Source organism: Kribbella sp. NPDC051770, from assembly GCF_040681455.1.
GTDB lineage: Bacteria > Actinomycetota > Actinomycetes > Propionibacteriales > Kribbellaceae > Kribbella.
This window is the reverse complement of the sequence record NZ_JBFAYT010000010.1, coordinates 199872-257542: the sequence shown is the minus strand read 5'-3', so window position 1 is coordinate 257542 and position 57671 is coordinate 199872. Positions and strand designations below refer to the sequence as shown.

Here is a 57671-nt window from a genome sequence, read left to right as displayed (position 1 = left end):
GCGGGTGACGGTCGGCGCGCACACCGCGCAGGTCTCGCCGACCTTCGACTCGCACGCCACCATCGACCTCGGCGCGATCCTGCCCCGGCTCCGGCTGGACATGAACCTGCCGCTCGACCTCGGCGTCAACCTCGACGTCCAGGAGACCGACGCGGCCAACCTGAACGACCTGCTCCAGCGCGACGCGCTGATCGCCTCCCAGCCCGACGGTGAGATCGCCCGGATCCGCGAGGTCGTCCAGCAGATGGCCGTCGACAACGCGGTCGCCGGCGCCGGGTCCGGGCTGCTGGTGACGGTGATCGTCGCGACGCTGTGGGCGATGCTCGGACCGGCCCGGCGGCGGGAGCTGTTCGCGCACGTGCACCGCGGCGAACGGCGGGTGCGGCACCGGGCGGTCGTCGTACTGGTCGCGATGCTGGTGACGGTCGCGTCGGTGATCGGGCCGGCGCAGATGCGGCAGGCGCAGGCGCCGCCGACCGCCTGGCGGCCGCTGGGCGAGTTGCTGCCGGAGGTGTCGTTCGACGACCGGCTGAAGAACGTCGAGGTCGCCTCCGGGTTCTCCACCGACGGCGGTGTTGGCGTCATCCGTACGGCGTTCGAGACCTACGAGCGCTCCACCGAGTTCTACGGGCAGCTGAAGGACCGGGTCGGGCGGGTCGGCGGCCGGATCCGGGCCGCCGGCGAGGGCGAGACCGTCGCGCTGCTGGTCTCGGACCGGCACGACAACATCGGGATGGACCCGTTCGCCGCCGAGGTCGCCAAGGTGGCCGGGGCGAAGGTGTTGATCGACGCCGGCGACGACACCTCGTCGGGGCAGCAGTGGGAGGCGTTCAGCATCAACTCGCTGGCCCAGCACTTCAAGGACCTCAAGGTGGTCGCCGTGGCCGGCAACCACGACGGCGGCGGGTTCGTCGAGGAGACGATGCGGCGCAACAAGTTCACCGTGCTGGACAGCAAACCCGTCGAGGTCGAGGGGATCCGGTTCCTCGGCGACAGCGACCCGACCCGGACCGGGCTCGGCAGCGCCGACACGCCCGGCGACGAGACCACCGGCGAGCAGTCGACCCGGCTGGCGGACATCGCCTGCGCGCAGGCGGAGGACGAGCCGATCTCGACGATGGTCGTGCACGACCCGTCGTCGTACCAGGAGACCGCGGCCCGCGGCTGCGCGTCGCTGCTGGTGTCCGGACACCTGCACCGGCAGGTCGGGCCGGACACGAAGACCGTCGCGGGGCGGTCGGTCACGACGTACACGAACGGGACGACCGGGGGAGCGGCGTACGCGTTCGCGCTGGGCTACACGCTGCGGCGGCCGGGCGAGGTCACCCTGATCACGTACGTCGACGGGCAGCCGACCGGGCTGCAGACCGTCACCGCGGAGCTGACCGGCGAAGTGACCGTGGGGACGTACCGGCCGTTGCCGGCGTGAGTCCGCGCGGTGAACTCCTTGCTCCGGCAGGCGGTGACTGCCCAGTAACCAGGGGTGGACCACCGGGCCAGTGGTCTTGTAGGAGTAGGGTTTTGTGACGTGCGTCGCGCAAAGATCGTTTGTACGCTCGGCCCGGCTACGGCCGCCCCGGAGCGCATCCTGGAACTCGTCCAAGCAGGTATGGACGTCGCTCGGCTGAACCTGAGCCACGGCGCCCACGCCGAGCACGAGCGCATCTACCACCGGATTCGCGCTGCAGCGGAGGAGACCGGCAAAAACGTCGGCATCCTCGTCGACCTGCAGGGCCCGAAGATCCGGCTGGCGGAGTTCGCCGAAGGCAAGGTCACGCTGACCTACGGCGAGCGCTTCACCATCACCACCCGTGAGGTCCCCGGTGACGTCACCATCTGCGGTACGACGTACGACGGGCTGCCCGGCGACGTCAAGCCCGGTGACCCGCTGCTGATCGACGACGGCCGGGTCGCGCTGGTCGCCGAGGAGGTCACCGAGACCGACGTGATCTGCCGGGTCACCGTCGGCGGGCCGGTCTCCAACAACAAGGGCATCAACCTGCCCGGCGCCACCGTCAGCGTCCCGGCGATGTCCGAGAAGGACGTCGAGGACCTGCGCTGGGCCCTGCACCTGCCGGCCGACATGATCGCGATGTCGTTCGTGCAGCGCGCCTCCGACATCCAGATCGTGCACAAGATCATGGCCGAGGAAGGCCACAAGATCCCGGTCGTGGCCAAGATCGAGAAGCCGCAGGCGGTCGCCAACCTGGACGAGATCATCGACGCCTTCGACGGCTTCATGGTCGCCCGCGGCGACCTCGGCGTGGAGCTCCCGCTGGAGGAGGTCCCGCTGGTCCAGAAGCTGATCATCGACCAGGCCCGGCTGAACGCGAAGCCGGTGATCGTCGCCACCCAGATGCTGGAGTCGATGATCTCCGCCCCGCGCCCGACCCGCGCCGAGGCCTCCGACGTCGCCAACGCCGTCCTGGACGGTGCCGACGCGGTGATGCTGTCCGGCGAGACCAGCGTCGGCCGCTTCCCGATCGAGACCGTCAAGACGATGGCCCGGATCGTGGAGTCCACCGAGGACCACGGCCTCGGCCGCGTCGCCGAGATCGACTGGGAACCCCGCACCAAGGGCGGCGTGATCGCCAAGGCCGCGGCGGACGTCGCCGAGGCCCTGGAGGCGAAGTACCTGGTCGCCTTCACCCAGTCCGGCGACACCGCGCTGCGCCTGGCCCGCTACCGCACCGAGATCCCGGTCCTGGCCTTCACGCCGGTCCCGTCGGTCAGCGCCTGGTTGAGTGTCGTGTGGGGCATCGAGACCCACATCGTCCCGACGGTCGACCACACCGACGAGATGGTCCGCCAGGTCGACCAGCGCCTGCTGGAGCTCGGCAAGCTCCAGAAGGGAGACTTGGTTGTCATCGTCGCGGGTTCCCCGCCCAGCATCCCGGGCTCGACCAACGCGCTGCGCGTCCACCGCATGGGGGACGCGATCAGCGGGGCTGCGCCGGCGTACCGGGAGTAGGAAGAACAAGAAGTTTGACTCTGTGGTTGCTGCGGCCGGTCGGTTGACCGGCCGCAGTTCCGTTTCAGGACTTGGGACCGATGATCCGCTCGAGTTGGAGAACATCTAGCGGGTGTACCGGCGGCCGTTGGTGGTCGTCCAGTTGTTCACCCGGCAGCCGTCCGAGAGGAACAGCCCGCGGACGAACAGTCCGGGGTGGTCAGCAACGATCTCGCGCTGCCAGTCGAGCAGCTGGATCTTGCGAAGGTGTTTGCGGCCCGCACCGTGCTGAGGAAACAAGCAGGGCCAGTGCTTCCAGTACGACACAAGATGAGTGCAACCGGGTGCTTGGACTCGGTGGACCGGCCGGCTGGCGTTCACCGAGGTGATGACTTCCGCTGCCTCGGCGATGACACCGGGGTAGGCGTCGTCGCACGCGATCCGGAGCGCGAAGACCGCCTTCCGGTGCTCGGACAGGCAGCCGTCACCCAGATAGAGACCAAGCAACTTCGAGTACTCGCCGGCCGCAAGCGCTGAGTCCGTGCATCGCGGACAAGCAGTGGGATCGACCGAAGGCGCGGGTTCGTCCCGCCACGCACCAATCGTGCTGCGGCTGACCGACAACCGGCGGCTGACCGAACTCAGAGTCGCACCCGCAGCGAGTGAGTCCAGCGCGGACCGCCGGGTGCGAGCGTCGTACACGAGTGAAGCCTCGCAGCTGGGACCGACAGATCCAGATGGTGAGGTGCCCTGGGTGGGACTCGAACCCACACTGGATGCTGTTTGAGAGCACGGCCTCTGCCGATTGGGCTACCAGGGCAATTTGCGCTCGACGATCGTAGCTTACCCAGGCGCTCGATCCGAAAATTGTCGGCGGCAGGTCGGATGATCTGGCATGGGTCGGGTCAGGTCACGGCAGACGGTCGAGTCGGCGTTGTCGATGTCTGACGACGGCGTCCCTGATCGCGTCAACGCCGAGCTTCACGGCGTGGCGTTGCGAACGATCCGAACCTGGCGACGGCGGTACCAGCTCGAGGGACGGGTCCGCATCGATGGACCCGGTACGCCGTGCCCGCGGTGCGACGGGGCCGCGCTGGACGAGGCGGCGTACGCGTTGCTCCTGGGGTGGTATCTCGGGGACGGGCACATCGTCGCGGCGCGGCGTGGGGTCTACACGTTGCAGATCGCGAACGACCAGAAGTACCCGGAGCTGAACCAGGAGATTGCGGCCACGATCCGGCGGGTCAAGCCGACTGCCAGTCCGTGTCTGAGGGGTGGGTCGGGCGCGGTCCGGATCGAGGCTCGGTGGAAGCACTGGCCGTGTCTGTTCCCGCAGCACGGGCCTGGGCGCAAGCATCTGCGGCGGATCGTGCTGCACGAGTGGCAGCAGGAGCTCGTCCGGCGGGAGCCGGAGCTGCTGCTGCGGGGGTTGTTCCACTCCGACGGGTGCCGGTTCGTGAACTGGACCACCAAGCGGCTGGCCAGCGGCGGCGAGCGGCGCTACGAGTACATCCGGTACATGTTCCACAACGAGTCCGCGGACATCCTGTCGATCCTCACCGATGCGCTCGATCAGGTCGGCGTCCCCTGGCGGCGCCCGCGCTCGAACGTGGTCGCGGTGAGTCGGCGGGAAGGGGTCGCGGCGCTCGATCGGTTCGTCGGTCCGAAGCGCTGAGAGCGAGGTCGATATGGTGTCCGGTGTGACTGCTAAGCGTGTGGTGATCGCCGAGGACGAAGCTCTGATCCGGATGGACCTGGCCGAGATGCTGGCTGAGGAGGGGTACGACGTCGTCGGGCAGGCGGGTGACGGCGAGGAGGCGATTCGGCTGGCGGTCGAGCATCGGCCGGATCTGGTGATCCTGGACGTGAAGATGCCGAAGCTGGACGGGCTCAGTGCGGCGGAGAAGATCGCGGGGGAGCGGATCGCTCCGGTGCTGATGCTGACGGCGTTCTCGCAGCGGGAGCTGGTCGAGCGGGCGCGGGACGCGGGGGCGATGGCGTACCTGGTGAAGCCGTTCTCCAAGGCCGACCTGCTGCCGGCGATCGAGATCGCGGCCAGCCGGTACGTCGAGCTGGCGGAGCTGGAGCGTGAGGTCGCCGACCTGTCGGAGCGGCTGGAGACGCGCAAGCTGGTCGACCGGGCCAAGTCGGTGCTGCAGACGAAGTTCGGGCTGTCCGAGCCGGACTCGTTCCGGTGGATCCAGAAGACCGCGATGGACAAGCGGGTCTCGATGCGGCAGGTCGCCGAGCTCGTCGTCGACGAAGCCGGGTCCTGAGCACCGAGGACACCTCAACCCCCGCCCAGAACCACCTCCCACCGGCTTCGCCCGCCATCGGTTTCACCTCCTCCCACCATCAGCTTTCTCCCGGCCTCCAACACCCACCACCAGCTTTCTCCCACCTCCCACCACCACCTCCCGTGCCGATTGGTTTGCTCTGGGCAACCGACTTGGCAAGAACCCGTCGGGAGCGGCTGCTGAGCGTGCTACGCCCCGGTTCGGCTGCCTAGTCTGCGAAGGGGTGCGGTCGTCCCGGATCACGCGGATCCACGAGGAACAGTGAACCAGCGGCCGGTGCTCAAACTCGGCGGGTTGTTGCTGACGGCAACATTGGCGGTGGCCGCCTGCGGGGCCCGCAGCAACGGTACGGCGGACGGCTCCGCGGCGGCGGACAAGGTGGTGAAGATCGGCATGGTCGGGCCGATCACCGGGGAGATCTCGGCGTTCGGGCTCGGCATCCGGAACTCGGTGCAGCTCGAGGTGCAGCAGGCCAACGCCGCGCACGCGATCCCGGGCTGGCGGATCGAGGTCGACGCCGAGGACGACCAGGCCCAGCCGGACGTCGGCAAGAACGTGGCGACCAAGTTCGCCTCCGACCCGGACCTGGCCGCGGTGGTCGGCCCGTACAACACCGGCGTCAGCCAGCAGATGCAGTCGGTCTTCGCCGCGCAGCACATCGCGCAGGTCTCACCGGGCAACACCGGACCCGCGCTGTCGATGGGTCCGAAGTGGCAGACCGCGCCGAAGCGCCAGTACGACACCTACTTCCGGACCTGCACGACCGACGCGGTCCAGGGCCCGTTCGCCGCGCAGTACATCAAGCTGGCCGGACCGGCCAGCAGCAACGACCTGGCGACCTCGATCGGCGCCCCGGTCGAGAAGCTGCCGTCGGCCAAGCAGTTCGTCGCCGACTACGCCAAGGCCGGCTTCAAGGACCCGATGTCCCCGTACGGCGGTACGGCGTACGACGCCGCGAACGCGATCATCGACGCCCTGAAGACCACGCTGAAGGCCGCCGACAGTGTCGAGTCGGCCCGGCAGGCGACCGTGGACGCGATCGGCAAGAGCTCGTTCGAGGGCGTCACCGGTCACGTCGGCTTCGACAGGTTCGGTGACACCACCACGCGGGTGCTGACCATGAACACGGTCGCCGGCAACCGGTGGGTCGCGCAGCAGACGAAGGACTTCGGTCCGGCCAAGTAGGACCCGGCAAACCGGCGGAGCCGTGCCACGAAAAGCGCGGTTCCGCCACCCGTCCTGGCGTGGCGCAAACGACGGCGCCGTCCGAGGAACGAGACGGCCGTCACACAGCGTGGTGACTGTCTGGATACCGGTGGCACCCATTGGTTGTCAATGTGGCTCTCGGTGCGACCTGTGATCACACCGAGTGAGCGCGTCCGGCAAAGCCAGTGCCTACCGATCTGGACGATGCTTACAGCGGTAACGACCTCACAACACACGCTGGGTCACGTTCGCCTTGACTGCTCAGCGGGGTCTAACCTGCGGGTGCTCGCGGGAATCGCGGGGGTCCGGGGATCCACTCGGACTATCCAGACATGGGAGGAACAGTGCACCAGCGTTCCGTAGTACGGGTCGGCGCGTCGCTGATCGTTGCGTCGTTGGCCCTGACTGCCTGCGGTTCACGCAGTGACGACAACGGTGGCGGGGGCTCCGGCGACGCGACCAAGACGGCCAAGATCGGCGTCATCGCCCCGCTGTCCGGCGACCTGTCGGCGCTTGGTCTGGGTATCCAGCACTCGGTCGAGCTGGCCGTCAAGCAGGCCAACGAGTCCAACGCGATCCCGGGCTGGAAGCTCGAGGTCTCCCCGCAGGACGACGAGGGCAAGGCCGACGTCGGCAAGAACGCCGCCACCGCGGTCTCGTCGGACCCCGACGTGATCGGCGTGGTCGGCACGCTGAACACCGACGTGAGCCAGCAGGTCCAGCCGATCCTGGCGCCGAAGAACATCGTCCAGGTCTCGCCGGCCAACACCGGCCCGGGCCTGACCCAGGGCGCGGACTGGCAGAAGGACCCGAAGCGGCCCTACGCCACCTACTTCCGCACCTGCACCACGGACGCCGTCCAGGGTCCGTTCGCCGCGCGCTACCTGTACGAGACCGCCAAGATCACCAAGGTCGCGACGATCCACGACAAGCGCGCCTACGGCCAGGGCCTGGTCGGCACCTTCACCGAGGAGTTCAAGAAGCTCGGTGGCCAGGTCGTCGCGGCCGAGACGATCAACGAGGACGAGACCAACTTCCAGGCCGTCGTCTCCGCGGTCAAGCCGTCGGCTCCGCAGGCGCTGTACTACGGCGGTCAGTACCCGCAGGCCGGCCCGCTGTCCAAGCAGATGAAGGCCGCCGGCCTGAACATCCCGCTGCTCGGTGGCGACGGCATCTACGACCCGGAGTTCGTCAAGCTGGCCGGCGCCAGCGCTGAGAACGACCTGGCCACCTCGGTCGGCGCCCCGGTCGACACCCTGCCGTCGGCCAAGAAGTTCGTCGCCGACTACGAGGCCGCGAAGTTCGCCGACCCGTACGCCGCCTACGGCGGTTACTCCTACGACGCCGCGAACGCGATCATCGCCGCGCTCAAGGTCTCGCTGAAGGACGCCGACAGCGTCGAGGCCGCCCGGCCGAAGACCGTCGAGGAGCTCGGCAAGGTCTCCTTCGACGGCGTCACCGGCAAGGTCGCCTTCGACCAGTACGGCGACACCACCTCCAAGGTCCTGACCGTCTACAAGGTCACCGGTGGCAAGTTCACCGCGGTCCAGACCAAGGACTTCGAAACCAAGTAGGTCGACCTCATGACGCGGGGGTGGGACGCGGTCCCACCCCCGTGGCATGTCGGAAATGAGTTGGGAGGTCGACGTGGACCAGTTCTTCCAGCAGCTCGTGATCGGGCTGAGTCTCGGATCGCTGTACGCCCTGATCGCGGTCGGGTACACCGTCGTCTACGGCATCGTGCAGCTGATCAACTTCGCCCACGGCGAGGTGTTCATGATCGGCGGCTTCGGCGCGCTGACGACGTACCTGTTGTTCTTCGAGGGACACACCAGTGTGTGGATCCTGCCGGTGATGCTGGTCGGCGCCATCCTGGCCTCGGTCGGTACGGCGGTGGCCATGGAACGTGTCGCGTACCGTCCCCTGCGGAACGCGCCGCGGCTGGCACCGCTGATCACCGCGATCGGTATCTCGGTGTTCCTGCAGGAGTTCATCCGGTTGTTCTACGACCGTCCGGTCTGGACCGTGCCGGTGTTCGCGCTGCTCGCGGTCGGTGCGGCGTACTGGGTCGGTAGCCGCCGGACCAAGGTGAACCTGAACCACCCGGTGACCAAGTGGCGCGACCGTGCGCCGCTGCTCGGCTCGGGTGCGGGGGCGCTGGCCGCGTGGATCGTCCTGCGGGTCGTCCAGCCGGACTACAACCCGCTGCTGAGCATCGTGTTCTTCCTGGTCAGCGCCGTCGTCGGTACGGCGGTCGGCCTGCTGGTGGCGCGGTTCGGCGGCACCGCCGAGCGGGCCACCGCGCTGCGCGACGCGATCTGGCAGTCGGCCGTGGCCGGCGCGCTGGTCCTGGAGCTGTTCTGGCTGGTGTACCAGGAGCTGATCAAGCACGTCGACTGGCCGACCGGCAAGCAGCGCACCACCTTCCCCTCGATCGACGTGGTCTCCGGGACCGCGATCGAGGTCGGCGGGGTGACCATCCAGCGGGCGGCGATCTTCACCGTGCTGCTGCTGGTCGTCTGCACCGTGCTGCTGTGGTACTTCATCAACCGGACCAAGCTGGGCCGCGGCATGCAGGCGGTCTCGCAGGACCCGGACACCGCCCGGCTGATGGGCATCAACGTCGACCGGATCATCGTCGTGGCGTTCGCGCTCGGTGCGGTCCTGGCCGCCGTGGCCGGTCTGGCCCAGGGCGTCCAGAACAGCCTGATCGACTACCGGATGGGCTTCCTGGCGGGTCTGAAGGCGTTCACCGCCGCGGTGCTCGGTGGCATCGGCAACATCCAGGGCGCGGTCCTGGGTGGGCTGCTGCTCGGCGTGGTCGAGTCGCTGGCCACGCAGTACATCCCGGGTCAGTTCGGTGGTAGCTCCTGGAAGGACGTCTGGGCGTTCGTCATCCTGATCCTGGTCCTGGTGTTCCGGCCGCAAGGCCTGCTCGGAGCAAGGGTGGTGGATCGCGCATGAGTGAGTCGACGAAAATCCTGGCTGCGCCGCCGGCCCTTCCGGCCGCGGCCTGGCCGCTCGGCATCGCCGGGGTGGCGCTGCTGATCATCGGGTCGTTCCTGTCCTGGAGCTACGACGGCTCGATCCTGGGCGACCTCTCGATCAACTTCTACCCCGGTGCGCTGCAGATCCTGGCGATCATCCTCGCGGTGCTCGCCCTGGTCCTGCTGCTCGCGGTGAAGGGCCCGCTGACCACGCGGCTCGGGCACTGGCTCGACGCGACCCTCGGGCTGCGCGCGCTCGGCCTGACCACGGCACTGTTCATGGTGCTGGTGATCGTGGCGATCTCGATCGAGTCCGACGGGCTGATCAACGTCAACCCGGGCGGCTACGTGTCGCTGGCCGGCTCGATCGCGCTGCTGGTCTCGTCCCGGATGGTCCCGGTCCGCGAGCTGCGCGACCTCGGCGAGGCCCGGCTGCCGGGCTGGTTCGAGATCCTGTCGATCGCGATCCTGATGGCCGCGGTGCTGTTCGGTGCGGCGTACGCGCTCGGTCTGCGCGACGTCTGGAACTTCGTGCTCTGCCTGGTCTTCATCGCCGCCGTGGTGGCGATGCTGTTCCGGACCGGCGTGATGACCTGGATCGGGCACGTCGGGCAGCGGCACAAGAAGGTGCTGACGCTGGCGTCGTTCGCGGTCGCGTTCTTCTTCCCGTTCACCCAGAACGGCTCGGACGCGAACATGTCGATCGCCACCCAGGTGCTGATCTTCGCGGCCACCGCGATGGGCCTGAACATCGTGGTCGGTCTGGCCGGTCTGCTGGACCTCGGCTACATCGCCTTCCTCGGCTCCGGCGCGTACGTCGCCGCGATGCTGTCGGAGTCGGCGTTCGCGACCATCGACTGGAACCCGCCGTTCATCGTCGTGGTCCTGCTCGGTGGCTGCGTCTCGGCGGTGCTCGGTCTGATCATCGGTTCGCCGACGCTGCGGGTCTCCGGCGACTACCTGGCGATCGTGACGCTGGGCTTCGGTGAGATCTTCCGGCTGGCGATGTTCAACCTGGACGGCAACAACGGTCCGCTGCTGACCAACGGCCCGAACGGTATCCCGGGCATCCCGGACCTGCAGCTGGGCAGCTTCGACTTCGGCAAGCCGCACACGGTGCTGGGGCTGGAGCTCGGCCGGTTCTCGAACTACTACTTCCTGCTGCTGATCCTGATCGGCTTCATCATCCTGGTCTTCTCCCGGCTCAACGACAGCCGGATCGGGCGCGGCTGGGTGGCGATCCGCGAGGACGAGAAGGCCGCCGAGGCGATGGGCGTGAACGTCTTCGGCCTGAAGCTGCTGGCGTTCGCGATCGGTGCCTTCCTGGCCGGTCTGGCCGGAACGGTGAAGGCGCACCAGGACGTCGCGGTCTCACCGGGGCAGTACATCTTCCTGGAGTCGGCGTTCCTGCTCGCCGCGATCGTGCTCGGCGGGATGGGCACCATCGCCGGTGTGCTGCTCGGGGCGACGATCCTGAAGCTGCTGCCGGAGAAGCTGCGGTTCTTCTCGGAGTACCGGCTGCTGCTGTTCGGTCTGCTGCTGGTGATCATGATGCGGTTCCGGCCCGAGGGCCTGGTCGCGAGCAGACGCCGCCAGCTGGAGTTCCACGAAGAGGACGAGGAGCTGGCCGAAGCGGTCGAGCACGAACTGGTCGAGGAGGCGAAATGACCGTCACGGAACCGGCGCCGAGCGCGCCGAGCACCGGCCGGCCGGTACTGGAGGCCTCCGGGGTGACCATGCGGTTCGGTGGTCTGCTGGCGGTCAACGACGTCAACCTGACCGTCCGCGAGGGCGAGATCGTCGGTCTGATCGGCCCGAACGGGGCCGGCAAGACGACGTTCTTCAACTGCCTGACCGGGCTGTACAAGCCGACCAGCGGCCAGGTCCGGTTCGAGGGCACGGCGCTGCCGCCGAAGCCGCGGGCCGTGGTCCGGGCCGGGATGGCGCGCACGTTCCAGAACATCCGGCTGTTCGCGAACATGACGGCGCTGGAGAACGTGATGGTCGGGCGCTACTGCCGGACCAGCTCGGGCGCGCTCACCTCGGTGCTGCGCGGCCCGAAGTTCCGGCGCGAGGAGGCGGCCACCCGCGCTCGCGCGCAGGAGCTGCTGGAGTTCGTCGGGCTCGGCAAGTCCGGCGAGCACCTGGCCCGCAACATGCCGTACGGCGACCAGCGCCGGCTCGAGATCGCCCGCGCGCTGGCCACCGACCCGAAGCTCATCCTGCTGGACGAGCCGACGGCGGGCATGAACCCGCAGGAGACCCGGCAGGCGATGGAGCTGATCTTCAAGATCCGCGACTCGGGCCTGTCGGTGGTCGTGATCGAGCACGACATGCGGTTCATCTTCAACCTCTGCGACCGGGTGCTCTGCCTGGTCCGCGGCGAGACCCTGATCGAGGGTTCGCCGGGCGAGGTGCAGTCGGACCCGCGGGTGATCGAGGCCTACATCGGGACCGGCGAGGACGACGACGAGGACGACGTACCGGTGGCCGGGACCCGGCCGCAGGACGTTCCGCCCGCAGCTGAGGAGGAGGGCCGATGACCGCGATGCTGGAGGTCCGCGACCTCGAGGTCGCCTACGGCAAGATCGTCGCGGTGAAGAAGATCAGCTTCTCCGTCGAGCAGGGCCAGGTGGTGTCGCTGATCGGCACCAACGGCGCCGGCAAGACGACCACGCTGCGGACCATCTCGGGGCTGCTGCGCCCGACGTCGGGCCAGATCCTGTTCCAGGGTCAGCGGATCGACGACGTCCCGGCCCACGACATCGTCACGATGGGCCTGGCGCACTCGCCCGAGGGCCGGCGGATCTTCCCCCGGCTGTCGGTCGAGGAGAACCTGATGCTCGGGGCGTTCACCCGCAACGACGCGGCGGCGGTCCGGTCCGACCTGGACGCGGCGTACGAGCTGTTCCCGATCCTGGGGGAGCGGCGCAAGCAGCCGGCCGGGACGTTCTCCGGCGGTGAGCAGCAGATGCTGGCGATGGGCCGGGCGATGATGAGCCGGCCCAAGCTGCTGATGCTGGACGAGCCCTCGATGGGCCTGTCGCCGATCATGATGAAGCGGATCATGACGACCGTCACCGAGCTGCAGAAGCAGGGCACGACGATCCTGCTGGTCGAGCAGAACGCGCAGGCGGCGCTGAAGCGCGCCGACTTCGGCTACGTCCTGGAGGTCGGCAAGATCGTCGTCCAGGGCACCGGCCGCGAGCTGCTGGTCAACGACGACGTACGGAAGGCGTACCTCGGCGAGGACTGACCCACCCGGTACGACGAGGAGCCCCGGTTCACCGAGCCGGGGCTCTTTGCTGTCAGCAACCGATCAGTTGCGGACGACAACCAGCAGCTGGACCAGCAGCGGCGCGACGATCAGCGCCGGCAGCAGGTCGGCCACGGCGACCTGCTTGATCTTGAGCAGCCGGAGCGCCACACCGATCAGCAGCAGCCCGCCAGTGGCGCCGAGAGCCGTCACGTGCGCCTCGGGCAGTACGTCGCCCAGCAGGGCGCCCACGGCCGTCATGAGCCCCTGGATGACCAGTACGACGAGCGCGGACGCCGCGACGCCCCAGCCGAGCGAGGCGGCGAAGGCGATCGACGCGAAGCCGTCCAGCACCGCCTTGAGGAACAGCTGGTCGGCGCCGCGGCCCAGACCGTCGGACAGCGCGCCCAGGAAGGTCAGCGGGCCGACGCAGAACACCATCGACGACGTCACGAACCCCTCGACGAACGTGCTCTCGCCCTCGCCGCGGCTGAACCGGTGCTGCAGCCAGCTGCCGAAGCCCTCCAGCCGTTCCTCGATCCGCAGCAGCGAGCCGGCGATCCCGCCGATCAGCATCGCGCCGAGCACGATCAGCACCGGAGCGCTGTCGCCGACCGCGTCGCTGAGCGCGGCGTCGCCGACCGTCAGTGCTGACGTGACAGCGATCAGCAGCGTGACCAGGCCGAGGGCGTCGGTGACCAGGTCTCTGGTCCGCCCGGGCAGCCGGTGCCCGATCAGGACGCCGAGGACCGAGCCGACGAGGACCGTCGCGACGTTCACGACGGTGCCGATTCCGATGAACAAGCGTGCTCTCCGATCGCCGGCGATCACAGCCGGTGTGGGGGTGGTCGCGTCGCTTTGCAACCGACCGCCGAAGCCCTACTGTTGCGCGGGGACGAGCGTATCCGCCCAGTCCTGTTCACCTCGGGGGTGGATCAAGACCAGGAGGCCGACGTGGCAGCTGCCATCGAGGTGCGCGACGCACGCCCCGACGATGCCGCTGCCCTGGTGACGCTGTGGGGCGAGATGTCGACCGGCACCGGGCACCAGCGAGTGCTGCCGACCCCGACGCCGGAGTCGGTCCGCGCGTCGATCGCCCGGCTCGACGACGACCCGGCGGGCCGGCTCGTCGTCGGTGAGCTGGACGGCCGGGTCAGCGCGATGGTCTACCTGCGGCGGACGCCGATCAGCCCGCTGCACCCCGAGGACACGATGACCGTGGAGTACCTCCACGTCACCGACCACGCCCGGCGGCACGGACTGGGCAAGGCGCTGGTCGCCGAGGCCGCGGCCTGGGCCGAGCACGAGAGCTGCCCGTACCTCGGTGTCGTCGCGCCGTCGATCGCCCGGGAGGCCAACCGCTTCCTGGCCCGGCTCGGGCTGAGCCAGGCCGCCGTGCTGCGGTTCGCCGGGACGCACGCCGTACGGCGCAGGCTCGCCGCCGACCACGCGCCGAACCTGCTGGCGATGCTGTCGTCACGCCGCTCGGTGATCGCCCGCCGCGCTCAGCTCGGCCGGCACCCCGAGCTCACCTTTCAGGCGGAGCCCGAACCGGACGTCACCGTTCCGGCGGAGCCTGGATCAGCTGGCACGTGATCCGCGCCGTACAGATCCGCTTGCCGCGGTCGTCGGAGACGACGATCTCGTACGTCGTGGTGGTGCGCCCCAGGTAGACCGGCGTCGCGACACCGGTGACGACGCCCTCGCGGACGGCCCGGTGGTGGGTGGCGTTGATGTCGACGCCGACCGCGACCTTGCCGTACTGGGCCGCGTGCATCGCCGAGCCGATCGAGCCCAGGCTCTCGGCCAGCACGCAGGACGCGCCGCCGTGCAGCAGCCCGTACGGCTGGGTGTTGCCCTTGACCGGCATGGTCGCCACGACGCGCTCGGGCGACGCCTCGGTGACCACGATGCCCATCAGGCTCAGCAGGCTGCCTTCGACGTCCATCCCCGGGGGGAGCGCGGTGCTCTGATCGCTCATTCGCGCAGACTACTTCGCGGTTGTGACAGAACTGTCGGCGGCAACCACTAGAGTCGGTACGTGGCTCCAGAAACTGACACTCCGACGATGACCAAGGACCCCGCGACGGGCGACTCGCCCCGGCCGCGGATCCTGCTGCTGGACGGGCACTCGCTCGCGTACCGGGCGTTCTACGCGCTGCCGGTGGAGAACTTCTCCACCACCACAGGTCAGCACACCAACGCGGTGTACGGGTTCACCTCGATGCTGATCAACATGCTGCGCGACGAGCAGCCGACGCACATCTGCGTCGCCTTCGACGTGTCCCGCAAGACCTTCCGCTCCGAGCAGTACACCGAGTACAAGGCCGGCCGCTCGAAGTCGCCGGACGAGTTCAAGGGGCAGGTCTCGCTGGTCAAGGAGGTGCTGGAGGCGCTCCGGATCCCGACCACCGAGATCGACGGCTGGGAGGCCGACGACATCATCGCGACGCTGGCCACGCAGGCCGACGAGCAGGGTTTCGAGGTGCTGATCAGCTCCGGCGACCGGGACTCCTTCCAGCTGGTCAACGACAACATCACCGTGCTGTACCCCAAGCGCGGCGTCTCCGAGATCGCCCGGATGGACCCGGCGGCCGTCGAGGCGAAGTACGGCATCCCGCCGCGGCTGTACCCCGACCTGGCCGCGCTGGTCGGCGAGAAGAGCGACAACCTGCCCGGCGTACCGGGGGTCGGTGACAAGACCGCGGCGAAGTGGCTGAACCAGTTCGGCTCGCTGAACGACGTGATCGACCGGGTCAACGAGATCAAGGGCAAGGCCGGCGAGTCGCTGCGCGAGCACCTGTCCGACGTGATCCGGAACCGGCAGATCAACGAGCTGGTCCGCGACCTGTCGCTGGACGTCGCCGTCGACGACCTGGTCCGGCACCCGTGGGACCGCGACAAGGTGCACACGCTGTTCGACAGCCTGGAGTTCCGGGTGCTGCGCGAGCGGCTGGTCGCCGAGCACGAGCAGGTCGAGGAGACCATCGAGGAGGGCTTCGACCTCGAGGGCACGCAGCTGAAGCCGGGCGAGGTCGCGGCCTGGATCAAGGAGCACGTGTCGACCGGTGCGCGGACCGGCGTTGCGGTGCAGGGTTCCTGGGGCCGGGGGACCGGTGAGATCACCGGGCTCGCGCTGGCGACCTCCTCGGGGGCTGCCGCCTGGTTCGACCCGGCGGCGCTGACCCCGGATGACGACGCGGCCTGGCAGGCCTGGCTCGCCGACGCGGCGCAGCCGAAGGCCCTGCACGACGCGAAGGGCCCGCTGCTCGGGTTCCTCGAGCGCGGGTGGACGCTGGCGGGGCTGACGTCGGACACCCAGCTGAGTGCTTACCTGGCGCGTCCGGACCAGCGGTCGTACGACCTGTCCGACCTGACCGTGCGGTACCTCAAGCGCGAGCTGCGCACCGAGGAGGCCGACAACGGGCAGCTCAGCTTCGACGACGTCGAGGGCGGCCCGGCCGCCGACGCGACGATGCTGCGCGCGCGGGCGATCGCCGATCTCGCCGACACGCTCGACGCGGAGCTGGAGAAGCAGGCCGGTACGGCGCTGCTGGCCGATGTCGAGCTGCCGCTCATCGATGTCATCGCGGCGATGGAGCGGGACGGGATCGCGGTCGACCGGCCGTACCTGGAGCAGCTCGAGGAGCGGTTCGCGACCGGGGTTAGGGACGCGGCGGCTTCGGCGTACGAGGTGATCGGGAAGGAGATCAACCTCGGGTCGCCCAAGCAGCTGCAGGTGGTGCTGTTCGACGAGCTGCAGATGCCGAAGACCAAGCGGACCAAGACCGGGTACACCACCGACGCGGACTCGCTGCAGTCGCTGTTCGAGAAGACCGAGCACCCGTTCCTGGCGTACCTGCTGGCGCACCGCGACGCGACCCGGCTGCGGCAGACCGTCGAGGGACTGCTGAAGACGATCAGCCCCAAGGACGCGCGGATCCACACCACGTTCAACCAGACCATCGCGGCGACCGGGCGGCTCAGCTCGACCGACCCGAACCTGCAGAACATCCCGATCCGGACCGAGGAGGGCCGGCGGATCCGCGAGGCCTTCGTGGTCGGCGAGGGGTTCGAGGCGCTGATGTCGGCCGACTACAGCCAGATCGAGATGCGGATCATGGCGCACGTGTCGGAGGACGAGGGCCTGATCTCGGCGTTCAACTCCGGCGAGGACTTCCACTCGGTGACCGCCGCGCGGGTGTTCTCGGTCGAGGCTGCCGACGTGACGCAGGAGCAGCGGGCCAAGATCAAGGCGATGAACTACGGGCTGGCCTACGGGCTGTCGGCGTACGGGTTGAGTCAGCAGCTGAAGATCGGCGTCGACGAGGCCAAGGGCCTGATGGACGAGTACTTCGAGCGCTTCGGTGGGGTGCGGGACTACCTGCGCAGCATCGTGCTCGAGGCCGGCAAGAGCGGCTACACCGAGACCATCCTCGGCCGCCGCCGCTACCTGCCCGACCTGACCAGCGACAACCGCCAGCGCCGCGAGATGGCCGAGCGGATGGCCCTCAACGCCCCCATCCAGGGCTCGGCCGCCGACGTGATCAAGATGGCGATGCTGAAGGTCGACACCGCGCTGCGCTCGTCGGGCCTGAAGTCCAGGATGCTGCTGCAGGTCCACGACGAACTGGTCTTCGAGATCGCCCCGGGCGAACGCGAGACGCTGGAGGCGCTGGTCCGGGAGAACATGGGCGCCGCGGTGGAGATGGCGGTCCCGCTGGATGTCTCGGTCGGTGTGGGGCGTACGTGGCACGAAGCGGCGCACTGAGTCGATGAGCGATGCTGGATCCCCGCCTACGAGCTCTCGGGGCGGGGACTCGGGCGAGGTCGCGCCGCGGCCGGGGGAGACCTGTACTTCGTCGGGCGATCGGTCGACAGCTTGTACGACCTGCTGAGCGGCGCCCTCGCAGGCACTGCTTGGCAGGATCGTCTGCGTCCGTTGCCGTTGTCGCTCTACGGCTACGACGGGCAGGCGTTCAATCCCGCCGAGCTTCGGCAGCTGCGGACCAACCTCACCGCAGCCGGGCTCGCGCCCGCCGACCTGATGCGCGGAGGGCCGACAGTCTTCGTCGACCTGGTCTACCAGGGGTCGACCTTCGGCAACCTGTACGCCGTACTGCGTGAGTGGATCGACGACGACCGCGCCCAGTGGGACGTGATCCGGCGGCAGTTGCACTTCGTCGGGATCACCTGGCGGGACAAGACCAGCCCGAAGACCTGGCGCTGGCAGCAGTCCGCGGCGTGGACCGGCGAGCTGCCGGCGTCGGCGATCCGGAACGTGTCGCTGGACGGGCGGGTCTGGAGCTACTTCGGCAACATCCAGGCGAAGACCGCACGCTCCTTCCGCCGGACCCGGTGGAACGACCCCGACGTGGCGATCCCGCCGCGATCGGCCCAGGCCCGGTTCGCCCTCGCCGAAGCCACCCGCCTGGTCGAGCGCGGCCGCACCCCGGAGATCCGCCGCCGGATCGCCGACCGGCTCGAGCGGGAGCCCACCAGCTCCGAGCGCTGGTCGAAGACCCTCCAGCAGGCCCTTCGGACGAAGAACTAGGCGTCGCCAGTCCGCCGACTCGGCGACGACATTTGTCCAAGACCGATGGCCGGCGCCTCGCGCATCATCGCTCGTATGAACCAGTACGCCGTTGCGCAGCTCCCCGCAATGCATGTGGTCCACGACGGTCCTCGGCAGGCGCCGCCGCTGTTGCTGATCCACGGGTCCGGAGCCTCGGGCGGCACCTGGAGCCCGATGGTGCCGGCACTGGCCGGTCGTCATCACGTCCTCCGGGTCGATCTCCCGGGCTGCGGGCAGTCGCCGCCCGCGGTGTCGTACGGCGTACTCGACCAGGCGGTGCAGGTGGCGGCGCACCTGGATCACGTCGGTCTCGGGCCCGTCATCGTGGTCGGACACTCCAGCGGCGGCTATGTCGCCACGGCGCTGGCCGAGCAGCGGCCCGACCTGGTGGGGTCGATCGCGTTGGTCAGCACCGGGCCGAGCCTCGACGCGCTGCTTCCGCAGCCGCTCGTCCTCCGGGTGCTGCTGGGTCCGCCGTTCGGCCCGCTGCTGTGGGCGAGGCGTTCGGACGCGATGATCCGCAAGGGGATCGGGGCGACAGCTGCTCGTCCGGTGGAGGTCCCGGACGACCTGGTCGCCGAGCTGCGGGGTACGTCGTACCGAACGTTCAGGACCGTGCTGCGCCGGAACACCGAGTACCTCGCCGAGCGGAGTGTGCCCGAGCGACTCGCCGCGCTCGGCGTGCCCGTACTGGCCGTCTTCGGCGCCAACGACCCGCGGTGGGACCCGTCGTCGGTGCATCAGTACGACGCGGTGCCGGGCGCGCAGGTCGTGCAGCTGCCCGGCGTCGGCCACCTGCCCATGCTCGAAGCGCCGGAGGCGACCAGCGAGTTGCTGCTCGACTTCGCGGCAGCGGGTGGAGCGCGGGTCGAGCCGGTCGCTACAGAGCGCTCACCTCGCGCTGTCGACGAGGTCTAGGCTGCCCACATGCTGTCGACAGCGGCGTCCTTCGACTGGTCTCTGGTGGACGTCGCCGTCCCGCGCTCGCCGGATCGGTTGCCAGGGGTCAGCATGGCCGGGTTCGGCCACCGTGGCCCGGAGTCCCTGGACATCGCGATGGTCGCGCATCCGTCCGTTACCTTGCTGATCGACCTGAGCGACGGCGAGGGCCTCGTCCACCGGGGCGATGGCCGGGAGATCCGCGGCAGTGCGGTGATCGGGCTCCTGCCCGGTGCCCTCCGGGCCGGTGGCCGGGTCGGCGAGTGCCTCCAGATCCGGTTGGAGCCTGCGGCAGCGGCCGTCGTGCTCGGTACGGCGACCGAGCTGACCGGGGCGGTGGTGCCCTTCGAGGAGGTCTGGGGCCGCGACGCCGAGCGGACCGAGGACAGGCTGCGTGCCGCCGCGTCGTGGGACGAACGATTCACGATCGCGGCGGATCTGCTCGGCCGGCGCTTGGGCGGCCGGCGAACAGTTGCCCCGGAGGTCGCCTTCGCCTGGCGGCAGACGCGCGCCAGCCGGGGACGGGTGCGGGTCGAGGGTCTCGCGGACGAGGTCGGCTGGAGCCGGAAGCGGCTGTCGGCCCGGTTCCAGGGGCAGCTCGGGATCACGCCCAAACGTGCCGCCCGGCTGGTGCGGTTCGACCACGCCGCCCGCCTTCTCGCGGCGGGTCAGGCCGCCGCCGGTGTCGCGGTCGAGAGCGGCTACGTCGATCAGTCCCACCTGCACCGCGAGGTCAAGTCGTTCACCGGGCTGACTCCCGCGGCGGTGTCCGTCGCGCCGTGGCTCGCGATCGACGACATCGCGTGGCCGGCCGGCCCGCCGCTGGGGCCCAGGCCGGTCTAGCTGGTCGCGGGGAGAGGAGAGCCGGGCCGAGGGGACCACCGGTCCGACGAGTCCGACGTATGACGAGGCGCTGGAGCTCGATCGGTACCCCGACCGGCGGAGCCGCCGGTCGGTCAGTGGCTGGAGACCAGCACCGGGGACGGGTCGTTCGCCAACGCCGCGGCGATGCAGAGGTCTTCGCGCGGGTGGAGCTCGGGGTGGTCGGTCAGCGGGAACCAGGCGACCTCCAGCGACTCGTCGTCATTGACGCACGCCTCGCCGCCGACCGGGTGGCAGCGGAAGCAGAGGTCGAGGTACTGGACCTGGTCGCCGTTCGGGTACGCCGTCGGCGGGAGCGACTCGACGCGGACCAGGCGGTCGACGACGGTGTGGACGGCGGTCTCCTCGTGGATCTCGCGAACGATCGCCTCGGCGGGCTGCTCGCCGGGCTCGAGGATGCCGGCCGGGAGGGACCAACGGCCGTTGTCGGCGCGGCGGACCAGCAGGATCCGGTCGGCGTCGTCGAGCACGACCGCGGTGATCCCGGGCATCCACAACAGATCGTGACCGATCTTCTCGCGCAGCGCGAGGATGAACTTCGGCGTCGTCATGGCTCGACCCTACTCAGGGCACGGTTACTTGCCGCAAGAAAGTGAAACGGTTCAGTGCAGATGGTGAACGTTTCATTGGAAATCACCGCCAGTTGACCCCGAATCCACGGACGGTGACAGCGAGCCCTTTCGGGCTGTACCGATCTGTGCCATCCTCACCTGCCAAAGAATCCTGGATCCTATCGGATATCTCATGGAGTCCTCGAGGCTCCGCCTGGGAGGCGGCATGCAACCAGCAGTGAGGAGCACTCCCTCGAAGCAGCCGGCAGTACCGATCCGGCGGCGCAGCTTCGTCGTCGGCGCGGTCGGACTGACCGCGGCGACCACCACTGGTCTGCTCAGCGGCTGCGGTCCGGACGAGGCGGTCGGGGCGAGCCCGGAGAGTCTCGCGGCTCCGCCGGTCACGCCCGGCCCGAAGACCGGCGGTATCCCGTACCCCGACGGCTACGTCGGCCCGGTGGCCCGCAAGCTCGGCCCGATCGTCACCGAGCCGACCAAGTTCGTCGTCGTGGTCCCGCAGGACCTGACCGTCGGCGACTGGTCGAGCAACAAGTTCACCAAGTGGCTCGAGCAGCGCACCGGCATCACCATCGAGTTCCGCCAGGTGGCCGGCGCCGACGAGGACGTGATGATCAAGGTGAACGCCATGATCGCGGCCGGTGACATCCCGGACGCCTTCATGGGCGTGAAGTTCAGCCCGTCGCAGCTCTACCTGTACGGCGCGCAGAACCTGTTCGTCGACCAGACGAAGTACACCGAGAAGTACGCCCCGAACCTGCAGCAGATGTTCCGCGACTACCCGCTGGCCAAGAAGCTGTCCACCTCCCCGGACGACGGCGTCTACACCTACCCGTCCTTCAACGACTGCTACCACTGCCGGGCGAGCAAGTCGCGGACCTGGATCAACACCCGCTGGCTCAAGCAGGTCGGCCTGGCGATGCCGAAGACCACCGAGGAGTTCCGCGAGGTCCTGCGGGCGTTCAAGCAGGCCGACCCGGCCGGCCGCGGACGGACCCTGCCGTTCGTCGGCTACAAGGAGGACGGCACCAACCAGGTCACCGTCGACAAGTTCGTGATGAACGCGTTCCTCTACAACCCGGCTTCGCCCTGGCTGGTGGTCGACGGCGGCAAGGTCAAGACGGCGTACGCGCAGGACGGCTGGCGCGAGGGCCTCAAGTACCTGCGCACCCTGTACGCCGAAGGCCTGCTCAACCGCGACGCGTTCAGCATGACCGCCGAGCAGCTGCAGCGGGCCGGCACGAACAAGGACGGCTCGCTGCTCGGCGTCTTCCAGGGCAACTACTGGGGCACCGCGATGGACGTCGACGTCGAGGACCCGAACGCGCGCTGGCACGACTACGAGGCGCTGGCGCCGCTGGAAGGCCCCGACGGTTTCCGGGTCGCCAACTGGGACCACTACACCGGCTTCGACCCGCGGCTGGTGATCACCCGCAGGTGCCGCCGGCCCGACCTGCTGGTGAAGTGGGCCGACTTCCAGCTCGACCTCGAGGTGATGATGGCGGCGTACGCCGGCCCGGGCAGCTGGAGCTTCGCCAAGCGCGGCGACAAGGCGATCAGCGGCAAGCAAGCGCTGTTCGGTATCTCCGGGACCTGGGCGCCGGACAAGACCAAGGACACCTGGGCGCAGCGCAACCCCAACTACCGCTCCGGCGACTTCCGGCTGTCCGAACGCGTCGACCCGACCAAACCGACGTTCGAGAAGCCGCTGTACGAGCAGACCCGGGACCGCTACTTCCCGTACGCCGAACCGATCGAGCAGCAGTTCCCGCCGGTCGCGTTGGAGGGTGACCAGGCCGCGCTCGACGCGTCGCTGCTGCTCGACCTGAGCGGCGAGGTGGTGCAGACGATGGCGCGGTTCGTCACCGGCAAGGCCGACCCGGCCGACGACGGCCAGTGGAACGACTACCTGGGCCGGCTCGACAAGATCGGGCTGCGCCCGTACCTCGACATCCAGCAGGCCGCCTACGAGAGCTTCCAGGGGTGAGGGCGATGACGACGACCCAGGCCGCACCGGAGCGCGAGTCCGACGACTACCTGCCGGCCGCGGTGAAGGAGACCCGCGCCGACCGGATCGTGCTGATCTGCAACTACACCGCGCTCGGGCTGTTCTCGCTCGCGGTCCTCTACCCGCTGGTCTACGTGCTGAGCGCGGCGTTCAGCGAACCGAAGAACGTCCAGTCCGGCGAGGTCTGGCTGTGGCCGGTCGGGCTCAGCCTGGAGTCGTTCCGGTCGATCTTCGACTACGACGGCATCGTCCGCGGCTTCGGCAACTCGGTCGTCTACGCGATCGGCGGCGCGCTGCTCGCGACCGTGCTCACGCTGCTGGCGGCGTACCCGCTGTCGCGCCGGGACCTGCCCGGGAAGGGGCTGATCCTCGGGCTGTTCCTGTTCACGATGATGTTCAACGGCGGGCTGATCCCGAACTACCTGGTGGTCGACCGGACCGGGCTGCTGGACACCCGCTGGGCGATGATCCTGCCGACCGCGATGGCGGTCTGGAACGTGATCATCACCCGCACCTACTTCCAGACCACGATCCCCGAGGAGCTGGCCGAGTCGGCGCGGGTCGACGGCTGCAGCGACATCGGGTTCTTCTGGCGGGTGGTGCTGCCGCTGAGCAAACCGATCATCGCGGTCAACCTGCTCTTCTACGCCGTCGCGCAGTGGAACTCGTGGTTCAACGCGCTGATCTACCTGACCAGCGAGCACCTGTTCCCGCTGCAGCTGGTGCTGCGCCAGATCCTTGTCCAGAGCAACGTCGACCCGTCGCAGGTCCGCGACGTCGCCGAGCTGCTGCGGATGAAGGAGCTCCAGGAGCAGCTGAAGTTCTCGCTGATCGTGATCGCCACCATCCCACCCCTGCTGGTCTACCCCTTTGTGCAGAAGCACTTCGTCAAGGGGGCCATGGTCGGCTCGCTGAAGGGCTGACGCCATGGCCACGCAGACTGTTGAGCGCCCCGCCACCGCGACGCCGGTGGCCGGTACGCCGTCCCGTAAGCACCCGACCAGCCTGGGTGCCCGGATGAAGAAGAACTGGCAGCTGTACGCGATGCTCGCGCTGCCGCTGATCTGGCTGGGGATCTTCGCCTACTGGCCGATGTACGGCGCGATCATCGCGTTCAAGGACTACAACGTGATCGACGGGATCCTCGGCAGCCGCTGGGTCGGGTTCAAGCACTTCGAGCGGTTCGCGGAGTCGTACCAGTTCTGGCGGCTGATCAAGAACACGCTGGTGCTGCACGGCTACGAGCTGCTGGTGACGTTCCCGCTGCCGATCATCCTTGCCCTCGGCCTCAATCTCGCGCGGCGGCGCTGGTACCGGCGGTCGGTGCAGATGATCACCTACGCGCCGCACTTCATCTCCACGGTCGTGGTGGTCGGGCTGATCGTCGTCCTGGTCGACCCGAACACCGGCGTGGTGAACCAGGTCCTCGGCCTGCTCGGCATCGGGCCGGTCGAGGTGCTCAGCAATCCGGACTGGTTCCGGCACCTGTACGTGTGGTCGGCCGCGTGGCAGACGATGGGTTTCTCCGCGATCATCTACCTGGCCGCGCTGACCGCCGTCTCACCCGAGCAGCACGAAGCTGCCATCGTCGACGGCGCCTCGAGACTGCGCCGGGTCTGGCACGTCGACCTCCCGGCGATCCGCCCGGTCGCGGTCATCCTGCTGATCCTCAACATCGGCTCGATCATGTCCGTCGGCTTCGAAAAGGTCCTGCTGCTGCAGAACCCCCTCAACCTCCAAACGTCGGAGGTGATCGACACCTACGTCTACAAACTCGGCTTCGTCTCCCAGATCCCGCAGTTCAGCTACGCCGCCGCGATCGGCCTGTTCCGCTCACTCGTCGGTTTGGTCCTGCTCGTCCTCGCCAACACGCTGGCCCGCCGCTTCGCCAAGTCCAGCCTCTGGTGAGTAGCGGGCCAGCAACCGATCCCGGGCGGCCGCCTTCTCGACCGCCCAGTCGGAGCTCCAGCTGACGTTCCCGAAGTGGATGACGCCCTGCTCCGACAGCACCCAGTGCTTCCCGTGCGTCTTCATCACCTGCGTGAGCAGGCCGAGCGTGTCCCACCACTTGCCGCCGCGCTCGGCCTGCACCACCGCGGGCGACAGCCCGAGATGCTCGACCGTACGGCGGAACGCGTCGTCGTTGCGGATCAGCGCACAGAACGGATGCACCCGATCGGTCAGCCGCATCTCGACCGAGTACTCGGCCGGGTCGGACCACTCGTCGTCGGGCGAACGCCGTACGGACTCGCGGATGTAGGTGGTCGGGTGCGAGTCCTCGCCCGAAGCCGGCAGTTCGCCGCCGTCGTGGGTGAACCAACGCGCCTGGACCGCGAATGCCTCCGGATCGGCCGCCAGCTCCGCGGCCAGCGCGTCGATGGTGCCGTCGACGACGAAGCAGACGTCGCAGTCGACGAACAGAAAGGCGTCGTACGCCGGTCGCGCGAGCACCGCGTCGCGGAGGATCTCACCGTGGGTGGTGAGGGTGCGCGTGGTCGTGTAGCCGGTCTGGACGACCTGGACGGTGGGGAAGCGGTCCAGGCGATCGAGGTCGGTGGAGGAGTTGTCGAGGACGACGACGTCCAGGTCGTCACGGTCGTGGTGGTGCTGGAGCGATGCGAGCAGGAGTTCGGCGTACGGCGTGGTGGCGTGGTTGACCGTGAGGACGCAGATCCGCATCCGGCGAGGCTAGCTGCCGGATGCGGATCGTGCGGGTGAATTACTCGGCGGTGCTGCTCTGGCGGTGCAGGCCGGTGGCGAGAGCGATCGACAGGGCCAGGGCGCAGGTGCTGGTCATGGCGACCAGGACCTTGACGCCGGTCATGCCGGTGGCGATGTCGGCGCCGAGGATGATCAGGGTGGCGATGGCCAGGCTGGCCAGGCCGATCCAGATCAGCAGGGCGGCGCGCTTCTCCTGCTGGGCGATCGCGGCGTAGACGACCAGCTGGAGGACGGCGTACGACGAACCAGCGAGCGCGAACAGCCAGGCGATCGGGCCGACGGGGGCGTAGTCGGGGCCGCCGACGATCTTCACGACGAGGTCGGGGAGAATCAGCGCGCCCAGCACCGTGCAGACACCGAGCGCGGCGACGGCCTGGATGGCTCGGCGCAGGCGCTGGGTGTCGCCGGGGCTGCTCGCCAGCGACGGGAACACGATCACGATCACGAACTGCGGCAGGAACAGGCACGCCTTCGCGACGATCACGCCGGCCGCGTAGTACCCGCTGTCCTTGGAGTCGAGCAGACCGCGCGCGAGCAGCACGTCCGCGTTCGCGATCACGAAGAACGCGAGCAGCGTGTGGGTGCCGTGCACGGTCTCACGCAGCACCTCCTTGACCTGCTCGATCGTCCCGCCGGTCGAACCGCGCAGCAGGAACGTGCCGAGCAGGGCCGGTACGGCGGCGCCGAGCGCGAGCCCGATCATCGCCGAGGTGACGCTCGGGTGCACGAACAGCGCGCCGCCGCCGAAGACCAACCGGCCCACGCCGGTGGAGGTGTAGACGGCCGCCAGCTCGGTCCAGTTCTGGCCGCCCTGGAGGACGCCGAGCTGGGAGCCCATCACGGTCAGAAAACCCAGTGTCGGTGCGACCATCACAGCGGCGATGATCGAGTCGATGTGCAGCAACCACATGATCAGCGGCGTCGCCACCAGGCAGACGGCGGTCAGGCCGAGGGCGGCCCGGCGGCCGGCCTTCAGCATGCTGTCGGCCAGCGCGGCCTCGCCGGGACCGGTGTGGGTGGCGATCCGGCGGGCGCCGGAGGCCTGCAGCCCCAGGGAGGCGACGTTGCCGATCAGCAGCAGTCCGAGCAGGGCGGTGACGGCGCCGAACTGCTCGGGGATCAGCCGGTGCACCGCGACCAGGGTAAAACCGTAGGCAGCCACGTTCATGATGGCCATCCCGACGGCGACCACCGTGGCGCTGCGGAGGAAGGCCAGCTTGGGGGCGGCCGGCTGCTGATCGGGAGTCGTCTCAGAGGTCATGCGGCTTCTGTTCTGCTGGTGGGTCGGTAGGTTGCGCTGGAAGAGAGTACTGCGAGGAGGCGGTCGTGGAGGGGGGAACCAACCGGCTGGCCCGGGCACTGCCGTGGGCCTGGCCGGTGCTGCTCACTGTGCTGATCACCGCTCCGCTGCTCGCTCCGGGGTACGTGGTCGGCTACGACCTGGTGTTCGTGCCGGACCTCACGCTACGGCGTGACCTCTTCGGTGTCACAACTGCCTTACCGCGCGCAGTTCCTTCGGACGTCGTGGTGGCCGTGCTGGACGAGCTGACCGGTGGCCAGGTGCTGAACAAACTGGTCCTCGTCGCGGTCCCGCTGCTGGCTGGTCTCGGGCTGACGGCGCTCTGGCGGGAGCTGCGCCTCGGTGGACCACTGGCCGGCGCGGTCGCGACCACACTGTTCGTCTGGAACCCGTACGTCGCCGAGCGGTTCCGCCTCGGCGCCTGGGCGCTCCTGCTCGGGTACGCCGCTCTGCCGTGGCTGGTCCGATCGGCTCTGCGCCTCCGGCGAGGCGAGGGCTGGGTCGGGTTCCTGCTGGCATCAGCGCTCTGCGCGCTGACGGCGTCGGGCGGCATCGTCGGGCTCCTGGTCGCCGGGCTCATCCTGCTGTGGCCGAACGGGCGCAGACCAGGCCCGCTGGTCGCTGCCGTCGTGCTCAACCTGCCGTGGATCGTCGCCGGCCTGGCTCGTACGTCGGTCGCGACGACCGACCCGGCGTCGGTGTCGGCCTTCGCTGCGCGTGACGAGGGCTACGGGGGAGTGGTGCCGACGCTGCTCACGCTGGGCGGGGTGTGGAACGCCAACGTGGTCCCCTCGCGGCGGGGCGACCTGGTGCCGCTGGTGGTGGCTTTCGCCATGCTCCTGATCGCCTGCGTCGGTGTTGTTCTGTGGTGCCGACTTGAAAGGCTCGCAGCAGCGCTGGTTGTGGCGGCGGGTGTCGTGCTGGTGATCGCGATGGCCGGGGTCGTGGCGGCCGAGCCGTTCTCGTGGGTGGTTGCGCATGTGCCTGGCGCTGGACTGTTCCGCGATGGCCAGCGCTACCTGGGACCGCTGGTGCTGCTGCAGGCGATCGGCTTCGGCGCTGCGGTCGCTGCCTTGCTGCGGGTCGCGCCGCTGCCCTGGCTGGTCGGTGCGACGGCCGCGCTGATGCCGCTGGCTGCGCTGCCGCAGCTGGTCGGTGGTGGCTTCCGCGTCTCGCAGTACCCGGCTGACTGGGAGCAGGCTCGCCTGGTGCTCGGAGCCGACTCGCAGACCGGTGACCTGATGCCCTGGCCGTTCGAGTCCTACCGGGCCCCGAGCTGGAACGGCCACCGTCCAGTACTCGACCCGATGCCGCGCTACTTCGACAAGCCCGCGGTGGTCCCCGACGAGCTGATCGTCGGCGGCAACCGGCTCGCCGGGGAGGACCCGCGCGCGGCGGCTGTCGCCAACGCGCTGCGGACCGCCGTACGGACTGGTGCTGATCCGTCGCCGGAGCTGCTGCGGCAAGGGATCGGGTGGATAGTGGTCGACCGGGAGGCCGGCGGGCCGCAGCCGCGGCAGCTGATCCCGCGGCTGACCGAGGCGTACACCGGTCCGACGGTCAGCGTGTTCCGCCTGGACGGGACGCCCCGGGAGCAGCGCCTCCCGGCCTGGCGGGTCGTGCTCGTCGCTGCCGCGTGGATCGCCGCAGCCGCCGTCCTGGTGGTCACTCTGCTGACCGCCCTCCCGGCCGTCCAACGCGTCCGATCCAAGCTCTAGCCGACAGGGCGGCTCGTTGTTACTCTTCGGTTTACTTCGAGGAGGGGACACGTTTCATGGGAGCTTTGATCGGTGCTGTCATCGCGGTGCTCGCGGGGGCGGGGATCGCGTCGGCCGCGGTCATCGGGGTGGTCCAGTCCGTGCAGGAAGACCCGGCCAAGCCCGGCCCCGAGGCGGCTCAGGGCCAGGCCGACGTGCCGATCGTGGCCTACGGGAACAAGTAGGACCGCTGCGGTTCGAGAGCCGGCCGGCCGGTCAGGACCCGGTCGAACGCGGTCGCCGTGGCGGCCCAGGTGTAGCTGCCCGCGCTGGCCAGCGCACCGGCCGCCAGGGCCCGTCGCCGGCTCTCGTCCAGCAGCAGCGCGGTGATCGTCGCGCTGAACTCCGCGGGGTCGTCCACCAGCACTCCTGACACCCCGTCCCGCACCGACTCGGTCGGACCGCCCGCACTGCGATAGGCAACAGTCGGTACGCCGTGACCGGCGGCCTCGCCGACGACCAGCCCCCAGCCTTCCTTCAGGCTCGGCAGGGCCTGCACCCACGCTTCGTCGTACGCCGCGTGCTTGTCGGCCTCGCTGACGTGGCCGCGGAACTCCACCGCGTCCTGCAGCCCCAGTGAGTCGACGTACTCGCGCAGCGAGTCCTCCCACCAGCCGGAGCCCACGACAACCAGTCGCGCGTCGGGGAGCACAGTGCGCGCTGCGGCGATCGCGTCGACCGCGTGCTCGACCTGCTTGTGCGGCACGATCCGACCGACGCACACCACCGTCGGTACGGCGGCCTGCTCGACCTGCCGGGCCGGTGCCGGGTCGGTGCCGTTGTGCACGACGTCCACCCGCTGCTGGTCGACGCCGAGGGCAACCAGTTCGTCCCGCGACGCCGAGGACACCGTGACGTACCGGCAGTCCCGGTAGAGCCTCGGCGCGACCCGTGACTCCAGCCACCACCCGAAGCGGCCTCGCCAACCGGGGTAGACCACCTGCCACTGCTCCTCGTGCACGTGGTGCACCAGCACGACCACCCCGGTACGACGTACGAGGCGGGTAAAGAATGGCAATCCGTTCTGCACGTCCACCACGCGGTCCGGGCCGCGCAGCACCGTGTGCAGCAGCCCCCGGAGGTACACGGTGACCTTGCTGCCCCGGTACACGTACCGGACGTCGTGCCGCCTGGCCTCGCGCGTGCTGCCGGGGTAGGCCGCGCACAGCACGGTGACCCGCCAGCCCAGTGCAGCAAGGCCTCTTGCCACTTCCTCCACGTACCGTTCGGAGCCCCCGCCCTCCGGATTCGTGGTGTCCCGCCAGTTCAGCAACAGCACGCTCTGTGCACGCACTCCACAACCCCCACCCTCGACGAACTTACCCCCGGGTAATGGGGCGCGAGGTTACCAGGCAGTAACGATGTCCGCCAGAGGTCGCGAGATCGGTTATCGTCCCGCCTGTGCGCGCATCGATTCCGGACTCCGTCACCACCGCCGGGTGGACGCCGGACGTGCGCCGCGCGCTGCGGTTGTTCCGGGCCTTCGGGGTCGAGCAGAGCGACCCGGACACCTTCTACGGAACGCTCGCCGCGGACTCGGTCGGCCAGCTGTCGTCGTACGCCGATCTGCGCGGGGCGCGGATGCTCGACGTCGGTGGCGGACCCGGCTACTTCGCCGACGCGTTCCGTGCGGCCGGTGCGCGCTACTACGCGATCGACTCGGACCTGGGTGAGCTCAGCGGCCGCGGCGAGCCCACGCCGGGCACAGTGCTCGGCAGCGGGATGGCACTGCCGGTCGGCGACCAGCAGGTCGACATCTGCTTCTCCTCGAACGTGCTGGAGCACGTGCCGGACCCGTGGCTGATGGCTGACGAGATGGTCCGGGTCACCAAGCCCGGCGGCACGGTCTTCCTGTCCTACACCGGCTGGTGGGGTCCGCACGGCGGCCACGAGACGGCGCCTTGGCACTACCTCGGTGGTGACCGCGCTGCCCGCCGGTACGAGAAGCAGAAGGGCCATCCGCCGAAGAACCGGTTCGGGGAGTCGCTCTTCCCGATCACCGTGGCCGGCGGACTGCGCTGGGCCCGGCAGTGCGCGGAGGCCGAGCTGGTGGCCACCGTGCCGCGGTACCACCCGCGCTGGGCGTACGGCGTACTGGCTGTGCCGGGTTTGCGTGAGGTCGTGACCTGGAACCTAGTCCTGGTGCTTCGGCGCCTATGAGTGGGTTGTTGCGCGGACCACTCAAGCGGTTGAGGGCAGGCAGCCCCGAGCAGGTGGTCTGGCGAGCACGGCTGTTGCTGGGCTGCCTGCTGCTGGTCGCGCTCGCGTTCCACCAGGCGCCGGGCAAGATCGTGCCGGACACCAAGCTGGACCTGACGGCGAACCCCGGTGCGTTCCTGGCCCGGGCGCTGCACCTGTGGGACCCGCAGGGCGCGTTCGGCCAGCTGCAGAACCAGGCGTACGGCTACCTGCTGCCGATGGGCCCGTTTCACTGGCTCCTGGACCTGGTCAACGTTCCCAGCTGGGCGATCCAGCGCGCCTGGTGGGCGCTGGTCCTCTGTACGGCGTTCCTCGGCGTCTGGAAGCTCGCCGGCGCTCTCGGGTACGGCGCGCCCTGGGCCCGCTTCACCGTCGCGCTGCTCTACGCGCTGAGCCCCCGGATGCTCGGCGAGGTAGCGATCACCTCGATCGAGGTGTGGCCGCTGGCGATGGCTCCCTGGGTGCTGCTGCCGCTGGTGACGCCCAGAGCCCGCTCCGGCTGGTGGCGGGTCGGCTGGTCGGCCGTGGCCTTCGGGCTGGTCGGGGGAGTGAATGCTGTCGCGACCGGAGCGACGCTGGTGCTCCCGGCGCTCTGGCTGCTGACCCGGCGGCTGGACCGGTCGACGCTGAAGATCGCCGCGGCCTGGTTCGGCTGCATCGTCGCGGTGTCGTTCTGGTGGCTTGTGCCGTTGCTGCTGCTCGGCAAGTACAGCCCGCCGTTCCTGGACTGGATCGAGAACGCGGCGACGACCACCAACACCGCCAGCATCTTCGAGTCGTTCCGCGGGACCTCCCAGTGGCTCAACTTCCTGGCGACAGGAGGCGGTCCGAGCTGGCCTGCGGGCTGGCTGTTCGTCACCCAGCCTGCGCTGATCATGGCGACCGCCGCTGTCGCGCTGCTGGGTCTCGCTGGTCTGGCGATGGGCTCTCTGAAGAACCGAGGCTTCCTGCAGCTCTCGGTCGTCGCCGGTCTGCTCCTGCTGACGCTCGGGCATCACAGCTCGCCGCTGTCCGGTCCGGTGCAGGACCTCCTCGACGGCCCGCTCGCAGCGCTGCGCAACACCCACAAGTTCGAGCTGGTCGTCCGCCTGCCGCTGGCACTCGCAGCAGCTCACGCGCTGACCCGGCTGACCAGCTGGGCGACTGCGCGCGGCGTACAGCGTCGGCTGGTCCCGGCACTCGCCGCCTGCCTGGTGCTGTCCGTGGCAACGCCGGCGATCTTCGCGCAGCTGCCCAGAGACGAGAGCTACGAGTCGATCCCCGCGCACTGGCGTGAGGCCGCGTCCTGGCTCGACAGCCAGCAGACGAGCGGCAGCGTGCTCGTCGTGCCGGCTGCGTCGTTCGCGGACTTCACGTGGGGCTCCACGAAGGACGAGCCGTTCCAGGCGTTGCTGAAGCGGCCGATGGCGGTCCGCGACGCCGTACCGCTCGGCTCCGCCGGTGCGACGCGCTGGCTGGACGAGGTGGAACGCCGGCTCGGTTCCGGCGTCGGCGACCGCACGCTGCAGCAGGCGCTGGTCCGCGCCGGCGTCCGGTACGTCGTCGTCCGCAACGACCTCCGGTACGACGCGCAGGTGAGTCCGACCGTCGCCGTGCACGAGAGCCTCGCCGAGGCGGGCATCGCGCGGACCGCGTACTTCGGCCCGCCGACCGGCAGCTCGATCGAGTCGCCGACGCTGACCTTGGACGAGCGAACCCGGCTGCCCTACCCGAGCATCGAGATCTACGACGTCGGCGACGACGTCAGCCCGGCCCGGCTGGTCCCGCAGTCGCAGCTGGTCGCCGTACGCGGTGGCCCGGAGGATGTGCCGTCGGTGCTCACCGCACTGGGCGGCAACCGCGAGGCTGTGCTCAGCACCGACACTGGTGGGCTGAACCTGCCGCTGGTCCAGACCGACGGCCTGCAACGGCGTGAGGTGTCCGTAGGGCGCCCGGCCGAGAACTACTCGCCGGTGATGACCGCGAACGACCCGGGCCGGATGGGCCGCCGTACTCTCGACTACCTGCTGGATCCGCCGTCGCCGTCGACCACCCGGGTGTGGGCTGGTGGTGTGGCCGACGTCCGGGCCTCCTCCTCGGCGGCCGACGCGGACGCGACGCTGCGGACCGGTCCGGGCAACGGGCCGTTCGCCGCGGTCGACGGCGATCCGTCGACGCGCTGGATCTCCGGCACGTTCGGGCGCGGCAGCGGCGAGTGGCTGGAGCTCGACTTCACCGCGCCGCGCAAGGTGTCCGACCTGAAGGTGCAGTTCTCGCTGCAGGCACCGACGACCGACCCGGTCCGCACGCTGACCGTGGAGACCGACGCGGGCTCGCTTTCGACGGTGGTGGAAGGGACAGACAAGCCGCAACCGGTGCAGGCGCCGGACGGTTTCACCCAGCGGCTGCGGCTGAGCGTCGGCGTCACCGACGGCAAGAACCCGAACGGTGTTGCGATCTCCGAGGTCTCGCTGCCCGGGCTCACCCCGGTCAGCCGGCTCGAGGTGCCGGGTGGGTTGGACAAGCAGCCGGATGCACTGGTCTTCCGCAACGAGCAGCTGGGCCGCTCGGCCTGCCTGCACGTCGGTATCCGCCCGCTGTGCAGGCAGGGCGTCGCGAAGGACTCCGAGGAGCCGACCGGGCTGTACCGCAGCATCGACCTGCCGGAGTCGGCGTCGTACACGGTGCAGGGGACGGCGTTGCCGCGCGACGGTGCCTCGGTGGAGCGGCTGCTGGAGGTGCCGGGCGGGATCACCGCGACGGCCTCCTCGCGAGCCGTGACCGCGCCGGAGGGCCGGCCAGGCGCCGTGGTGGACCAGGACCTCGGCACCGGCTGGGTGGCCGCGCCGGGCGACGAGCACCCGACACTGACGTTGAAGTTGCCGGGGGCCCGCAAGCTGCAGGGGATGCAGTTCCTCAGCGACCCCTACCTCGCGGCGGCCCGGCCGAGCGAGGTCGAGGTCCGCTTCGACGGCGGTACGCCGACCACGCTGAAGGTGACGCCGGAGGGGTTCGTGACGTTCCCCGACCGCTTCACCTACGTGCGCACGGTCGAGCTCGCGTTCACCGGGACTCAGGACCTCGTCGACGTCGACTCCGCGACCGGGCTGTCCCGGCGGCTGCCGGTCGGTGTGGCCGAGCTGCGTATCCTCGGCGCCAACGACCTGCGCAAGGCGATCGACCAGGACGCGGTGACCGGTGCGGTGTGCGGGTTCGGCCCGACCGTCCTGGTCGACGGCATTCCGGCGGCGACCAAGCTCACCGCGACGATGCGCGACGTGCTGCAGCGGCGGCCGGTGAAGTACACGCTCTGCCAGCAGCCGTCGCTGCCGCTGCAGGGCGGTCGCCACACGCTGGATGTCGTTGCCAGCAAGGACTTCACGCCGACCGAGCTGGCGCTCACCAGGACCGATGCGGTGCAGCCGGAGAACGCAGCGGCGCAGGGCGTCAACGTCTGGCGGCCCAGCCCGTCCGAGCTGACGCTGGAAGCGCCGCTTGCCACCGAGGACTCGGTGCTGACCGTTGCGCAGAACTTCAGCACCGGCTGGGCGGCGTACGACGGTACTGGCCGCAAGCTGGTCCCGATCCGCGTCGGCGGCTGGCAGCAGGGCTGGCTGCTCCCGGCCGGGCCCGAGCAGCAGGTCACCGCGCGCTTCACCCCCGACCGGGACTACCGGGCCGGTCTGCTCGTCGGGCTGGTCGCGCTGGTGATGGTCACCGGGCTGGCCGTGTTCTCGCGTCGCCGGTCGCGGCACTCCGGGCACCGGCTGCGTGAGGCCCGCAGGCTCAACGCCTGGGTTGCCTCGGGGCTGGTGGTCGTTGCCGGTGTCTTCATGGCCGGCTGGATCGGCCTGGCCGTCACAGTCGTTGCTGCGGCGCTGGCGTGGTTCCTGGACGGTCGGCGAATCGCACTGGTCGGTGCGGTCGTCGCAGCGGTCCTGCTCGGTACGGCGATCGCCGCTGCTCAGCCCTGGCCGGACGGCGACGCAGGACTGACGTCCGGAGTCGTCCAGGGGTCAGTGCTGCTCGCTGTCGCGTTGGCCGTGTTGTCGAGGCCCACCGGCGAGACGTCGTAGGAGCGGTCCCGGCGGCCGAGTCGCATGATCGGCCGCTCCATCAGGTAGTAGCTGGCGGCAGCGACGCCGACGGAGACGACCAGCGTCGGCCAGAACAGCAGCGCGAAGTGCCCCTCGAAGGGCCCGAAGCCGAAGAGCTGCTCGACCAGGCTGAGCACGATCAGGTGGTAGCAGAAGACGCCGTACGAGATGTCGCCCGCGACGTGGCCGATGCGGCCGCCGAGGATCTTCGCGGTCCGGGGCGACGGCATGATCGCCGGGAACACCACGCAGGCGGCGATCACGGTGTAGAGCAGGTTCTTCACGAACGCCTGGCCGGGGCTGGGGGAGTCCAGGTTGAACGGGCCGGCGATCGGTGTCGCCGCGATCAGCAGCAGGACCGCCGCGACCGCCCAGATCGTGCCCGGGATCGTCGCCAGGGTGTCGAGCGCGGAGCTGCCCAGCCGGCCGCTGCTGCGCGCGACCTGCCAGAGCGCGAAGCCCATCCCGACCGCGAACCAGCCGAGGTGACCGGGCAGCCAGAGCCCGGCGATCGGGTGACCGGTCGCGTTGATCGCGGCCATCCAGACCGGGCCGAGCAGGGTGAAGCAGGTCAGCACGACCAGACGACGCCGTACGGCCTGGCGGGTCGGTCGCTCGTAGCTGATCAGCAGCCGGGCCAGGAACGGCAGCAACAGGTAGAACGCGCCCTCGGTCGCCAGGCTCCACATCTGGGTCAGTCCACCGGCAGCGGGGGAGTCGACGTAGATCTGGGTCAGCGTCGCGTGCCGCAGGTACGTCACCCAGTTGACGCCGTCCGGCCGGGGCACCAGCAGCGCGGCGAGGATCACCGTGACCCAGAGCGCGGGCAGGATCCGCAGCGCCCGGTTGCGCAGGTAAGGCAGCGTCAGCGGCGGCTCGGGCTCGCCGAACCAGGCGACGACGTACGGGCGGTAGAGCAGGAAGCCGGAGATCACGAAGAAGATCGCCACCCCGATGTCGAGGCGCGACAGCAGACCGGCGAACGGGCCCTGCAACGCGTCGCCGCTCTGGAAGCCGACGTGCGTGGTCAGGACGGCGAGCGCGCCGAAAGCCCGCAGGCCGTCGAGGGCGGGGAAGCGCATCCGTCTCATTCGCACACCTGCGTCCGTGTCATTCGTTCACCTGCGGCAGCCCGATCGCGACGTCGGCGATGCAGAGGTTGGTCTTCGGGTCGGTGGTCCGGATCCGGACGGCGGCCAGGTCGGTCGGTGTCCTGGCGGGGCCGAGGTACGCGTTCGCCAGACCGGCGGCGGGCCAGCTGCCGGACGTCGCCGGGACGACGGTGGTCCGGCCGTCGGAGCCGATCAGCTCGACCTCGACTGCGTTCTCCGTGGTGCTCAAGTAGCTGACCTTAGCGAACCAGTTGGCCGCTGGTCGCTCGGTGGTGGTCGCCTTCAGGGGCAGGGTCACCTCGCGCGCGCCCTGGAGCAGGACCGCGCAGAACTGATTCTTCGGCCGGGGTGGGATCTCCGCGGTGGCCCAAGCGCTGAAATGCGCCGGGCGGATCCGGCCGCTGTCGTCGATCATCCGCGGTTCGCTGCTCGGCGCCTGGAGCTGGAACGGGATGCCGGCGGTGCGCAGCACGGGGGAGACGCGCGGGTCCTCGACGAGCGCGATCGAGACCGAGCCGGGCAGGCGGGTGTCCCAGAGGTTGACCGACGGGCCGGCGGTCTCCAGCTCGGCACGGAGCGTCTGGAAGTACGGGCGGGACGGGTTGTCGTCCCAGTACTGCGCGAAGCTCGCCAGGGAGACGACGGCGGCTGCGCCCCACGCGGCGACCAGGCCGGCGGCGACCGGCTGCGGGAAGCGGATGGAGCGTGCGGTCAGGACGACGGCGAGGGTCAGCGGGATCGAGAGGTCCGACCAGTAGTGGTAGTGAACCGTGAAGGCGTCGCCGAAGAGCGCGAAGCGGCCGTAGCTGACCAGGAACAGGGTGACGAGGGTGTAGATGCCGACCGAAGCCCAAAGCAGCAGGACGCGCCGGTCGCGGCGCCAGGCCGTCACGAGCAGCGCGGCTGCGACGAGTCCTCCGAGGATCACGGCTGTGGCTGGAGCATTGGCGAGGCCGAAGGCGCCGGAGACCTTCGTCCAGGTCCAGGGGCCGCCGGCCAGCGCCCCGAGCGGTACGGCGAACGACTTGCCGGCCAGGCCGACCAGGGTGCCGAAGGGTGGCAGGTGGCCGGTCGACGGGCTGCCGTTGGCGGCGTACAGGATGCCGAAGGCAACGAGTGGGGTGGTCAGCGCGGCGGCGTACGGCCAGCTCTGCCGGAGCCAGGCGTGGAGCGGGACCTCGCGGAGGTAGAGCGCGAGGGCCAGCGCGGTGACGAGGATGAGCGCTGATTTCTCCCAGCAAGCCAGCGAGAGCAGCAGCGAAAGGGGGCCGTAGGCAACGGCTCGGCGACGGTGGCCGGCGTACCAGTCGACGGTCGCGTGGAGGAGCAGGAGGCCGCAGACGTGCGCCGGGAGGTTGTTGACGCCGCTCGACAGGGACATGAACGACGGCATGCTGAGCGACGTCAGCGCGTACATGATGGTGCCGGTCAGGACCCACCAGCTGGAGCCGAGCAGCCGGAGCAGCAGCAGGCCGAGCAGCGTGATCGCCAACGCCTGCAGGACAACCCGGGTCACCACGGTGAAGTCCCAGCTGAACGGCGCGAGCTCGGCGAAGGTCGCGTAGACGAACCGCAGGCCGGGCGCGATGTGATCGTTCACCGGCGTCAGCAGCTCGCCCGGCGCGAATCCACGGCCGCCCTGGACCAGGAACTCGACGTCGTCGCTCATCCAGTAGCCACGTCGCGCGAGCAGGCCGAGCACGACCGCCTGGACCGCCGCGACGCCGACGATCGCGGCCCGCAGGACGGTCGTCTCGGGCGCGTTGCGGCGGCGCAGGAGCGCACCCGGGATCCCCCTCATGGAGCCGGACTATATGTCAGCGCAGGACGACCGCGACTGCCTCTGTTCAAGAACGCTACTCGCTGGTAGCGTCCCGCGGACGAGACCGGGAGGGGTTGTTGTGGGGAATCGCAGTCGGACGGTGCTGCTGGCACTGGGGATCTTCTTCGTCGGGGTGGCCGTGATGGCCAAGTTCTACGCCTATCCGACGCTGGCCGTCGCGCCGCCGGACCAGGTCGCGCACACCACGTCGAAGACCGTCGAGGACGGCACCGTGTTCGTGGTCGCGACCCAGCAGGAGACGCAGCTGCCGCTCACCTCGACCCGGACCGTGCGCGGTGACGTGGTCGCGGCCGAGAAGATCGGCAAGGCGCTGAAGCGCGACGTGGTCGTCTTCGACACCGCGGTGGTCACCGACGACGACCCGGCGTACGAGTTCCCCAGCGAGGACGACGCCAAGCGCGACGACAAGGCGCCGCTGAGCTTCGTGCAGGAGCGGGTGGTGCTGGACGCGCACACCGGCGAGGCGATCCGCTGGAACCCGGACCGGGCCACCGACAACAGCGGCGAGTACATCACCACGACGCTGAAGGCCGAGGACCGCAAGCGGCCGGGTGACGAGGTCTTCAAGGGCCACGAGGGACTGGTGCTGAAGTTCCCGTTCGGGACCGAGAAGAAGACCTACAAGTTCTGGGACAGCACGCTGCGGCAGGCGTTCCCGATCGAGTTCAAGGGTGAGACCGAGCTGCTCGGGCTCAAGGTCTACAAGTTCGTCCAGGAGGTGCCGCGCTCGCAGGTGCCGCAGGTGACGCCGCTGAAGGTGCCGGGCGCGCTGGTCGGGGAGAAGGGCCGGCCGTCGGTCGAGGTGCAGCGCATGTACCAGAACACCCGGACCCTGTGGATCGAGCCGGTCACCGGCGCGATCATCAAGGGCGAGGAGAAGCAGCTCGCCACGATCGACTACAACGGCGAAGCCAAGATCACCGCCACCGACGCGACGATCGGCTACGACGACGCGACGGTGAAGAAGAACGTCGAGGGCGCGACGGTCGACGGCAGGTCCGAGGGCGGGTACGCCGAGAAGGCGTCGCAGCTGCACCTGATCGGCTTCTGGGTGCCGCTGCTGTCGCTGATTCTCGGCCTGCTGCTGCTCGGCCTGGCGGTCTTCCTGTCGCTGCGGCCGCGCGGACGCCGGGCCGCCTAAGGCTTGTGGGCGGACCAGATCGCGGTGCCCGGGACGAGGCGCCCGCGGTCTGGTCCCCAGCCGCCCCAGACCTGGTCGTTGCTCGCCGGCCACTCCGGTTCGAGCAGGTCGTCGAGGACCAGGCCGGCGCCGGTGATCGCGCGGATCCAGTCACCGGTCGTGCGGTGGTGCTCGGCGTAGACCGCGACGCCGTGCTCGTCGACCTCGACGTACGGCGTCCGGTCGAAGTACGACTGGGTGATCCGCAGCCCGGCCGGCGTCGGATCGTCGGGCATGCTCCAGCGGATCGGGTGCGTGACCGAGAAGACCAGCAGGCCTTGGGGTTTGAGCGTCCGCGCGATCTCGCGCAGCGCCTGCTCGGCGTCGGCGACGAACGGGAGCGCGCCGAACGCCGAGCAGGCGATGTCGAAGGTCGCGTCGGCGAACGGGATCGCCGTCGCGTCGGCGGCCACCGTGCGCGCCGTCGTACCGGTCTTGCGGTCGAGCGCCTTCCCGATCAGCAGCTGCTCGACCGAGATGTCGAAGGCCACGGCCTGCGCGCCCTGCCCGGTCAGCCAGCGCGCGCACTGCGCGGCGCCGCAGCCGATCTCCAGGACGCGCTTCCCGCGAACGCTGCCGAGCAGCTGCGCGTCGGCCTCGTCGACACCCTCGGGACACCAGACGAACCGGTCGTCGCCGAGGAACGCGCCGTGCTCCTCGAGATACTCGCCCGCGGCCGAGTCCCAGTAGGTCCGGCTGGCCTTCGAGGTCTGCGCCTCGGTCAACTCGATTCGCTGCGGCTCGACCACGCCGTCACCCTATCTAGAGGTTGGCGGCGGCGTAGACCTCCATCGCGTCCCGCAGGTACTCGACCAGCGAGTCGTCGCCGGACCCGATGTTGCGCCGGAAGCGCTCGTCGTCGACGTACATCTGCCCGAGCCCGCGGTAGGCCTCCGCGGTCGGCGACCAGAACAGGCTGGTCACCGCGAAGTGCTCCCGTACGACGTCCTGCACGCGCTGCTCGCCGACCTGCGCGCCGTCGGACTTCAGTACGGCGAGCTGCTCGTGCACACGCACGTACCCGTTCTTCGCCTGCTCCGCCTCGGCCGGCGTCCAGGACCGCATCTTGCGGTAGCCCTCGTCGACGACCTCGTCGCCCCAGCGCTCCCGCGCCTCCGCCTCGTACGGGTTGTGCTCGAACCCCTCGAACACCTTGTCGGGTGCCATCGTTCCTCCGTTCCTGATGTTCTCGATCGTTGCCTCGACGGTCCGCACCAGCCGCCCGAGCCGCAGCTGCTCACGCAGCAGCCACTCCTTGTGCCGGCCGAGCGCCTCGATGGTGTCGCCGGTGGTCCGGTGCGCGAGCACCTCGCCGACGGCGTCGAGGCCGAGCCCGAGATCACGCAGCAGCAGGATCTGCTGCAGCCTGAGGAGCTCGGCGTCGCCGTAGTACCGGCGTCCGTCGGGTGCGGTGCGCACCGGTTCCAGCAACCCGATCGCGTGGTAGTGCCGCAGCGTCCGCGCGGTCACTCCCGACGCTTTCGCCACCTCGGCGATCGACCAGGTCGTTCCGTCCATGCCCATGACGCTAGAGGCTGCCGCTACGGCAACTTCAACTCGTTTGTTCGGCTTGTTCCGCGATCGCCGCGTTCATCGCGTGGAACTGGGGCTCGATGGTGTCCCGGAGCATCCCGGTGGTGAACGGCACAGCCGCGCCGCGGAACGTCTCCTCCTGGACCAGCTTGCTGCGGCCGCCTGGGAGGGCCTCGATGCGGAACGTGTGCTCGCCGTCGAAGATCCCGCCGAAGCCGATCTTGCCGATCCAGCGGAGCTCGCGGCCCGGCTCCACGGCGAGCAGCTCGGGCGTGAACGTCGTCTCCTGGCCGTTGGTGTCGCGCAGCACGTTGGTGATCGTCGCACCGACCGTCAGGTCACCGGTCGAGGAGACGATGAACGGGTTCCAGGCCGGGTAGTTCGCGCGGTCGGTCAGCGCCTTCCAGACCTGGTCGGGTGACGCGTCGATCTCCACCTCGGTGTGCAGCACGGTCGGGCGGACGATCGTGAAGACGGTGTACCCGGCCAGCAGTACGACGACCGCACCGAGACCGATCAGCAGACGGCGTTTCATCAGGACTCCTCAGGTCCGAGGACGCTCGCGACCAGCGTCCGCGCGTAGTCGGGCGTGAGCGGCTCGCCGGTGACGAGGAGCCGGTAGTAGAGCGGGCCGGCCAGCTGATCGACCAGTACGCCGGGCGCGACGTGGTCGAGCACCAGCCCGGCCTCCTGCGCCTTGGCGACGACCGCGGTGACGGCGCTGTGCCGGTCCGCCCAGAGCGCGCGGACACTGTCGCCGACCCGCGGATCCCGCGCGGCGGCCGCCGCCAGGTCAGCGACCAGGCTCGGGGGAGTGGCCGCGAGGTTGGCCGCGATCGCGGTGACCAGGTCGGTCAGGTCGCGCCGGGGGTCGTCGGACGGCTCGAACGGTACGTCGGCACGCAGCGTGCTGATCAGGGCGACGACGAGCTCGGCCTTCGACGGCCAGCGCCGGTACAGCGTCGTCTTGGCGACGCCGGCCCGCTCGGCGACGCGGTCGATCGACAGGCCGTCGTACCCGCCGGTGCGCAGTTCCTCGGCCGCGGCGGCGAGCACCTTGGCATCGATCGTGGTGTCTCTCGGTCGGGCCATGCTCATTACGCTACCGCAGTAGCGAAATGAGGTCCAATAGCCCGAGGTCTTGCCGAAAAGGTGAGCGTTGTTCATGCTGATCCGAACTGTTACCGGCCAGTCACTTAACGTCGAAGGGCAGCGGCATGCAGATCGGATCAGTACGGGTACGGATGGTCGCGGCGACAGCCGCGGTAGGGCTGGTCGTCGCGGGATCGGTGACGGCTCCGGCCGTCGCGGCACCGCCGATGGTCTACGTGGCGATGGGCGACTCGTTCGCCGCCGGGTCGCTGGTGCTGCCGGCCAAGGAAGTGGTCACCTGCGCCCGGTCGGCGGTCAACTACGCGTCGCTGGTCGCCCAGCAGGTGCGGCCCGCGAAGTTCCGCGACGTCACCTGCGGCGCCGCCACCACCGCGCACTTCGCGAACCCGCAGCCGGGGATCATCGCCGGTACGGCGGCCCCGCAGTACGACGCGCTGAGCGCGGACACCACCGTCGTCACGGTCGGGATCGGCGGCAACGACATCGGGCTGGTCGGGCTCGCGGTCTCGTGTGTGAACCTGCTGCCGCAGCCGCTCGGGAAGTCGTGCAAGGCGACCAACACCGCGGGTGGCGTGGACCGGCTCGCGCAGAAGATCGACGCCTTCGCGCCGACGTACGGGACGGTGATCGAGCAGATCCGGGCCCGGGCTCCGCAGGCGAAGATCCTCATGGTCGGCTATCCGACCGGGATCAAGAAGGGTGGCTGCTGGCCGGTCGTACCGGTGTGGGGCGCGGACGCGGACTACCTGCAGTCGGCGCTGACCCGGCTGAACACGCGGATGGCCGAGCAGGCTGCAGCGCATGGTGCGACGTACGTCGATCTGGCCGAACCGAGTGTCGGCCACGACATGTGCAAGTCGGCGGGGACGCGATGGATCGAGGGGCTGATCCCGAGCCCGACGACGAACGGGCTGGTGCCGCTGCACCCGAACGCGGCCGGGCTGCGGAACGCGGTACCGAGCGTGCGCGCGGCGATGGGTGTGCCGGCGAAGGTCTGAGCAGTAGTCCTGTCGGCGCCGGGGGATGTCCCTCGGTGCTGGCAGGATCGGGTGGGTGGATGGATTCGAGGCGATCGCGGCCAGTGCTGTTCCGTTGACCGGCGGGTACGGCGGGGAGACGTTCGCGGTCAGCGCGGCCGGCGAGGAGGCCGTGCTCAAGCTGTACGCGAAGCGCCCGGGCCGCGCCGCCGTGGATGCGGCGTTGCTGCGGCTGGTGCGGGGACTGCTGCCGGTGCCGCGGGTGCTGGACGCGCAGGTCGACCAGGTGGACGGCAATCCGACCTTCGTGCTGACCGAGCGGCTGCCGGGAGTGAATCTCGAGACGTTCCTGGCCGACGCCGATGATCAGCAGCGCGAGCGCGTCGGCGAGCAGCTCGGAGAGCTGCTGGTCCGGCTGAGCGGGATGCCGTTCCTCGCCTTCGGGGATTTCGTCGGCAGCGAGCTGGCGATCGAGTCCTTCGGCGCCGGCGGGCTCGACCAGTGGCTGAACAAGCACGTCGACGACCTCGGCCTGACCCGCGACCAGGTCAGCGGCCTGCGTGCCGTCGTCGACCACGCCGAGGATCTCTCCGACAGCGGCGTCGACCGCTTCTGTCTGGTGCACAGCGACTTCAATCCGAAGAACCTGCTGGTCGACCCGGCGACGGCGACGATCACCGGGCTGATCGACTGGGAGTTCGCGCACAGCGGTACGCCGTACGGGGATCTCGGCAACCTGCTGCGGTTCGGTGCCGACCCGGTGCTCGAGCGGGCAGCGCTGCGGGTGGTACGGGAGAGTGGGCTGGACCTGGGCGACCGGCTGGTCGAGCGCTGCCGCGCGGCCGACCTGTGGGCGCTGATCGACCTCGCCGCGCGGACCGGCCAGAACCCGGTCGCGACCGCCGCGCACGGCCTGATCACCCGGATGGGCGACACGGGCGACCTGGCGGCAGGCCGGGCCGAACCGGACGTCGTACATTGAGAACAGCGGGACGTCGGGTGACCTCGGCGGGCGGCCGGTGACCACCGGGTGCCCCGGGTTGTGCTGCCCGTACCGCTACCACTATTCTGTGAGATGCGCTATGGGCCCGCGCGACCTCGGACGGAGCAGGCTCGTGCTCGCAGCAGTCGGTGGTGAATCTGTCCTCTCAGAGCTTTCCAGCGGTTTGGTGCGATCCAACGGCCCGTGACGCAGCCGCACGACACCATCAGCCCACGGAGCAACCCACCACATGACGGCCAGCATCGAGGCACCTCTCGACCCCGCAGTGCGCACCACCCCGCAGGTAGCGGTCAACGACATCGGGTCGGAGGAAGACTTCCTCGCGGCGATCGATCAGACCATCAAGTACTTCAACGACGGCGACATCGTTGAGGGCACCATCGTCAAGGTCGACCGGGACGAGGTTCTCCTCGACATCGGTTACAAGACCGAAGGCGTGATCCCGTCCCGCGAGCTGTCGATCAAGCACGACGTCGACCCGAACGAGGTCGTCAACGTCGGCGACCACGTCGAGGCCCTGGTTCTCCAGAAGGAGGACAAGGAAGGCCGCCTGATCCTCTCGAAGAAGCGCGCCCAGTACGAGAAGGCCTGGGGCACGATCGAGAAGATCAAGGAAGAGGACGGCGTCGTCACCGGTACCGTCATCGAGGTCGTCAAGGGTGGTCTCATCCTGGACATCGGCCTGCGTGGCTTCCTGCCGGCCTCCCTGGTCGAGATGCGCCGGGTCCGCGACCTCCAGCCGTACGTCGGCCAGGAGATCGAGGCCAAGATCATCGAGCTCGACAAGAACCGCAACAACGTGGTCCTGTCGCGTCGGGCGTGGCTGGAGCAGACGCAGTCCGAGGTGCGGATGAACTTCCTCACCCAGCTGCAGAAGGGCCAGATCCGCAAGGGTGTCGTCTCCTCGATCGTCAACTTCGGTGCGTTCGTGGACCTCGGCGGCGTCGACGGTCTGGTGCACGTCTCGGAGCTGTCCTGGAAGCACATCGACCACCCGACCGAGGTCGTCGAGGTCGGCCAGGAGGTCACCGTCGAGGTGCTGGACGTCGACATGGACCGCGAGCGCGTCTCGCTGTCGCTGAAGGCGACCCAGGAAGACCCGTGGCAGCAGTTCGCCCGGACCCACCAGATGGGCCAGATCGTGCCCGGCAAGGTCACCAAGCTGGTCCCGTTCGGTGCGTTCGTCCGCGTCGAGGAGGGCATCGAGGGTCTGGTGCACATCTCCGAGCTCGCCGAGCGTCACGTCGAGATCCCGGAGCAGGTCGTCCAGGTCAACGACGACACGATGGTCAAGATCATCGACATCGACCTCGAGCGGCGCCGGATCTCGCTGTCGCTGAAGCAGGCCAACGAGGGTCTCGACCCGGTCTCCGACGACTTCGACCCCACGCTGTACGGCATGGCGGCGACGTACGACGAGCAGGGCAACTACGTCTACCCCGACGGCTTCGACCCCGAGACGGGCGAGTGGCTCGAGGGCTTCGACAAGCAGCGTGAGGAGTGGGAGCGGCAGTACGCCGAGGCCCACGCGCGCTGGGAGGCCCACAAGAAGCAGATCGAGGACGCCAAGACGGCCGACGTCGAGGCCGGCGAGGCCTCCACGTACTCGTCCGCGGCGGCCCCGAAGGACGACGCTCCCGTCGAGGGCGCGCTCGCATCCGACGAGGCGCTCCAGGCGCTCCGCGAGAAGCTGACCGGCCAGGGCTGAGCATCGCTCTAGCAGGACCCGAGACCCCCGCACCCCCGTACTGGGTGCGGGGGTCTCGCCTTTACCAGCCGCAGGGACGGAGGCGCTGAGCTGATTCTTCGGGGCAGAGGTGCAAGCGACTCGGGCTGACGTATGATCACCCCGGACCTTCGGGGATGGGCGAGCATGCCTGAGGGGCCAGGGGTGGGCGAGCATCCCTGCAAGGTCAATGCACATCTGGCAGTAGATGCGGCAGGACGAGCCTGAAAGCTCGAAGGCTGACAGAGACCCGGTTCTCCCGGGAACTGATCAGTCCGGCTCAACCCCCTGGGCATCTGCGGTCGGTACGTCATCGAGCACAAGGACAGCGCCAGGGAGCGCTCACAGGCAGCACAGCCAGTGCCGATCTGGCTGGACACGGAATCCGCTTCGGAATCGCTGCATCGAGCGTGGCGTACAGATCTGAGGTGAGCAGTGCTTTCGTACTTGCCCCTGTTGTTAATCCTCGCACCGGCGGCCTTCGGGCTGCTCCGTTGGTGGCTCTGGCTCAGGTTGGTTCGCCATGTTCACGACAAGAGCGGGCCCGAGGCGCTTCGGAATCTTCCACCAGTCGCGAAAGCGGTCGCGCCTGGACCGGATGTTCTGCTGGCCCTGCGGCAGACAAGGAGCTCGCAGCGTCGGCGGCGACTTCTCCCCACGGAGGAGGCGACACGTCAGAACTGACCGCATCGTGCCAGTCCGCGAGAAGCTGACCGGCCAGGGCTGAGCACTTCCCTAGCAGGACCCGAGACCCCCGCACCCCCGTACTGGGTGCGGGGGTCTCGCCTTTACCCTGAGCCGTGCGCGAACTGTGGCGGTGGGGCAATCTGCTGGTGGCCTTCCTGGCCGAGCTGGTGGCGCTGGGAATCTTCGCCTGGTGGGGCTGGCAGACGGCGGACGATCTCGCCGGCCGGCTGATCCTGGCGATCGGGCTGCCGGTATTGGCGGGGGTGCTGTGGGGGCTCTTCGCGGCGCCGACGGCTACGCGGACTACGCCGGTTGTTCGGGGTGTGGTGAAGACTGCGGTGTTCGGCCTGGCGGGCTTGGCGCTGTGGGATGTCGGCCATCCGGTGCTTGGGTTGGTCTTCGTGGCGGTTGTTTCTGCCAACCTGCTGGCCATCCGCGTCGGCAAGCTGACGCCTTGAGGTTTCGCCGGTATCGGGCGGCGGACGAGGCGGCGGTGCTGGAGCTGGTCAACGCGGACCGCATCCTCGGTCAGCCACTGGCGACTGCGGCGATGCTCGCCGAGGCGCTTGCCGGGCGGTCTGCGGTTGACAGCAGCTTCTGGGCGGAGCTGGAGCCGCCGGTCACCGAGGTGCTGGAGGCCGACGGGGTGGTGAGCGGCGTGGTCTCGTACGCCGTACGACGGTCGGATCGGGCCGGGGTGATCCTGTGGATGCACTGCCGGGAGGACGCGGAGGTGGCGGCGGAGCTGGTCGCGCACGCGCTTGGCGCGCTTCGCGCCCACGCGCTGGACCGACTTCGCGCGCAGCCGCTAGGCCCGCGCGTTGGTCCCGCGGTGATCGCCTTCGACTTCGCGTCAGCCCTGGGCCTGGGGCTCGAGGCCCTGCCCGTTGGGCATCGGCCGGTGACTCGGGACGCGCTTGTTGCGGCTGGCTTCGCCGGTGAGGATTTGTGGAGCTACCTGCACGCTCGGCTGCCGCTCGCGGGTACGGAGCTTGCGGCCGAGGTCGAGGTGCGCGCGAGCGAGGAACCAGGCCGGCTCGACCTTCTCCTCGTGCGCGACGGCGAGGTGCTGGGGGAGGCGACCGTGGGGGAGCCGGTCGACGGGATCGGCGTGCTGTGGTGGATTGCAGTCGGCGTACGGCGACAGGGGCTGGGCACGGGGCTGCTTCGAGCGGTGGCGAACGTGTTGGCCGAGCGGGGCGCTCGCGAGGTGATCCTGTACGTCGACGACGACGACGCTGCGGCGGACCGGGATCGGTCGGCGGCCAAGGCGTTGTACGCGCGCGCAGGTTTTCGCGAAGTGGATCGGCTGTGGTCGTTCAAGCGTTGAGCAGAGCCCGGAGCGTCGCGCGGTTGTGGTCTGGGGTGTCGGGGATGCCGGTGGACTCGAAGAGGGTGAGGGCGGTTTGCCAGTGGGTGCGGGCGGCGGGGAGGTCGCCGGTGGAGTGGAGGGCTCGGCCCAGGTTGGTGAGGGTGCTGATCTCACCCCAGCGGTCCTGCAGGGCGCGGCTGAGTTCCAGGGACTCCTCGTAGGCGTGGACCGCCGCGGTGTCGGCACCGGTGGCGAGGCGGGCGGTGGCGAGGGTGTCGAGCGAGAACGCGACCGCGCGCTGCTCGCCGACCGCGCGGTTGAGGGCGACGGCGCGTTCGGCTTGCCGGACGGCCTCGTGGGGATCGCCGACCGCCAGGTAGTTCGTGGCGAGATTGCTGTGGTTGCGGGCTTCCTCGATCGGGTCGTCGGCGCCGCGAAGCGCGACGATCGCCCGCTGGTGGTGCGCGATCGCCGCTCGAGGATCGCCGGTACGCCGGTAGAGCCGGCCGAGGTCCGTCAGTGCCCAACCGCGACCGCGGTCGTCGCCGATCAGCTCGAACAGCGTCAGGGACCGGTCGAGGTGCTTGAAGCTCTGCTCGAGGTCGCCGCGCTGGAAGTAGGCCCGTCCGGCGTTGTGCGCGGTCGCCGCCTCAGCCGCGGTGTCACCTGACAGCTGCGCCGCCCGCAGCGCCACCTGCTGGGTGTCGAAGATGTCGTCCAGCGCCCGCGCGTACACCAGGTACGGCCACAGCGCCGCCGCCAACCTGTAGGCCGCCGTGTGGTGCCCATGCCGCTCCGCGTCGTGCACCGCCGCGACCAGCGCCTGCCGCTCCCGGGTGAACCAGGCAGCAGCAGCCGGAGCGTCGCTGAAGCTCAGCGGCTCCAGCCCAGCCGCCGGTACGCCGAAGTCGAGCAGCGGTCGGGTCCGGTCCAGCGCGCTCTTGCCGCTCAGCGCCGAGTGCACGTACCACTCGAGCACCCTCCCGCGCGCCTCACGCCGTACAGACGGCTCTTCCGGCAGGCCAATGGAGTACGCGCGCAGCAGATCGTGCAGCTGGAAGCGATCGCCCGGCGCCTGCTCGACCAGGTGCGCGCCGACCAGCCCGTCCAGGCGCTGCGCCGCGTCGCGCCTCGACGTCGCGGCCAGCGCCGCAACGGCCTCCACCCCGAAGTCCTGCGCCGGCTGCAACGCCAGCAACCGGAAGAGCCGCGCCTGCTCCGGCGCGAGCACCCGGTACGACCAGTCGAAGACAGCCCGCAGCGCGCCGTCGTCGTCCTCGTCGACGTCCAGCACACGCAGCCGATCGGGGTGGTCCCGCAGCTCTCCGATCAACGCCTGTACGCCGGCTGCCGGCTCGCGAGTCACCCGCTCGGCTGCAATCGCCAGCGCGAGTGGCAGCTGCCCGCACAGCTCAGCCAGCTCAGCCGTCTCGGCGCTGCTTGCTTCAACCTGATGCGGCTCGAACGTCGCGGTCAGGTACGCCGCAGCCTCGTCCGGTCCGAAGCGGTCGAGTGCAACCCGGCGGGCGCCCTCCCGCGCGGCCAGCGACCGCAGCTGGCTCCGGCTGGTCACCAGCACGAGGCAGCCAGGCCCGGGAAGCAGCGGGCGTACCTGCTCGGCGTCACGGGCGTTGTCGAGGAGCAGGAGCACCCGGCGGTCGGCCAGCACGGTGCGGAGCATCGCGGTCCGCGCTGGGCCGCGCTCGGGGATCTGGGCGCCGGTGAGGCCGAGACCGCGCAGCAGGATGTCGAGCGCAACGTCAGGGTCCGTCGGCTCGCCGGGGCCGTAGCCCTGGAGGTTGAGGTAGAGCTGGCCGTCCGGGAAGTGCTCGGCGGCCCGGTGGGACCAGTGCAAGGCCAGAGAGGTCTTGCCGACCCCGCCCGGCCCGTGCACGGCGAGGATGGTCAGCGCAGCGCCTTCCCCTGTGCCTGTGGCGGCGCTCAGCGTCTCGAGCCGGTCGAGCGCCTGCGTTCTGCCGGTGAAGCGCGCGGGGCCGGGCGGCAGCTGTCTCGGTGCCACGTTGCCAGGCCGAGCGCGCTTCGGCTCAGTAGCTGCGAGCAGCTCCGCGTGCACCGCGCGCAGCTCCGCCGCCGGGTCGACACCCAACTCCTCGGCCAACCGGCGCCGCAGCTCGTCGTACAAGGTGAGGGCCTCAGCAGGACGACCAGAGCGGCTCAGGGCAGTCAGCAGCCGCAGCCACAGCGACTCGCGCAGCGGATGCTTGGCAGTCAGCTCACGCAGCAGCGGCAGCACCCCGTCATGCCGACCAGCAGCCAGCTCCAGGTCCACCCACCGCTCAGTAGCCGACAGGTAAGTCTCAGTGAGACGAGGAGCCTGCTCCCGCTCCAGCCAGTCCGACCGGACACCACCGAACGGCTCCCCACGCCACAACCCGAGCGCACCCGCCAGTTGCTCGTCCTCGAGCAGCCGAACGAAGCGGAGCACGTCCACCCGCTCCGGATCGATCCGCAGCGCGTAGCCACCAGCAGTGGTGTCCACCTGTACGTCGGGCGCAAGCAGCGTCCGTAGCCGCGCCACAGTGGTGTGCACACTCGGCCGCAGGTTCGCAGGCGGGTCGTCACCCCACAGCCGCTGGCCGATCGCATCAACTGAGACCGACTCCGGCACAGCAAGCGCCAGCACCGCCAGGAGAGTCCGTACGCGCCCAGTCAGACCAGCGACCGGTTCGTCGTTGCGCAGCGCCTCGAACGGCCCCAGCAGCCGGATCTCCACGTGTCGGTCCTCCCGTGTCCTCCCACTCATTCTCGGGGACACCGGGGGCGACCACCCGTGGCAGCGGGTCGATAGGGTGCTGGCGTGCTGAGAGTCGGGTTGACCGGGGGAATCGGATCGGGCAAGAGCTCGGTCTCGCGGCGGCTGGGGGAGCGGGGCGCGGTCGTGATCGACTCCGACGTGCTCGCCCGCGAGGTGGTCGCGCGCGGCACCGACGGCCTGGCCGAGGTGGTCGCGGCGTTCGGCGACGGCGTACTGACCGCCGACGGCGAGCTGGACCGGCCGGCGGTCGGCAAGATCGTCTTCGGCGACGAGGCGGCCCGGCGCAAGCTCGAAGCGGTCATCCACCCCCGCGTCCGCGCGCGGGCGGCCGAGATCGAGCGGGAAGCACCGGACGACGCGGTGGTGGTGCACGACATCCCGCTGCTGGTCGAGACCGGGCAGGCGGACAAGTTCGACCTGGTGCTCGTGGTCGACGTACCGGTGGAGGTGCAGGTCGAGCGGCTGACCACGCAGCGCGGGATGGCCGAGGACGAGGCGCGGCGCCGGATCGCCTCGCAGGCCTCGCGGGAGGACCGCCTGGCGGCGGCGGACGTGGTGATCGACAACGCGGGCAGCCTGGACGACCTGGACCGGCGCCTCGACGAGGTCTGGGAGCAGCTGACCGGCCACGGATCGGACACGAAAGCGTGACCCCTGCGCGGGAAATGATGATTTCCGGCCGGCCTGTACGAGAATCACGCCGGTCCCGCAGGTCCTAGCTAGGGAGAGAGCGTGGAGTGTCCCCGCTGCAGCTCCGAGGTCCCCGACGTCTCGCAGTTCTGCCACCACTGTGGCAGCGGACTGCGGTCGGCGGACCCGGGGCGCAAGAACGCGTACGCCGCCAGGCCGGACGAGCCGGTGGCCTCGTTCAAGCTGGTGTCGACGATCATGCCGCAGGGCTCCGGCCAGCAGCCCTACACCTACAAGGTGGCGCTCGGCATCGCCCTGCTGCTGACTGTGGTGACGGCCGCGCTCGGTGCGCTGCCGGTGGCGATCATGGTGGCCGCGTTCGCGATCCCCATCGTCTACGTGCTCTACCTGTACGACGTGAACCTGTGGGAGGACGAGCCGATCCCCGTGGTCGTGGCGGCGTTCCTGCTGACCGGCGTACTGGCTGCGGTGTTCACCTGGCTCTGGTCGGACCAGATCGGCCTGTCGCTGGACACCATCGGTAGCAACGACGCCGGTCCGGCCGGCCGTGACCTGCTCATCCTGCTGCTGCTCGTACCGGTCGTGTCGGTGCTGATCCAACAGGCCGGCCCGCTCTATCTGGCCTCGCGTCCCCGGTACGACGACCTGATGGACGGCTTCACCTTCGGGGTGGTCGCCGGTGTCGGGTTCGCCTGCTTCGAGACGCTGGTGCTGCACTGGGGCTGGATCAGCGGCGGCTTCGCCGGTCCGGGCTCGGGTGCCGGCACCTGGATCTCGATCGTGGTGCTGCAGGGCTTCGTGAAGCCGCTGATCTACGGCTCCGCGGCCGGGCTGGCCGTGGCGGAGTTCTCCGGGCTCGGCGAGGGCTACGACGGGTTCACGCCGCGCTGGGTGTTCGGCGTGCTGCAGGCGATCGTGGTGAACGCGCTGTTCCAGGGCGGGGTGTACCTGCTCGGGTTCGTCGGTGGACAGGCCTCCTGGATCGGAGCGGTGCTCGGAGTGATCTGGGGCCTGCTGCTGCTCGGCGCGCTGATCGTGCTGGTCCGGACAGTGCTGCACAAGGGGCTGCTGGAGGCAGCGCTCGAGGCGGCCGCTCGCGGTGGATCCAACCACGCGTCCGGTGAGCAGGCGTTCTGCACCCGGTGCGAGATGCCGCTGCTGCCGCACTCGGACTTCTGCTCCGCCTGCGGGAACGCGGTGCGGTCGGTGCCCAAGTCGGAGCGAGGGGTCGTCGCATGAGCAACCAGCAACCGCCGTACCAGGGCCGGCCGCCGCAGCAGCCTTACCAGGGTCAGCCTCCGCAGCAGCCGCCGTATCAGGGTCCGCCGCAAGGGCAGCCGCCGTACCAGGGGCCGCCGCAGGGACAGCCGCCGTACCAGGGGCAGCAGCCGCCGTACCAGCAGGGGCCTCCGCCTCAGCAGCGGCCGCCGTACCAGGGTCAGCCGCCGTACCAGCAAGGTCCGCCGCCGCAGTACCAAGGCCAGCAGCCCTACCAGGGCCAGCCGCAGTACCAGCAGGGCCCGCCGCCGCAGTACCAGCAGCCCTACCCGCCGCAACAGCAGCAGCAGTGGGGACCAGGCCCGCAGTTCCAGCAGGGCTCCCGCGGCGGACAGGGCAGCAAGAAGATCCTGCTGCTCGCCGGTGGTGCGCTCGCTGTCGTGGTGGTGATCGGTGTCGTGCTGGCGCTGGTCTTCGGCCGCAGCGACGACAACAACGTGCAGCCGGGTCCTGACCCGCAGCCGACCGGCCAGCCCACCCAGGGCACCGACAAGGGCATCGAGGTCGGGGAGGGTGTCTTCGTCGATCCGGCCTCGGGGTACCTTCGCAAGACGCTCGAGGGCTTCAAGGGCGTCTACCTGCTCAAGCAGGGGGAGGGCTACTTCATGGTGCAGACGCTCAAGGCGGGCAACGACACCGCCGACACGGTGCTGCCGGTGCTGATCGCCAGCGAGAAGAAGGCGCGGCCCACCGGCTTCAAGGTCAAGCCGGTGGAGAAGGACTCGCCGGCCGCCGGGGACAACTCGCCGGTCAAGCAGGTCTCGACGCAGGCGTTCCAGTCGACCGCGACCGGTCAGGGCGGCAGCTTCGGCGTGATGGGCTTCGTCGGGGTGATCGAGCGCAACGACGGGATCATGACGATCGTCCAGGTGTACGGCCGGCAGGACAAGGCCGAGACGCTGAAGGTGGACACCACCGCCATGTTCCGGTCGGTGGTTGCGAGCCAGTGAGCAACAAGCGCGACAAGGGCCCGGCCGACAACCCCTGGGTCCGCAAGACCGACCCGGACCCGGCTGAGGGGACGGCTCCCGAGGAGGAGCTGCCGCCGTCGCCGTGGTCCCTGGAGGTCCCGCCACGCCCTTCGCCGTGGACAGAGCAGGGCACACCGACCCCACCGGCCAACGGCGGCTGGGGCCGGGCGAGCACTGACCAGCCGACGAAACCTGACCTCCCAGCGACGGGTACGCCGACCACTGGTTCTTCCAGCTTCGGTACGCCGACCGCTGGTGGCTGGGGCGGCGACAAGGCTGCTGCGAGCGGCGCGACCGAGACCAGCTCCGCCTGGGGCGACAAGGTCGGCCCGCCGTCGCTGCGGCGCCCTGAGCCGGTCAAGAAGAAGCCGCCGGTCCCGCCGCTGCTGCTGCCGATCGCCGGTGGCCTGGCCGTGGTGCTGCTGGTGGCGGTGGCGCTCGTCGTACTGACCGGTGGTGACGACAAGGCCAAGCCGCCGACGCCGACCGTGACGACTCCGCCGGCGTCGACGTACACGCCGCCGGCGAACGCGATCGCCGTCGACCACGGGGTCTCGATCGTCCCGGCCAACGGCTGGAGCCTGCTCACCACGGAGACGCAGGGCAAGCAGCTGGTCACCTACGCGCCGAACCGGGAGCCGCTGGCGTTCCTGTGGGTGCGGCAGAAGCTGAACGTGTCCGCGCAGACCTACCTGCTCGGCATCGTCGAGGGCGAGACCGAGAACGAGACCACCCAGCTGGGCGCCGTACGGAACCTGCCGTGCCCGAAGGACGTCTTGGTGGAGTGCGCCGCGATCAGCTACAGCTCCACGGTCCCCGGCAAGGGCAAGGTCCAGGGGTCGGTGGAGGTGTACCGGCGCAAGGACGGGGTCGTGACGGCGCTCGACTTCCGCACCAGTACGACGTACGCCGCGAAAGCCGAGTCCGAGGCGGCCCCGATGAAGCAGTCGGTCATCGACAGCCTGTGATCACCCCGCCCAACCAGTGCGAGAGGCCCTGATGAGTCAGCAGTACGGACCTCCCCAGAACCAGTACCAGCAGCCGGTCCAGCCGCCGCAGCACCAGGGCGGCTGGGGGCCGGGGCCCGGGTACCCGGCGCACTACCGGCCGGGTGGCCGGAAGAACCGCAGGACCCAGTGGATCGTGATCGTCGGCGCGGTGCTGGCCGTCGTACTGATCGCTACTGGTGCGGTGCTGCTGGTGACCTCCGGCAAGAAGGACAACCCGGCAGCGCCGGTCGCCGGTGCGACGCTGACGCCTGCTCCGGTCGGCACGATGTACACGCCGCCCGCGCCCTCGCCGACCGAGACCCAGATCACCAAGGGCCCGTACGACAAGGGCGTCGAGATCGGCGGGGGAGTCTGGTTCACGCCGGCCAAGGGCTGGATCAAGGACCCGGACACCACCCGCTCCGGGCACAGCTACCTGCTGCCCGAGCCGGGCCGGCCGGGCGCGATCGACGGGTACTTCTGGATCCGGCAGACCAAGCTGATGGGCGCCAAGCAGTTCGCCGAGCACCTGGTCGACGTCGAGTCGAACAACCTCGACCACGTGGTGATCGGCAAGGGCAGCTTCCGGCCCTGCCCGAACAAGGCGCTCAAGCTCTGCTACGCGACCAACTACTCCGCTGTGGTCCCGGTCAAGGGCAAGAAGCCGGTCGTGTTCTCCGGGTTCGTGCAGGCCTTCGAGGACCACACCGGGCAGACCACGGCCACCGACGCGGCCCTGCAGCGCGAGGTCTGGCCGAAGCGCAAGCAGGAGATCCTGAACATGAACGGGACCCTGGTCCGGTCCTTCTGAGGGCTTCCCGTACGGCGTACGGGAGCGCGTGTTCGAAAACTGTCGGCGGGTGCCCGTACGGTGGAGGGCATGAGACAGGTCTCGGATCTCCAGCGTATGGTCGCGCCGCTGCAGGTGGTGTCCGACTTCGACCCGGCGGGTGACCAGCCGGCCGCGATCGACGAGCTCGAGCGCCGGATCAATGCCGGCGAGCAGGACGTCGTCCTGCTCGGCGCCACCGGTACGGGCAAGACCGCGACGATGGCCTGGCTGGCCGAGCGGGTCCAGCGCCCGATGCTGATCCTGCAGCCGAACAAGACGCTGGCCGCCCAGTTCGCGAACGAGCTGCGCCAGTTCTTCCCCGAGAACGCGGTCGAGTACTTCGTCTCGTACTACGACTACTACCAGCCCGAGGCGTACGTCCCGCAGACCGACACCTACATCGAGAAGGACTCCTCGATCAACGAGGAGGTCGAGCGGCTGCGGCACTCCGCGACCTGGTCGCTGCTGACCCGGCGCGACGTGATCGTGGTCGCGACGGTGTCCTGCATCTACGGCCTCGGTTCGGCCGACGAGTACCTGAACCGGATGATCCACGTGAAGGTCGGCGACGAGACCGACCGGGACGGGCTGCTCCGCAAGCTGGTCGGCGTGCAGTACGCGCGCAACGACCTGGCCGGGACCCGCGGCACGTTCCGGGTCCGTGGCGACACGCTTGAGGTGTTCCCGGTGTACCAGGAGCTCGCCGTCCGGGTGGAGTTCTTCGGCGACGAGATCGAGCGGCTGATGACGCTGCACCCGGTCACCGGCGAGGTGCTCAGCGAGGAGACCGAGCTCTACATCGGCGCCGCGACGCACTACGTCACCGCCCCGGAGAAGATGGAGCGCGCGATCACCTCGATCGAGGCGGAGCTGGCCGACCGGCTGGCCGAGCTGGAGCGCGGCGGGCAGCTGCTGGAGGCGCAGCGGCTGCGGATGCGGACGACGTACGACATCGAGATGATGCGCCAGATCGGCACCTGCTCCGGCATCGAGAACTACTCGCGCCACACCGACGGCCGCGAGGCCGGGACGGCACCGCACTGCCTGCTCGACTACTTCCCCGAGGACTTCCTGCTGGTCATCGACGAGTCGCACGTCACCGTCCCGCAGATCGGCGGGATGTACGAGGGCGACATGTCCCGCAAGCGCACCCTCGTCGAGCACGGCTTCCGCCTGCCCTCGGCGATGGACAACCGGCCGCTGCGCTGGGAGGAGTTCCTGGAGCGGATCGGCCAGACCGTCTACCTGTCCGCGACCCCGGGCCAGTACGAGCAGGACAAGTCCGACGGTTTCGTCGAGCAGATCATCCGCCCGACCGGCCTGATCGACCCCGAGGTGATCGTCAAGCCGACCAAGGGCCAGATCGACGACCTGATCCACGAGATCCGGATCCGCGTCGAACGCAACGAACGCGTCCTGGTCACCACCCTGACCAAGAAGATGTCCGAGGACCTCACCGACTACCTGCTCGAGATGGGCATCCGAACGCGCTACCTGCACAGCGAGGTCGACACGCTGCGCCGCGTGGAGCTCCTCCGCGAGCTCCGCATGGGCGAGTACGACGTCCTGGTCGGCATCAACCTGCTCCGCGAGGGCCTCGATCTCCCCGAGGTCTCCCTGGTCGCGATCCTGGACGCCGACAAGGAAGGCTTCCTCCGCTCCGGCCGCTCCCTGATCCAGACCATCGGCCGCGCGGCCCGTAACGTCTCCGGCGCCGTCTTCATGTACGCCGACAAGATCACCCCGTCGATGGAACAGGCGATCGACGAAACCAACCGCCGCCGCGCCAAACAGGTCGCCTACAACCTCGAGAACGGCGTCGACCCGCAGCCCCTGCGCAAGAAGATCGCCGACATCACCGACATGCTGGCCCGCGAGGACGCCGACACCGCCGAACTCCTCGGCAACGGCCGAACCCAGTCCCGCGGCAAGGCCCCCGTCCCGGGCGGCGGCAAGAAGGCCGGCGAAAAGGCCAAGGAACTGGCCGGCGGCCTCCCGTCCTCAGACCTCGCCGACCTGATCCAGCAACTCACCGACCAGATGCACACCGCCGCAGCCGAGCTCCAGTTCGAGGTAGCGGCGCGCTACCGAGACGAGATCTCGGAGTTGAAGAAGGAACTCCGCCAAATGGTCAACGCGGGCGCGAAGTAGCCGCGGCCCGGCGCCGGCCGGCGGAAGCAAGACAGCTCCCGCCAGCCAGACCGCCGCCGACCAGAGGCAACTCCTGCGACCAGCGTCTGCAGTCCTGAGGGATTCCCGCCGGCCCCACCCTGGGGACCAGAGGCAACTCCTGCCACCGCCCTGCGGGCGTGAGTCAGTTCCCGCCACCGCCCTGCAGGCCTGAGTCAGTTCCCCACCCGCGCTCCAGACGCGAAGCAGCTCGCGCCGGCCGGTTCGGCGTACACCTGTTGGAGCGAGCTGCTGCTACTGCCAAGCGGGAGCACGGCTGTTGGAGCCAGACGATCGCGGCCGGTCATCTTCGCCCGGTTCGCCACGTGCGCGCCGTACGACGACGCCGTCCGGGCCAGCTCCATCGTGTGCTGGGCGTCGGGGCTACTCGCACCAGCGAGCTACCGGCGCGAGCCCGGCTCGGTACCCCAGCGGATCCACGCCCACCCGAGCAGATCCACGCCCACCCACGCAGATCCACGCCCACCCGAGCGGATCCACGCCCACCCAGGCAGATCCACGCCCACCCAAGCAGATCCACGCCCACCCACGCAGATCCACGCCTACTCGAGCGGATCCACGCCCACCCACGCAGATCCACGCCTACTCGAGCAGATCCACGCTCAGCCGGCACCGGGTTGCCTCCATCGACGCCTTCGCCGGAGCACCCCGCTCAGGTGCCGGCCTGAGACGAACCGCCGCGCGCGGGCGAGCGATCGCAGACCCGGCCCGACCGGGGCCTGCCCCTGCACCCCGACAACAAACGCCTCTCACACTTGCTGCGGGGGTGTGCTGGA

At 69.6% G+C, this 57671-nt stretch carries 48 protein-coding genes and 1 tRNA gene (1 of these 49 only partly in view); 34 read left to right on the top strand and 15 right to left on the bottom strand.

Going from position 1 to position 57671, the window contains the following annotated elements:
• Both AB0M01_RS30160 and pyk read left to right on the top strand, forming a co-directional pair.
• Window positions 1-1429 carry the 3' portion of a metallophosphoesterase family protein gene (locus AB0M01_RS30160; protein WP_363675451.1) on the top strand. It extends 122 nt beyond the left edge of the window, so only the last 1429 of its 1551 coding nucleotides appear in the window; its start codon lies off the left edge, out of view; the stop codon is at window positions 1427-1429.
• 99 nt (window positions 1430-1528) lie between these two features.
• Window positions 1529-2971, top strand: a complete 1443-nt coding sequence (pyk, locus tag AB0M01_RS30155; RefSeq protein WP_363675449.1) for a pyruvate kinase — start codon at window positions 1529-1531, stop codon at window positions 2969-2971.
• Between the two features lie 105 nt (window positions 2972-3076).
• On the opposite strand, the gene AB0M01_RS30150 is transcribed toward pyk, so the two are convergent.
• Window positions 3077-3457: a hypothetical protein gene (locus AB0M01_RS30150; RefSeq protein WP_363675447.1), complete on the bottom strand. Its 381-nt coding sequence runs from the start codon at window positions 3455-3457 to the stop codon at window positions 3077-3079.
• Window positions 3458-3696: 239 nt separating this feature from the next.
• Window positions 3697-3770 (bottom strand) — tRNA-Leu (locus AB0M01_RS30145).
• 75 nt (window positions 3771-3845) lie between these two features.
• Here AB0M01_RS30145 and AB0M01_RS30140 point away from each other — a divergent pair.
• The 8 genes from AB0M01_RS30140 to AB0M01_RS30105 all read left to right on the top strand — a co-directional run bounded on the left by AB0M01_RS30140 (window position 3846) and on the right by AB0M01_RS30105 (window position 12696).
• Entirely contained in the window at window positions 3846-4625 is a 780-nt protein-coding gene (locus AB0M01_RS30140) for a transcriptional regulator (RefSeq protein ID WP_363675445.1), read from the top strand.
• 13 nt (window positions 4626-4638) lie between these two features.
• Window positions 4639-5226 (top strand): response regulator, encoded by a 588-nt coding sequence (locus tag AB0M01_RS30135; protein ID WP_344170138.1) that lies wholly within the window; start codon window positions 4639-4641, stop codon window positions 5224-5226.
• Between the two features lie 282 nt (window positions 5227-5508).
• Complete coding sequence (locus AB0M01_RS30130; RefSeq protein ID WP_363675443.1) at window positions 5509-6432, top strand: branched-chain amino acid ABC transporter substrate-binding protein; 924 nt, start codon at window positions 5509-5511, stop codon at window positions 6430-6432.
• Between the two features lie 353 nt (window positions 6433-6785).
• The gene (locus AB0M01_RS30125; RefSeq protein ID WP_363675441.1) at window positions 6786-8027 is read left to right on the top strand and encodes a branched-chain amino acid ABC transporter substrate-binding protein; all 1242 of its coding nucleotides are present in this window, start codon (window positions 6786-6788) and stop codon (window positions 8025-8027) included.
• A 55-nt stretch (window positions 8028-8082) separates the two neighbouring features.
• Window positions 8083-9417: a branched-chain amino acid ABC transporter permease gene (locus AB0M01_RS30120; RefSeq protein WP_363675439.1), complete on the top strand. Its 1335-nt coding sequence runs from the start codon at window positions 8083-8085 to the stop codon at window positions 9415-9417.
• Window positions 9414-11108: a branched-chain amino acid ABC transporter permease gene (locus AB0M01_RS30115; RefSeq protein ID WP_363675437.1), complete on the top strand. Its 1695-nt coding sequence runs from the start codon at window positions 9414-9416 to the stop codon at window positions 11106-11108. The genes AB0M01_RS30120 and AB0M01_RS30115 overlap by 4 nt, the downstream gene beginning before the upstream one ends.
• Entirely contained in the window at window positions 11105-11983 is an 879-nt protein-coding gene (locus AB0M01_RS30110) for an ABC transporter ATP-binding protein (protein WP_363675435.1), read from the top strand. The genes AB0M01_RS30115 and AB0M01_RS30110 overlap by 4 nt, the downstream gene beginning before the upstream one ends.
• Window positions 11980-12696, top strand: a complete 717-nt coding sequence (locus tag AB0M01_RS30105) for an ABC transporter ATP-binding protein (protein WP_363675433.1) — start codon at window positions 11980-11982, stop codon at window positions 12694-12696. Before AB0M01_RS30110 ends, AB0M01_RS30105 begins: the two co-directional genes overlap by 4 nt.
• A gap of 63 nt (window positions 12697-12759) precedes the next feature.
• Here AB0M01_RS30105 and AB0M01_RS30100 read toward each other — a convergent pair whose 3' ends face one another.
• Entirely contained in the window at window positions 12760-13500 is a 741-nt protein-coding gene (locus AB0M01_RS30100; RefSeq protein WP_363675431.1) for a DUF554 domain-containing protein, read from the bottom strand.
• Window positions 13501-13650: 150 nt separating this feature from the next.
• On the opposite strand from AB0M01_RS30100, the gene AB0M01_RS30095 reads away from it, so the two are divergent.
• Window positions 13651-14292 carry a GNAT family N-acetyltransferase gene (locus tag AB0M01_RS30095; RefSeq protein WP_363675429.1) on the top strand — a complete coding sequence of 214 codons (642 nt, stop codon included), beginning with the start codon at window positions 13651-13653 and terminating at the stop codon, window positions 14290-14292.
• Here the strand turns inward: AB0M01_RS30095 and AB0M01_RS30090 are convergent.
• Window positions 14255-14677 carry a hotdog fold thioesterase gene (locus AB0M01_RS30090; protein ID WP_363675427.1) on the bottom strand — a complete coding sequence of 141 codons (423 nt, stop codon included), beginning with the start codon at window positions 14675-14677 and terminating at the stop codon, window positions 14255-14257. The genes AB0M01_RS30095 and AB0M01_RS30090 overlap by 38 nt on opposite strands.
• An 87-nt stretch (window positions 14678-14764) precedes the next feature.
• Between AB0M01_RS30090 and polA the strand changes: the two genes are divergently transcribed.
• The 4 genes from polA to AB0M01_RS30070 all read left to right on the top strand — a co-directional run bounded on the left by polA (window position 14765) and on the right by AB0M01_RS30070 (window position 20053).
• Window positions 14765-17467: a DNA polymerase I gene (polA, locus tag AB0M01_RS30085; protein ID WP_363675425.1), complete on the top strand. Its 2703-nt coding sequence runs from the start codon at window positions 14765-14767 to the stop codon at window positions 17465-17467.
• 111 nt (window positions 17468-17578) lie between these two features.
• Window positions 17579-18250: a hypothetical protein gene (locus AB0M01_RS30080; protein ID WP_363675423.1), complete on the top strand. Its 672-nt coding sequence runs from the start codon at window positions 17579-17581 to the stop codon at window positions 18248-18250.
• A gap of 75 nt (window positions 18251-18325) precedes the next feature.
• Window positions 18326-19189, top strand: a complete 864-nt coding sequence (locus AB0M01_RS30075; protein WP_363675421.1) for an alpha/beta fold hydrolase — start codon at window positions 18326-18328, stop codon at window positions 19187-19189.
• A 9-nt stretch (window positions 19190-19198) separates the two neighbouring features.
• A complete protein-coding gene (locus AB0M01_RS30070) occupies window positions 19199-20053 on the top strand; it encodes a helix-turn-helix domain-containing protein (protein ID WP_363675419.1) in 855 nt (284 codons plus the stop codon).
• Window positions 20054-20166: 113 nt separating this feature from the next.
• Here the strand turns inward: AB0M01_RS30070 and AB0M01_RS30065 are convergent, their stop codons facing one another.
• A complete protein-coding gene (locus AB0M01_RS30065; protein WP_363675417.1) occupies window positions 20167-20643 on the bottom strand; it encodes an NUDIX domain-containing protein in 477 nt (158 codons plus the stop codon).
• A gap of 226 nt (window positions 20644-20869) precedes the next feature.
• Here AB0M01_RS30065 and AB0M01_RS30060 point away from each other — a divergent pair, with 226 nt between their 5' ends.
• The 3 genes from AB0M01_RS30060 to AB0M01_RS30050 are packed head-to-tail and all read left to right on the top strand — an operon-like array spanning window position 20870 to window position 24577.
• Window positions 20870-22648 carry an extracellular solute-binding protein gene (locus AB0M01_RS30060; protein WP_363675415.1) on the top strand — a complete coding sequence of 593 codons (1779 nt, stop codon included), beginning with the start codon at window positions 20870-20872 and terminating at the stop codon, window positions 22646-22648.
• Between the two features lie 5 nt (window positions 22649-22653).
• Window positions 22654-23592, top strand: coding sequence for a carbohydrate ABC transporter permease (locus tag AB0M01_RS30055; RefSeq protein WP_363675413.1), 939 nt, complete (start codon window positions 22654-22656; stop codon window positions 23590-23592).
• A 4-nt stretch (window positions 23593-23596) separates the two neighbouring features.
• Window positions 23597-24577, top strand: a complete 981-nt coding sequence (locus tag AB0M01_RS30050) for an ABC transporter permease subunit (RefSeq protein ID WP_363675411.1) — start codon at window positions 23597-23599, stop codon at window positions 24575-24577.
• Here the strand turns inward: AB0M01_RS30050 and AB0M01_RS30045 are convergent.
• On the bottom strand, window positions 24503-25348 hold the full coding sequence (locus tag AB0M01_RS30045; RefSeq protein ID WP_363675409.1) for a glycosyltransferase family A protein: 846 nt from the start codon (window positions 25346-25348) through the stop codon (window positions 24503-24505). The genes AB0M01_RS30050 and AB0M01_RS30045 overlap by 75 nt on opposite strands.
• Window positions 25349-25388: 40 nt before the next feature.
• Window positions 25389-26651, bottom strand: coding sequence for a polysaccharide biosynthesis protein (locus AB0M01_RS30040; protein WP_363675407.1), 1263 nt, complete (start codon window positions 26649-26651; stop codon window positions 25389-25391).
• A gap of 65 nt (window positions 26652-26716) precedes the next feature.
• Between AB0M01_RS30040 and AB0M01_RS30035 the strand changes: the two genes are divergently transcribed.
• Together AB0M01_RS30035 and AB0M01_RS30030 are read left to right on the top strand one after the other, a co-directional pair.
• Window positions 26717-28408: a hypothetical protein gene (locus AB0M01_RS30035; protein WP_363675405.1), complete on the top strand. Its 1692-nt coding sequence runs from the start codon at window positions 26717-26719 to the stop codon at window positions 28406-28408.
• A gap of 56 nt (window positions 28409-28464) precedes the next feature.
• On the top strand, window positions 28465-28632 hold the full coding sequence (locus tag AB0M01_RS30030; protein ID WP_363675403.1) for a DUF2613 family protein: 168 nt from the start codon (window positions 28465-28467) through the stop codon (window positions 28630-28632).
• Here the strand turns inward: AB0M01_RS30030 and AB0M01_RS30025 are convergent.
• On the bottom strand, window positions 28617-29741 hold the full coding sequence (locus AB0M01_RS30025; RefSeq protein WP_363675401.1) for a glycosyltransferase family 4 protein: 1125 nt from the start codon (window positions 29739-29741) through the stop codon (window positions 28617-28619). The two genes, AB0M01_RS30030 and AB0M01_RS30025, sit on opposite strands and share 16 nt — an antisense overlap.
• Window positions 29742-29848: 107 nt before the next feature.
• Here AB0M01_RS30025 and AB0M01_RS30020 point away from each other — a divergent pair, with 107 nt between their 5' ends.
• Window positions 29849-30607, top strand: coding sequence for a class I SAM-dependent methyltransferase (locus AB0M01_RS30020; RefSeq protein WP_363675399.1), 759 nt, complete (start codon window positions 29849-29851; stop codon window positions 30605-30607).
• 8 nt (window positions 30608-30615) lie between these two features.
• Window positions 30616-34701 (top strand): alpha-(1->3)-arabinofuranosyltransferase, encoded by a 4086-nt coding sequence (locus AB0M01_RS30015; protein ID WP_363675397.1) that lies wholly within the window; start codon window positions 30616-30618, stop codon window positions 34699-34701.
• Here the strand turns inward: AB0M01_RS30015 and AB0M01_RS30010 are convergent.
• The gene (locus tag AB0M01_RS30010) at window positions 34590-35813 is read right to left on the bottom strand and encodes an acyltransferase (RefSeq protein WP_363675395.1); all 1224 of its coding nucleotides are present in this window, start codon (window positions 35811-35813) and stop codon (window positions 34590-34592) included. The two genes, AB0M01_RS30015 and AB0M01_RS30010, sit on opposite strands and share 112 nt — an antisense overlap.
• 19 nt (window positions 35814-35832) lie before the next feature.
• Window positions 35833-37635: a hypothetical protein gene (locus tag AB0M01_RS30005; RefSeq protein WP_363675393.1), complete on the bottom strand. Its 1803-nt coding sequence runs from the start codon at window positions 37633-37635 to the stop codon at window positions 35833-35835.
• Window positions 37636-37735: 100 nt separating this feature from the next.
• On the opposite strand from AB0M01_RS30005, the gene AB0M01_RS30000 reads away from it, so the two are divergent.
• A complete protein-coding gene (locus AB0M01_RS30000; RefSeq protein WP_363675391.1) occupies window positions 37736-38818 on the top strand; it encodes a DUF3068 domain-containing protein in 1083 nt (360 codons plus the stop codon).
• Here the strand turns inward: AB0M01_RS30000 and AB0M01_RS29995 are convergent.
• Genes AB0M01_RS29995 through AB0M01_RS29980 form a run of 4 tightly spaced genes read right to left on the bottom strand, consistent with a single transcriptional unit; the run spans window position 38815 to window position 41482 of the window.
• Window positions 38815-39606 (bottom strand): class I SAM-dependent methyltransferase, encoded by a 792-nt coding sequence (locus AB0M01_RS29995; RefSeq protein WP_363675389.1) that lies wholly within the window; start codon window positions 39604-39606, stop codon window positions 38815-38817. The two genes, AB0M01_RS30000 and AB0M01_RS29995, sit on opposite strands and share 4 nt — an antisense overlap.
• A gap of 13 nt (window positions 39607-39619) precedes the next feature.
• On the bottom strand, window positions 39620-40375 hold the full coding sequence (locus AB0M01_RS29990; RefSeq protein ID WP_363675387.1) for a TipAS antibiotic-recognition domain-containing protein: 756 nt from the start codon (window positions 40373-40375) through the stop codon (window positions 39620-39622).
• Between the two features lie 34 nt (window positions 40376-40409).
• A complete protein-coding gene (locus AB0M01_RS29985) occupies window positions 40410-40925 on the bottom strand; it encodes an SRPBCC domain-containing protein (RefSeq protein ID WP_363675385.1) in 516 nt (171 codons plus the stop codon).
• Complete coding sequence (locus AB0M01_RS29980) at window positions 40925-41482, bottom strand: TetR/AcrR family transcriptional regulator (RefSeq protein ID WP_363675383.1); 558 nt, start codon at window positions 41480-41482, stop codon at window positions 40925-40927. The genes AB0M01_RS29985 and AB0M01_RS29980 overlap by 1 nt, the downstream gene beginning before the upstream one ends.
• Window positions 41483-41607: 125 nt before the next feature.
• Between AB0M01_RS29980 and AB0M01_RS29975 the strand changes: the two genes are divergently transcribed.
• The 5 genes from AB0M01_RS29975 (at window position 41608) to AB0M01_RS29955 (ending at window position 47226) form a co-directional block, all read left to right on the top strand.
• Window positions 41608-42501: an SGNH/GDSL hydrolase family protein gene (locus AB0M01_RS29975; RefSeq protein WP_363675381.1), complete on the top strand. Its 894-nt coding sequence runs from the start codon at window positions 41608-41610 to the stop codon at window positions 42499-42501.
• Window positions 42502-42556: 55 nt separating this feature from the next.
• On the top strand, window positions 42557-43462 hold the full coding sequence (locus AB0M01_RS29970; RefSeq protein WP_363675379.1) for a phosphotransferase: 906 nt from the start codon (window positions 42557-42559) through the stop codon (window positions 43460-43462).
• Window positions 43463-43712: 250 nt separating this feature from the next.
• A complete protein-coding gene (rpsA, locus tag AB0M01_RS29965) occupies window positions 43713-45191 on the top strand; it encodes a 30S ribosomal protein S1 (protein ID WP_132188227.1) in 1479 nt (492 codons plus the stop codon).
• An 818-nt stretch (window positions 45192-46009) separates the two neighbouring features.
• Complete coding sequence (locus AB0M01_RS29960; RefSeq protein WP_363675376.1) at window positions 46010-46354, top strand: YrdB family protein; 345 nt, start codon at window positions 46010-46012, stop codon at window positions 46352-46354.
• On the top strand, window positions 46351-47226 hold the full coding sequence (locus AB0M01_RS29955) for a GNAT family N-acetyltransferase (protein WP_363675374.1): 876 nt from the start codon (window positions 46351-46353) through the stop codon (window positions 47224-47226). Before AB0M01_RS29960 ends, AB0M01_RS29955 begins: the two co-directional genes overlap by 4 nt.
• Here the strand turns inward: AB0M01_RS29955 and AB0M01_RS29950 are convergent.
• On the bottom strand, window positions 47216-49942 hold the full coding sequence (locus tag AB0M01_RS29950; RefSeq protein WP_363675372.1) for a BTAD domain-containing putative transcriptional regulator: 2727 nt from the start codon (window positions 49940-49942) through the stop codon (window positions 47216-47218). The genes AB0M01_RS29955 and AB0M01_RS29950 overlap by 11 nt on opposite strands.
• 84 nt (window positions 49943-50026) lie before the next feature.
• Here AB0M01_RS29950 and coaE point away from each other — a divergent pair, with 84 nt between their 5' ends.
• The 6 genes from coaE (at window position 50027) to uvrB (ending at window position 56856) form a co-directional block, all read left to right on the top strand.
• A complete protein-coding gene (gene coaE / locus AB0M01_RS29945) occupies window positions 50027-50635 on the top strand; it encodes a dephospho-CoA kinase (RefSeq protein ID WP_363675370.1) in 609 nt (202 codons plus the stop codon).
• Between the two features lie 81 nt (window positions 50636-50716).
• Entirely contained in the window at window positions 50717-51874 is a 1158-nt protein-coding gene (locus AB0M01_RS29940; RefSeq protein WP_363675368.1) for a PrsW family intramembrane metalloprotease, read from the top strand.
• Window positions 51871-52863: a hypothetical protein gene (locus tag AB0M01_RS29935; RefSeq protein WP_363675366.1), complete on the top strand. Its 993-nt coding sequence runs from the start codon at window positions 51871-51873 to the stop codon at window positions 52861-52863. The genes AB0M01_RS29940 and AB0M01_RS29935 overlap by 4 nt, the downstream gene beginning before the upstream one ends.
• A complete protein-coding gene (locus AB0M01_RS29930) occupies window positions 52860-53852 on the top strand; it encodes a hypothetical protein (RefSeq protein ID WP_363675364.1) in 993 nt (330 codons plus the stop codon). Before AB0M01_RS29935 ends, AB0M01_RS29930 begins: the two co-directional genes overlap by 4 nt.
• Window positions 53853-53883: 31 nt before the next feature.
• Window positions 53884-54684: a hypothetical protein gene (locus AB0M01_RS29925; RefSeq protein WP_363675362.1), complete on the top strand. Its 801-nt coding sequence runs from the start codon at window positions 53884-53886 to the stop codon at window positions 54682-54684.
• A 69-nt stretch (window positions 54685-54753) separates the two neighbouring features.
• Window positions 54754-56856: an excinuclease ABC subunit UvrB gene (uvrB, locus tag AB0M01_RS29920; protein WP_363675360.1), complete on the top strand. Its 2103-nt coding sequence runs from the start codon at window positions 54754-54756 to the stop codon at window positions 56854-56856.
• Window positions 56857-57671: the final 815 nt, after the last annotated feature.

Coding starts and splice junctions, on each gene's coding strand:
- AB0M01_RS30140 (WP_363675445.1), top strand. CDS start 3,846: ATGGGTCGGGTCAGGTCACGGCAGACGGTCGAGTCGGCGTTGTCGATG.
- AB0M01_RS30135 (WP_344170138.1), top strand. CDS start 4,639: ATGGTGTCCGGTGTGACTGCTAAGCGTGTGGTGATCGCCGAGGACGAA.
- AB0M01_RS30125 (WP_363675441.1), top strand. CDS start 6,786: ATGGGAGGAACAGTGCACCAGCGTTCCGTAGTACGGGTCGGCGCGTCG.
- AB0M01_RS30120 (WP_363675439.1), top strand. CDS start 8,083: ATGAGTTGGGAGGTCGACGTGGACCAGTTCTTCCAGCAGCTCGTGATC.
- AB0M01_RS30115 (WP_363675437.1), top strand. CDS start 9,414: ATGAGTGAGTCGACGAAAATCCTGGCTGCGCCGCCGGCCCTTCCGGCC.
- AB0M01_RS30110 (WP_363675435.1), top strand. CDS start 11,105: ATGACCGTCACGGAACCGGCGCCGAGCGCGCCGAGCACCGGCCGGCCG.
- AB0M01_RS30105 (WP_363675433.1), top strand. CDS start 11,980: ATGACCGCGATGCTGGAGGTCCGCGACCTCGAGGTCGCCTACGGCAAG.
- AB0M01_RS30090 (WP_363675427.1), bottom strand. CDS start 14,677: ATGAGCGATCAGAGCACCGCGCTCCCCCCGGGGATGGACGTCGAAGGC.
- polA (WP_363675425.1), top strand. CDS start 14,765: ATGACCAAGGACCCCGCGACGGGCGACTCGCCCCGGCCGCGGATCCTG.
- AB0M01_RS30075 (WP_363675421.1), top strand. CDS start 18,326: ATGAACCAGTACGCCGTTGCGCAGCTCCCCGCAATGCATGTGGTCCAC.
- AB0M01_RS30070 (WP_363675419.1), top strand. CDS start 19,199: ATGCTGTCGACAGCGGCGTCCTTCGACTGGTCTCTGGTGGACGTCGCC.
- AB0M01_RS30065 (WP_363675417.1), bottom strand. CDS start 20,643: ATGACGACGCCGAAGTTCATCCTCGCGCTGCGCGAGAAGATCGGTCAC.
- AB0M01_RS30060 (WP_363675415.1), top strand. CDS start 20,870: ATGCAACCAGCAGTGAGGAGCACTCCCTCGAAGCAGCCGGCAGTACCG.
- AB0M01_RS30055 (WP_363675413.1), top strand. CDS start 22,654: ATGACGACGACCCAGGCCGCACCGGAGCGCGAGTCCGACGACTACCTG.
- AB0M01_RS30050 (WP_363675411.1), top strand. CDS start 23,597: ATGGCCACGCAGACTGTTGAGCGCCCCGCCACCGCGACGCCGGTGGCC.
- AB0M01_RS30045 (WP_363675409.1), bottom strand. CDS start 25,348: ATGCGGATCTGCGTCCTCACGGTCAACCACGCCACCACGCCGTACGCC.
- AB0M01_RS30040 (WP_363675407.1), bottom strand. CDS start 26,651: ATGACCTCTGAGACGACTCCCGATCAGCAGCCGGCCGCCCCCAAGCTG.
- AB0M01_RS30030 (WP_363675403.1), top strand. CDS start 28,465: ATGGGAGCTTTGATCGGTGCTGTCATCGCGGTGCTCGCGGGGGCGGGG.
- AB0M01_RS30010 (WP_363675395.1), bottom strand. CDS start 35,813: ATGAGACGGATGCGCTTCCCCGCCCTCGACGGCCTGCGGGCTTTCGGC.
- AB0M01_RS30005 (WP_363675393.1), bottom strand. CDS start 37,635: ATGAGGGGGATCCCGGGTGCGCTCCTGCGCCGCCGCAACGCGCCCGAG.
- AB0M01_RS29990 (WP_363675387.1), bottom strand. CDS start 40,375: ATGGACGGAACGACCTGGTCGATCGCCGAGGTGGCGAAAGCGTCGGGA.
- AB0M01_RS29985 (WP_363675385.1), bottom strand. CDS start 40,925: ATGAAACGCCGTCTGCTGATCGGTCTCGGTGCGGTCGTCGTACTGCTG.
- AB0M01_RS29980 (WP_363675383.1), bottom strand. CDS start 41,482: ATGGCCCGACCGAGAGACACCACGATCGATGCCAAGGTGCTCGCCGCC.
- AB0M01_RS29975 (WP_363675381.1), top strand. CDS start 41,608: ATGCAGATCGGATCAGTACGGGTACGGATGGTCGCGGCGACAGCCGCG.
- rpsA (WP_132188227.1), top strand. CDS start 43,713: ATGACGGCCAGCATCGAGGCACCTCTCGACCCCGCAGTGCGCACCACC.
- AB0M01_RS29935 (WP_363675366.1), top strand. CDS start 51,871: ATGAGCAACCAGCAACCGCCGTACCAGGGCCGGCCGCCGCAGCAGCCT.
- AB0M01_RS29925 (WP_363675362.1), top strand. CDS start 53,884: ATGAGTCAGCAGTACGGACCTCCCCAGAACCAGTACCAGCAGCCGGTC.
- uvrB (WP_363675360.1), top strand. CDS start 54,754: ATGAGACAGGTCTCGGATCTCCAGCGTATGGTCGCGCCGCTGCAGGTG.